The organism is Mycobacterium sp. 141 (assembly GCF_000382405.1).
Classification (GTDB): Bacteria; Actinomycetota; Actinomycetes; order Mycobacteriales; family Mycobacteriaceae; genus Mycobacterium.
Window position 1 is genome coordinate 57,672 of sequence record NZ_KB908256.1, and the last position, 57,671, is coordinate 115,342.

Below are 57,671 nucleotides of genomic sequence, written 5' to 3' on the forward strand. Positions count from 1 at the left end.
CCACCGGGTGATGATGACGTCGCCCAGGTCGGCGATGTGATCGCTGTGCAGGTGGGTGAGCAGCAGCGCGCTCAGTGCATTGGCTCCGGAACCGGCTGCGGCCAACCGTTGTTGCACGCCGCGGCCGCAGTCGACGAGAAACGTCTGGCCACCGGCGCGGATCAGGGTGGCCGGGCCCGCCCGGTCCGGGTCGGGGATGGGGCTGCCGGTGCCGAGCAGGGTGACTTCGATCATGCGCCCAGATATACACGTTCGTGCGTCTTGAACGAGGCCCTTTCGCACGGACCGTTGCCGACCTAGCCTGGTGTGAGGTGGATCACGATCGGAGGCGGGCGATGCGGATCGCGGACGTGCTGCGCAACAAGGGGGCCGCCGTGGCGACGATATCTCCGGAAGCCACGGTTTCCCAGCTGCTGGCCGGGCTGAACGAGATGAACATCGGAGCGATGGTGGTGGTGGGATCCGAAGGGGTGGCCGGCATCGTGTCCGAACGGGACGTGGTGCGCAAGTTGCATGAACTGGGCAGCAGCCTGTTGGTCCAGCCGGTGTCGGAGATCATGACGACGGTTGTGGCCACCTGCACCCCACGCGACACGGTCGATCATCTCAGCGTTGTGATGACCGAGAACCGGGTGCGTCACGTGCCCGTGCTCGACGGCGGCCGGCTGGCTGGAATCGTCAGTATCGGCGACGTGGTGAAAACGCGCATGGAGGAACTCGAGGCCGAGCAGCAACACCTGCAGGCCTACATCACGCAGGAGCGCTGATACGTCCGCCGACGCCGTTGAGAAGGTCTCGGCGGAGGCGCCCCGATCGGCCGATCATGCGGTTGGCGCCCTCCAAAACTCAGGCCATGTCTCGGATCTCGGCTCGGCGGTGCCCGACACTTCGGGCGATCTCGGCCCCAGGTGAATGTCGGTGCGGCCAAGGTGAGTTGGAATCCAGTCGCGGCGATGGCATCGTCGAGGAACGCCTCGAGCCCTCGTTGCACCGTTAATTTGCTGTGGCGCAGGTTATTACGTGAGCGCGGCTTGACCAGCGACAGCTATGGTTCCTGGCTGCTTTGTGACCCCGCGGCGGTCGAGGAGTTGGTCGACGAACAGCATCCATCGAATCATCGCGGCATAATCAGACTCGGCTTGGGCTTTCTTGACCTGCTGATAAGCACTAAAGATCTGGCTATCGAGCACGGAAAAGATCTGGCTATCGAGCACGGAAACCAAATTAATCATTTGCGTGGCCTTCCGATCAATGTGACCGCAAGGACGGCGCAAACTGCGGACGGGTCTCCGCATGGACAGCGATCCCAGTCATGGCCGTCAGCTCCTCACCCCGTCCTCGCCAAACAACTTTGTATTCCCTGAACCACCGCTGTTTAATCTCACTGTCAACGTAATATGCTCTTGTTCACTGTGATTCGTGATCGAGCAGGACACTGACGACTTGATGCGGGCTATCGATCGCCGAACAGCTGGCGAGCCTCGCCGTATCTGATGGTGAACTGGTTGTTCTCTGCGGTCTTTCGTGGGAAGGACCCCGGCCGTCGCGCTTTTCAGCCACCCGCCAACAACTTGGATTCCACGGTCGTAATCGACCGGAGCCGCCACTCGGGATTCGGCGTTTCCGCGAGCCGCTGTAACGCCTCGTCCAATGAGTCCACGACCGGCAACCGGTAGCCGGACGCGACCGGCAAGAGTAGCTTCACGGCATCGCTTGCCACCAACACCCAGTCTCGCCCGGCTTGACGGCAGTCCGTCGCGAAACGAAGTACCGCCTTGAAACCGGCGAAGTTGAGGAAGTCGACGGCGCTGAAATCGAGGACCAACGGGCGACCAACGTGCACGAACCTGGTCAGGTAGCGGCTGACACCACGGGCGCTGCGAGCGTCGATCTCACCGCCGACTTCAATAACCAACGCCGGAGGGCGCGGGTAACTGCACAACCGCACACCGAGCGCGGCAGGAGCAGTTGAGATGCGGGTGAGTTTAGGACCGGTGTAGGTCATAGTAGCCCCTAGTGATCGGTGGGCGTCGTCGCGTGCTGGGCTTTGGTCTTGACCCAAACAACCGACGAAGGTGACTTAGATATACCCGTTCACCACGCCGTCTACTCCTTGCTGGCTCATCAGGTGACCCACGAAATCAGCTATCGGCCCCGCCATTTCGGCTACCCCCCCAGGCCCAGGAGTTTCGCCACGTGGGTGTCGGCTGATCGAATGTGTGATCGTGGTCAGGTGGCTGCCGTCGATATCCGCCCCGTACATAAGCCCGACGTCAGGCAGTTCGCTGCCGTGCTGGCGCATGCCTTCTATGACGATCCGGTGGCCCCTCGCTGACGTCGAGGTGGCGACAGCCACGGTAGAGTCTGGGTGGCGACAGCCACGGTAGAGCCTGGGTCAGCTCCAGGAGTACTCGGCGCGCAGGCGGGTGGCGACCACCTCGAACCGGTCACGGTCCAGGATGGCGCCTTCGCGACGGATGCCTTCTTCGGGTACGTCGAGCACGCGATCCAGCCGCACCCAGCTGGCCCGGCCGTCGTAATCCCAGCTGCCCGTTCCGATGGCTACCCACTGGGGATCGTTGCGGTGGTACTCCTGGCTGGACAGCATCAGCCCGAGCAGCGTCCGCTGATCGCGGCCCACGACCAGGACGGGGCGGTCTTTGCCCTTGGTCGGGTCGTCTTCGTAGACCACCCAGGTCCAGACGATCTCGCCTGGGTCGGCGCGGCCGTCGAGATCGGGGGCGTAGATGAGCCGGCGGGCCCGGTGCGCGGTCGGAACACTGTGTTGCGAGATCGGCCGACCGGCGGTGATGGCCGGGGTGCGTTCGACCTGGGCACTGGCGAGCACCTCAAGACCCAGCTTGATGCCTTGCTGAATTCCCTGTTGGACGGTGCGCGGCACGGTCTCGGGATTCTGTAACTGGCGGATGAGTTTCGGCGCCTCGTTGAACACGAGGTTTTCCGCAAAGCGTTGGAACGCCTTCCATTGCGACGCCATGGTTTCGAGCATAGGGCAGGACTCTTAGGGCAGGAGCGCAGCGACCGCGCGGTGAAACAGCGCCGCGATTGTGTCGCGAGGGTGGGTGCTCGATACCCTGGAGAGGTACAGCACGTGCTCGACATCCACGCTCACCAGGAGATTCCCATCAGCAGTTTCGCCGACAAGACGTTCACTGCGCCGGCGCAGATTCGGAACTTCTGCATCATCGCCCATATCGACCACGGCAAGTCCACGCTGGCCGACCGGATGCTGCAGCTCACCGGTGTCGTCGACGACCGGTCGATGCGTGCGCAGTACCTCGACCGGATGGATATCGAGCGCGAACGCGGTATCACCATCAAGGCCCAGAACGTGCGGCTGCCCTGGCAGGTCACCGGAGACGACGGAGCCGAAGAAAACTACGTATTGCATCTGATCGATACGCCGGGCCACGTCGACTTCACCTACGAGGTGTCCCGCGCCTTGGAGGCGTGCGAGGGCGCGGTGCTGCTGGTCGATGCAGCGCAGGGCATCGAGGCGCAGACGTTGGCCAATCTGTATCTGGCGCTGGACCGGGACCTGACTGTCATCCCGGTGCTCAACAAGATCGATCTGCCTGCCGCGGACCCCGAGCGCTACGCCGGTGAGCTTGCGCACATCATCGGCTGCGAGCCGTCCGATGTGCTGCGTGTGTCCGGCAAGACCGGTGAGGGCGTGGCCGAACTGCTCGACGAGGTGGTGCGCCAGGTGCCGGCACCGACCGGTGACGCCGATGCGCCGACCCGCGCGATGATCTTCGACTCGGTCTACGACATCTACCGCGGTGTGGTGACCTACGTCCGCGTCGTCGACGGCAAGATCGTGCCGCGCGAGAAGATCGCGATGATGTCCACCGGCGCGACCCACGAACTGCTCGAGGTCGGCATCGTCTCACCGGAACCGAAGCCCAGCGCGGGACTCGGGGTGGGGGAGGTCGGCTACCTCATCACCGGCGTGAAGGACGTCCGTCAGTCCAAGGTCGGTGACACCGTGACGACGGCCCGGGGCGGTGCCAAGGAGGCGCTGACCGGATACCGAGAACCCAAGCCGATGGTCTATTCGGGCCTGTACCCGGTGGACGGTTCGGACTATCCGGATCTGCGCGACGCGCTGGACAAGCTGCAGCTCAACGATGCGGCGCTGACCTACGAGCCGGAGACCTCCGTGGCGCTCGGCTTCGGGTTCCGCTGCGGCTTCCTCGGGTTGCTGCACATGGAGATCACCCGTGAGCGCCTGGAACGCGAGTTCGGTCTCGACCTGATCTCCACGTCGCCCAACGTCGTGTACCGCGTCATCAAGGACGATGAATCGGAGATCGTGGTGACCAACCCGTCGGACTGGCCGGAGGGCAAGGTCCGCGAGGTGTTCGAGCCGGTGGTGAAGACGACGGTGATCGCGCCCAGCGAGTTCATCGGCACCATCATGGAGTTGTGCCAGTCGCGCCGTGGTGAGCTCGGCGGCATGGACTACCTCTCACCCGAGCGTGTCGAGCTGCGCTACACGATGCCGCTGGGCGAGATCATCTTCGACTTCTTCGACTCGCTGAAGTCGCGTACCCGTGGTTACGCCAGCCTGGACTACGAGGAGGCCGGTGAGCAGCAAGCCGATCTGGTCAAGGTCGACATCCTGCTGCAGGGCGAGGCGGTCGACGCGTTCAGCGCGATCGTGCACAAGGACTCGGCGGCGGCTTACGGCAACAAGATGACCACCAAGCTCAAGGAGCTCATCCCGCGCCAACAGTTCGAGGTTCCGGTGCAGGCCGCGATCGGTTCGAGAATCATTGCCCGCGAGAACATCCGGGCTATCCGCAAGGATGTGCTCTCCAAGTGCTACGGCGGTGACATCACCCGTAAGCGCAAACTGCTCGAGAAGCAGAAAGAGGGCAAGAAGCGCATGAAGACCATTGGGCGCGTGGAGGTCCCGCAGGAAGCATTTGTCGCTGCGCTCTCGACGGACGCGGCGGGGGACAAGCCCAAGAAGTAGCTCGCCGCGCTTGCCCCGCTGCCGTAGTAGGCTCTGGGTGATTGCTGTCGGCGGGAGTAGGCGATGAGAACGGTTGGCGCGCTTGGGTTGCTGGTGTCCGCCGTCATGATGACGTCGGGGTGCGCCAAGGTCGTCGACGGGAATGCAGCGGCTGCCGACGGTTTGACGCCTCGTCCGCTGAGCGGTCTATCCGTCGAGAAGGCGCTGCCCGACATCGGGCAAGTGGAGAAGATCGTCGGTGAATCTCTCACAGAGGACACGTACGTGCCGTCGATCTCGGGTGGGCTCGACGACCTGCCCGACGGTTTGGCGACCGAACAGGATGCGACACCGCACGAATGCGTCGGAGTGTCGAGTCCCATGCAACGCAGCATCTACGAATCCGCCGATGTCACCGGCGCCGCCAGCACGCAGTGGAAGGGTGACGAATCCGACGGGGCGGTGCTTGCCGTCGACGTCGGTGTGGTCGCTCTCGGCAGCGTGGCCGACGCCAACGCGTTGTTCGCCGGGTTCGCCAAGCAATGGAAGGACTGCCAGGGCCAGACGGTGACACTGGTGCGGGAATCGGTTCGCGGTGGCTACTACACCGACGCGATCACCGATGTGCGGGCGACCGGTTCGGTGGTTGCCGCCACCGTCGAATTCGGCCACACCACCGACAAGTCGACCAGCCCTGTGGCCCGTGCCGTCGGCGTGAAGGCCAACTGCCTCATCGAGGCCGAGATCGCGTACTACAGCGACGCGGTGACATCGGGCAGGCCGTCCGATGTTGATACCGTTGCCATCGATATCGCGCGGGCGATGATGGAGCGGGTCGAGGAACTCACCTAGAAGACGTCAGATCCCACGCCTGCACAGGTCCCGTTTCCCCGCGAGCAGACGTTGCGGTACCCGACACGCCGGTTTTCGCGGACCCGAGTGTCTGTTCGCGCAAGGAACGTGAGTTGGCTTCTGGCTGAGCGCAACCCTGCAACCCGGGCGGCGGCGACCGTATCGTCGGCGACGTGCCCAGGGAACTACACCTGCTCGCATTCGGCAACATCCGCTCGGCCGGGCCCTGGCGGCATCCCGGCATCGACAACAGCACCGCCGGGGCGCGACGCCGGCTGATCGAGCACGCCCGAACCGCCGAGGCAGGATCTTCGCGACCTACTCGCAGATCCTGCATTTCGGCGAAATCGACGGCGACAAGGCGGTACTCCCGCAGCTCGCCGACGCCGTCGGCGTGGCACGGGTGAATCAGGTTGTGAGCGCGACGGTATCGGTCGCCTTCATCGTGTTCGTCACCGCCGTCACGACCGCCGCGGCGCGCTCACTGTTCACGTTCGCCCACGAAGGTGCGCTGCCCAAGGTATTCGCGAAGGTGCACCCATCCCATAAGACACCCTGGACCGGGGTGGTGTTCGTCGGCATCCTGGCGCTGATCTTCTCGGCGGTGGCGACATTCAGTTCGGCCGGCCGGCTCGTGTTCGACGTCTACGGCGGCTACGTCTCCAACTGGGGCTTCCTGACCAGCTACCTGCTGGTGGTGATCGCTACCCCGATCTGGCTACGCAAGATCAACGCGCTGCCGTTGCGACTCGGCGTTTCGGTCGCCGCGACCATCGGCATCGGCTACGTGATTTTCAGCAACTTCTACCCGGTGCCCCAATTCCCGTTCAACATCCTGCCTTTCGTCTTCGGCGTCATTCTTCTGGCCGGCCTGGCGTGGTACTGGTACCTGAAGCGGACGAAGCCGGAGATGCTCGGCGACTTCGTCTTTCATCCGCAAGTGTTGCAAGAGGCGGTCGACGGACGCGTATTTGCGAACCTACATCGGGGCCGACCAGCCGGTGGCGATCACCGCGCTGGTCGATCGGGGGGCCCGTCTGGAGCGGCAGTTCATCAGCACGCGCAAGTCCCTGCTCGACGAGGACCCAGCCGAACTCGACGCGGCGCGCATCGACGGGCTGACCGTGCTGTCGTGGCCTGACGTGCTCGACGGTGGTTTCGCCGAGCAGGTCCGCCAGTTGCAGTACGAGACCTTCAGCGAGCATTTCGGCAACATGTCGAAGACTCCGCAGCGCTGGCAGCATCATCTCGAAAGTAGCTCGTTCAACCCGGATTTCAGCCCAGCTGCGGTGGACGACAGAGGCGAGGTGGTCGGCTAGGTGCTCGGCTCGACCTACACCGTCGGCGTCGGTGCTGACGAACAACGCAGTGCCCACACCGATTACATCGGGGTGCGCAGGGACCGGCGGTTGCGCGGCACCGGGGAGCTGCTGCTGCGCAAGATCCGGCTGGCGGCGCTGCGGCGCGGTTTGACCGAGGTGTCGCTGGGCACCGATATCAACAACGCCAGCAGGGCTCACCTGTTGTATCGCAGGTTGGGTTATGTGGCGGTACAGGATTTCTATGCTTATCGAATCGATGCCAAGGGGATGGCGAAATAACCGGATTCACAACGTATCTCAAACGTCCGACGGGGTACGACGCCGAACTCAGATCGGTGTTCCAGCCGGTCTTCGGCCGGATCGCAGAAGGTAACCTACAGCGTGAACGCGCGCACCCTTGCCTCTCACAATCCGGTTGTCTACAAGGCGCGGATTCTCGGCGACTGGTTCGTCAACGGCACTGACCCAGTGTCCGACCTGGCTTCTCTGAGCCGCGGCGGGCAGGGCAACTGATCTAACGCTGCACCCGCAACACCGCTTTACCGGCGACCTTGCGGCCCAACAGCGCCTGCGCAGCGGCCGAGATGTTGTCCCATGAATCGCGCAGGCCGATCTGCGGGTCGAGCTCGCCGTCGGCCAGCAGCGTCAGCAGGTACTGCAGGTCGGCCTGAAACGGCGCACGAACAGTGAACGGCTCCAAACGTTTCCGGTTGCCGAGCCGGCGTTCGTGCTCGAAGTTGATGGTGGTGGGCTCGTCGGAGGCCATGCCGATGGACTGCACCGAACCACCGTCGTCGACCAGGCTGAAAGCTTTAGCGAGCAACGTTCCTCCGACGTTGTCGAGTACCCCGAACACCGGCTCGGTCACCGAATCCAAGCCGACAACCACCTCGTCGGCACCCAGTTCGGCGAGGCCGTCACCGCGGGCCGGGCTGCCCACGGCGGCGATCACGTGGGCCCCCGCCCGCGCTGCCAACTGCACCGCGAAGCGGCCGACACCACCCGAAGCTCCGGTGATGAGCACCCGCCGACCCACCACGGGGCCGAGAGTGCGCAGCGCCTGCAGCGCGGTCACCCCGGCCACAGGCAGTGCCGCCGCTTCGTCGAACTCGACGAACTCCGGAAGTTCTGCGAGATTGTCCGTCGCGACGGCTCGGCGTTCGGCCCAACCGGCCTCACCGCTGAACCCGACCACGCGGGTGCCTTCCGGGGGACCTGATCCGTCGGCGGCCGACCGGGTCACCACGCCCGCGGTGTCCCAGCCAGGTACCTCACCCGGTCGGCGCATCTGTTCGATGAAGTGCAGTTCCCCGAAGTTCAACGCGATGGCGTGCACGTCGATCAGCACCTGCGAGTCGGCCACCGCCGGCTCGGTCACGTCGTCGAATCGAAGCTTGGCCGGGGCCTGCGGATCGTAAACGATGGCTCGCATGAGAAGGCAAACCTCCGCGGGTGGCGTCACTATTCCCGGCTGGGACCACTTCGTAAGGTACCGCCGGTGAGCGAGCAGGATCGCGTGCGCTGGGACGCCATCTACACGAACCGGTCGTCGGGCGATACCGAGCCAGGGCCACCGAGTGTCTTCGCTTCCCACGTCGCCGCGTTCCCGGTCGCGGGTACGGCGCTCGATATCGCGTGCGGGCAGGGAACTGCGTCGATCTGGCTGGCGCAACGCGGGTTCGAGGTCCTCGGCGTCGACGTGTCAGCGGTCGCCATCGAGACTGCCCGTGCGCGGGCGCGTCGGTGCGGGGTGGCCGCTCGGTGCCGGTTCGTGATGGCCGACCTCGACGATGGCCTGCCCGCAGGCCCGCCCGCCGACGTCATCCTCTGCTACCGGTTCCGCGACCGGAAGCTGTACCCGTCGCTCGTCGACCGGTTGGCTCCCGGCGGTCTGCTGGCAATCTGCGTGCTCAGTGAGATCGGCGCTACACCGAGCCCTTTCCGCGCGGCGCCCGGGGAACTGCGTGCCGCGTTCGCCGGACTTGAGGTGATCGCAGCGGACGAGGGCGACGGCCAAGCCTGGCTGCTGGGGCGCTGCGGGTAGACCGGTGCGTAGATGCGGAGTTTTGGACAGACGGGTTCACATCAGTCACATTCGTCACTGTCCCGCGGACATGGTGGGTGTGCCCGGCTATTAGCGACAAAGTCGCGGAAATCGCCACATGGGCACCACAGGCATCAGTCGTCTCGCGTCGGCCAATCCTATGCACCAATCTGGCACCACAGGACCCTCTCCGTCGCACTGGTTACACGCCCGCGCTGCGAGCGACAAAGTCGCTGATATGCGGGCGCAGAATATTCTGTTGCTGGTGCGGCTGCTGTTACTGCCGGTTCAGACGAGATTCGCGGCGTGGTAATCCAGTGAAACACGTTGCAGCTGAGGCGGTTTCCGCGACTTTGTCGCTAACAGCCGGGCACAACGTACATGATTTTCGAACAGGTACAGATGTGACAATTGTGACGACGCCCCAAGGCGGACAGCCCGCGTCGGCCGCAACAGCCCCGATTTCACAGGGAAATCGGGGCTGTTGCCGGGGTGCCGCCTGGTTGCGGCGGACTGCTCGCGGGCTTAGGCCGAGCCCTCGGCAATGCGGCGGACCGCGTTGATAAACACGTCGATCTCTTCGAAGGTGTTGTAGAACGCGAACGATGGCCGCACGGTGGCCTCGAGCCCGAGCCGGCGCAGGATCGGCTGCGCGCAGTGATGGCCGGCCCGCACCGCGATGCCTTCAGCATTGAGTGCCTTGCCGACCTCCAGCGGTTCGTGCCCGGCCAACACGAAGGACAGCACGCTGGCCTTCTCGTCAGCCGTGCCCACCAGACGCACCCCTGGGATCGCGGCCAGGCGCGGGGTGGCGTACTCCAGCAGTGCGTGCTCGTAGGCGGCGACGCGTTCGATGCCGACCCGTTCGACGTAGCGCAGCGCCTCGCCAAGGCCGACCGCGTCGGCAATGGTGCCGGTGCCTGCCTCGAACTTGTTCGGCGGCCCCTGGTACAGCGACCGCTCCAGAGTGACATCGGCGATCATGTTGCCACCGCCTTGCCACGGCGGGGTCTCGGCCAGCGCGTCCTCGCGTCCGTAGAGTGCTCCGACGCCGGTCGGCCCGTAGATCTTGTGCCCAGAGAAGGCAAAGAAATCGGCCCCGGTCTCGGCTACGTCAATCGGGATGTGCGGAATCGACTGCGCGCCGTCGATGAGGACTCGGGCGCCGTAGCGATGGCCGAGTTCGACGATGGTCTCGACCGGGGTCACCGTGCCCAGTGCATTGGAAACCTGGGTGGCGGCAACCAGTTTCGTCCGCGGACCGAGCAAATCCTCGAATTCGCTGAGGAGCAGGTTGCCCGCATCGTCGACTTGGGCGACCTTGAGGACTGCGCCGGTCTGCTGCGAAACCAGCTGCCACGGAACGATATTCGCGTGATGCTCCAGGTGGGTGATGACAATCTCGTCACCCGGGCCCAGATGCTTACCACCCCACGCGTACGCCACCAGGTTGATGGCCTCGGTGGTACCGCGGACGAAGATGATCTCCTCGACCTTCGACGCGCCGATGAACCGTCGCACCGCCTCGCGGGCATCCTCGTAGGCGTCGGTGGCCCGAGCCGCCAACTCGTGTGCCGCACGATGGATGTTCGAGTTCTCGTGCGTGTAGAAGTAGGTCAGCCGGTCGATCACCGACTGCGGTTTCTGGGTGGTTGCGGCGTTGTCGAACCAGATCAGCGGCTTGCCGTTGACGGTTTCTCGCAGGATCGGGAAGTCCGCGCGGATCGCGTTGACGTCGAAGATCTCATGCTCGTCAGGTATGGCCGGCGTCGGTTCGACGGGTGCCGTCGGGTTCTGCAGGAAGTAGTAGCCCGCCGCATCGTCGGATTGCGCCGGCGAACCCCGCCAACCCAGATCAGGCACCGTCGGGACAGTGCCGGGCCATGTGGGCGCCGAACCACGGGGCGTTACCGGTGTGGTGGGCGCGCTGCCCGCCAGTACACCTGGCACAGTCGGAACCAGGCCCGTTGGTACCGCGAAGGACTCCAGGCCGCCGACGGGCGCGACGAGGTCCGGAGCGGAACCACGGGGAGCGACCGGAACGACTCCTGGAACACCTTCCGGCCCAGGCGACGTCGGGGGAGGTAGATAGACGTCGGGCACCGAGACGAATGCCGGGGGAGTGCCCGGGTGCGCCAGACCTGCCGCGGTGGTACCTGCCGACGATGCCGCCGTGGCATCCGGGGCCGCTCCGCGCGGCGCCACCTGGGTGGTCGCCGGCGGGCTGTCCGGACCTGGCCGGATGCCGGTGGCGTAGAGCTGCGTGGCCAGCGAGGCCAACTCTGCTGCGCTGATCGGCAGGTCTCCCTCAGCATCTAGCGACCGGTACTCTTTCCCGTCGCTCCGCTCGCCCCAGTACTCACTTGTACTCATGGAAATGGTCCACTCCGACGTCCTCGAGGACCGCCAGTGCATCGTCGGTGAGCACCGCCAGTGACGAGTACAGCGTGACCAGGTAGGACGCGATCGCCGACCGGTTGATGCCGGTGAAGCGCACCGAAAGGCCCGGAGCCTGCTCGCCGACCAGCCCCGGCTGGAACAGCCCGACCACACCTTGGCGTTCTTCACCGGTGCGCACCAGGATGAACTTGGTCTTCCCGTCTTCGACCGCCACCTTGTCTGACGGCACGATCGGGACACCGCGCCATGTGATGAACTGGGCGCCGAACAGGCTCACCACTGGTGGCGGCACACCGCGGCGGGTGGCCTCCCGGCCGAAGGCGGCCACGCCAAGCGGGTTGGTCAGGAAGAACGCCGGGGTCTTCCACACCTTGGTGATCAGGGAGTCCAGGTCGTCGGGCGTCGGGGTGCCACGCAGGGTCTGAATGGTCTGCTCGGGAGTCACCTGTGACAGCAACCCGTACTCGGGATTGTTGATCAGCTCGTACTCCTGGCGTTCCTTGATGGTCTCGATCGTCAGCCGCAGCTGCTGGGCCACCTGATCGTGCGGGCTGGAGTACAGATCTGAGACCCGGGTGTGCACGTCGAGCAACGTCGAGATCGAGCGCAGCGTGTACTCGCGGGGGCTGGTCTCGTAATCGACGTAGGTCTCGGGCAGTGGTTCCTCGGTGCCGGTGCCTTCCTCTGCGTGGATCGCCACCTGGTCGGGATTGACCACTCGGTTCACCCGGTAGACGCCGGCCTCCACCGGCACCCAACTGAGTAGATGTAGCAGGAATCGCGGCGTGATTGTCGATAGCTGCGGAACTGTCTTGGTGGCGTTGGCTAGCTGCCGTGCGGCAAGATCGCCGAGAGCGTGGGATTCGTTCTGTGCCGATGTCATGTGGCCCCTCCGACTGGTCTGAAGTGCGGGTGCGGCGGCAACGATACGGCTTGCCACCAGCATCTGACAGGGTTAGCGCGCAAACCGATTCAAACCTGTCACGACGACGTGAACTGGGCATTAGGCCGTGTGTGCCGTATCGTGTGGGCATGGCTCACGACGGATCGCTGCGCTCTGTTATGGCGCGCTGCCTCGTCGTGCATTGTTGTTGTTGTTGATTTTCTGACGACGGCCCCCGCGTTTCAGGCCCGCCCCTATTCGGCGGTGCGCCGTTTCGCGCTCTTCTCAGCCACCAGAAAGCCAACCCGCAATGCCTGTTCTCCCCGCACTCGCTCCCATCCCGACCCCTGTTGCCGTGCGACGCCGCGTGCGTGCCTGCGACGTCGAGATCGCCCGGATGACGCGCTACCGCGGCGGCACCTACTCGCCGACGGTCGACACCGTGGTGTTCGCGGACGGGTCCACCGCACGCACGGACCTGATCAGGCTCAACCCCAACATCGACGCCTACTCGGTGGACTTCACCGGGGTGGCGCCCAGAACGCCGTCACGGTACCGGCCGGCGAGCTGGTCGGCCGTGCCCAGTCTGGCGACGCGGGCCCATGAGGCCGAAGTCGATTGGATCATCCGCAACTCGTTTCCGACTCTGGGCACGGCCGAGTTGAGTCGCCGGCTGCGTGCGGCCGGGCAGCGGCTCGGTGCGCATCTGGCTGAGCACGAAGCGATCGCCGCCACTCAGGCCGCTATCTGGCACTTCACCAACGGTCTGGATCTGGACACCCGGCCGTTGAACGTGCCTGTGGCGCAATGGCGGGAATCCGGTGCGATCGTGTTCGAGTTTGACGGTGATCCCCAATTGGGCGGATACACCGTCGAATTGACGGCCGATTCGCCCGTCTCGCTGCTCCTGCAGAAGTCGGCCGACGGGGTCGAGTGGCGCGACGTCGCCGCCTCGGGGCTCAACATCGCTGCTGGGCAAGGCAGTTACCGCAGGGCCCTCGGTGTTGGCAGCACCACGGCGGCGATCCGCCCGGGCCGGCGCCACCAGGGTTACCGCTTCTACCGTCTGCACATCGTCGCCGACCCCGCCGCGACCATCGAGATCGGGGCAGTCACGTTCTGGCTCAACGGTTCCGGACGTTACCGGAACGCCGAACGCGTGGTGGCCCTGTACGAGTACCTGCTCGCGGGCGCCGCCGCCGCGCGCCGATCGACCGTGGTGCCCGCTTTGAGTTCCGAGCGCGCAGTCCTGGACGCCGGGGTGCTCGGGCCGTTCCGGCTGGATGCGACCGACGCAGCGGCACTATCCGTCTCGGCCGGAAGTGTCGTCGACCCCAACGGTGTCGCGATCGACGGGCCCATCGCACCCGGAACCGACTTCTATCTGCTTCCGGGCCACACCGCGGGGCGCGTCACCCTGACCGCGAGCGTCCCGGCCACCACCGACGGATTTGGCGGCAGGGTGATCACCGGTGTCGCCCACGACGACAGCCGGTTCACCCCCGTGGTTCTGGCGGTCCCGACGCCGACCGTCATCGAGTTCGAGATCACGTTCTGACTCACGCCTGCGTGGATTGGCGCCGACGCGGCCCGGCGGGTCGGCCACTGGCCACGGCCAGCAATGTCGACAGCGTTGCACGCGGCTTGGTGGCGGGACGCCACACCGCGCGCAGCAGCCGGCGCAGGTCGATCCCGCTGACCTCGACCTCCACCAGCCGTCCATCCCGGAGCTCGGCTGCCACCGCAAGCTCACTGAGCACTGCGGCGTGCGCACCCGCGGCGACCATCACCTTCACCGCCGCGTTGCTACCCAGGCTCACCGCCTCGGTATGCGGGGACAGTCCGATTCCGGCGAGGGCGTGTTCGACGGTGTCACGCGTGCCGGCCCCCGGCTCCCGGATGACCAACTCGAGATCCGCCAGTTCGGCCGGCTGCAGTGGTCGCCGGCGACGCGTCAGCGGGTGACCCGGGGCCACCACCAGAGCGAGCCGATCAGATCGCAGCACCCGTACAGCCAGACCCGCAGGCACGGTCGGGCCCTCCACGAAGCCCAGTTCTGCATCGTGCCCCAGCACCGCCGAGATCACCGCGGCCGAGTTGCTCACTGTCAGGTGGATTGGCTCGTCGGCGTACTCGCGGGCCCGGGCCAGCCAGGTCGGCATCAGGAACTCGGCGATGGTCTGACTGCAGGCGACCTTCGCGGTGCGGTCGGCATGTAGTGCTGCCGCGCCGGTGAGCAGTGAATCCATCGCGGCCACCACCGAACGAGCCCACTCGGTCACCGCAGCACCCGCCGCGGTGAGTTCCGCCCCGCGGGTGCGTCGGTCCAGCAACTCCAGGCCGAGTCGGTGCTCGAGATTGCGCAGCCGGGCCGACGCGCTGGGCTGGCTGATGCCTTGGCCCCGGGCAGCGGCCGAGATGGAACCCGTGTTGGCCACCGCGATCAGCAGCCGCAGCGCATCCACCGCCGGTGCGGTAGTCGCCGCCGAGACCACTGCAGAATCGGTACTGTCCATAGACCAAGGCTATGGGTAGATAGCCAATCTGTGGGTACCGGATGGCCGCGCCGGGCAGCACCGTATACACACGTGACTACCAGCCTCGTCCAACGCCTCCGGAAAAGTACCGCTCTGCCCGGCGCCTGCCTGGCCCTCGCCGTCGCCGTGGCCGCCACCGTCATCGGAAAAGCCCTACCGGTCTTGGGCGGTCCGGTGGCGGCGGTTCTGATCGGAGTGGTACTGGCCACCTGGTTGAGGCCCGCCAAGCGGTGGCCGAGGGTGTCACACGGCCTGAGGATCACCGGCGGTCTGGCGCTGCAAACCGCGGTGGTGGTGCTTGGTACCCAGATCTCGCTGGCGCAGGCCTGGCAGGTGGGTGGGTCGGCGCTTCCGGTGATGGCCGCCACGTTGGCCGCGGCCTTCATCTGCGCCTGGTTGTTCGGCCGCTGGTTGGGGATCGACCACGACCTGCGGACCCTGATCGGAGTGGGCACCGCGATCTGTGGCGCGTCGGCGATCGCCGCTGTCACCCCCGTGCTGCGGCCGAAGCCGAGCGCCGTGGCGTACGCGCTGAGCACCATCTTCCTGTTCAACGTCGCGGCCGTGCTGACCTTCCCGATGGTCGGGCACCTGCTGGGACTCGGCCAGCAAGCCTTCGGCGTGTTCGCCGGTACCGCGGTCAACGACACCTCGTCGGTGGTCGCCGCGGCCACGGTCTACGGCGCTTCGGCCGCGCATACCGCCGTGGTGGTCAAACTGACCCGCTCGCTGGTGATCATTCCGGTGGTCGTGGTGATCGGTGCGCTGGTCGCCCGACGCGACGGTGGCTCTTCAGGACACCGTCCGAAGGTGCGGCAGTTGGTGCCGTGGTTCCTCATCGGCTTCGTGGCCCTGGCCGCGGTCAATTCCATCTGGCCGCTGCCGGCGGCGATCCGCGTTCCGGGTGCCGAGGTGGCCGGTCTGCTGATCACGTGGGCCCTGGCCGCGATCGGGCTGTCGACCGACCTCGGCGCGCTGCGGCGCACCGGACCCAAGCCGTTACTGCTCGGTGGGGCGCTGTGGCTGGTGGTCGCCGCGACCAGCCTGGTGGTCCAGTTCCTCACCACCAGCCTGCACTCGTGACGTGGCCCGACGCCTGGAGCGGGGGCTGGCCTCACATCGGCGCGTTGGCGGGTTGGAAGACCCCGGAGCTATCGGACTCCTCTTCGGCGCGGATGACGTGCACCACCGCGTTGATGAGTGCCAGGTGGGTGAACGCCTGCGGGAAGTTGCCCAGGTGGCGCCCGGTGCGTGGCTCGATCTCCTCGGCGTAGAGATGCAACGGGCTGGCGAACGAGAGCAACCGCTCGCACAGATGCTTTGCCCGGCTGACCTCTCCGATCTCTACCAGCGCCGACACCAGCCAGAACGAGCAGATGGTGAAGGTGCCCTCCTCGCCGGACAGTCCGTCGTCGGTCTCATCGGTGCGGTAGCGCAGGACCAGCCCGTCCTCGGTGAGTTCGTCGGCGATGGCCAGCACGGTCGCCCGCACCCGGGGATCGTCGGACGGCAGGAACCGCGTCAACACCGTCAGTAGCAGCGACGCGTCCAGCGCGTCGTCGCCGTACCGCTGGGTCAGCACCCCGCGAGAATCTACGCCGTGGGCCAGCACGTCGGCCTTGATCTCCTCGGCGATCGCCCGCCACTGCTGGGCGTAGGACTTCTCGCCCTGCAGCTCGGCGAGTTTCGAACCGCGGTCGAGTGCCACCCAACACATGATCTTGCTGGAGGTGAAGTGCTGCGGCTCACCGCGCACCTCCCAGATACCGCGGTCAGGTTCGCGCCAGTGCTTGATGGCCTCTTCGACCTGGTTCTTCAGCACCGGCCACAACGCCTCGGGAATCTGCTCGCGCGACTTGGCGTGCAGGTACACCGAATCCAGCATGGTGCCCCAGATGTCGTGCTGACGCTGGTTGTAGGCGCCGTTGCCGATGCGCACCGGCCGGGCGTTGTCGTAACCGGACAGGTGATGCAGTTCTTCCTCGACCAGGCTGCGTTCCCCGCCGACGGCATACATCACCTGCAGGGGATGGTGTTCGCCGTTGTTGGCTCCGGACACGTCGGCGATGAACGAGAAGAAGTCGTCGGCCTCGCGGTCCAGTCCGAGCGTGTACAGGCCCCACAGTGCGAACGTCGAATCGCGGATCCAGGAGTAGCGGTAGTCCCAGTTGCGTTCGCCCTGCGGGGTTTCCGGCAGTGATGTGGTGGGGGCGGCCAACAGGGCGCCGGTGGGCGAATAGGTCAGGCCCTTGAGGGTCAACGCGCTGCGCTGCAGATAGGAGCGCCACGGATGGTCGGGGAAGTCGCCGACGTTGATCCACTGGCGCCACGACTCGCTGGTCTTCCACATCTTGTCGGCGGCCTCGTCGTAGGTCTGCGGGGCCGGATGCTTGGACCAGGACAGCGCGACGAACACGTTGTCACCCTCGGTGAGCCGGGTGCGGGCACGGGCCTCCCGACCCTCCAGGCCGATGCGCAGGTTCGTGGTGAGACGCAGCGTGGGATGGGAATCGGGGTTACGACTGGCTCGTGAGATCGCCTCGCCGTAACCGGGGCCGGAGTACTCCCAGGCCGCACTGACACGGTGGTAGTCGAAGGACGGCTCGCAGCTCAACACCATCTCGACCGTGCCGCTTACGCAGCGCACGGTGCGCAGCAGAATATGTTCGGCGTCCCAGTCCATCGGGGTGCGCCGGTGGGTCCGCGACCGGGTGTCGATGTCATGCCACGGGCCCATCACCAGCGCGTCGCGGATGATCACCCAACCGGTATGGGTTTGCCAGGTGGTCTCCAGGATCAAGCTGCCGGGCAGGTAGCGCCGTGCCGCAGGCACGGTCACGCCGTACGGGCCGAGCCTGAAATGGCCGGCCGCGCGGTCGAGGATCGCACCGAACACGCTGGGGGAATCGGGGCGCGGCACACACAGCCACTCAACCGAGCCGGCCGACGAGATCAGGCAGGTGTTCTCGCAGTCCGACAGGAATGCGTAATCGGCGATCGGCGGGAACGGGTTCCGCAGCGCATTGCTTCCGGTGTACGGAACGGGTGCCGTGACGGTGAGCGGGGAGTCGGATTCCCTGACATCCCGGGATGTCAGGCCGTCGCTGGACTCGGTCTGTTGCAGAACCATCCGCACATCATCGACCGCAGGTACCTGCAACGTCTACCCAGTCGGCGCATGTCGGACGTAACTGGTCGAGTCGGGCGAATTTGGGATCATCTCGTAGTGTGGCCGCATGGGCGCGTTCCTGAGTTGGTGGGACGGCGTCGAGCTGTGGTTGACCGGATTGGGATTCGTGGCTCAGACGGCCGTGGTGATGCCCATCGTGCTGGCTCTGGCGTACGGGATCGCGGTGTTGCTGGACGGTGCGCTGGGGCGGGGCATCAACGGCTTGCGCCGCGTGCGCCACGCCAAAGAGGACGATGAATTGGACACTCTATGAACGGTATGCCCCGATCGCGGGTGACGTTGGTGCTGGTTCTGCTCGTCGTGCTCGTCATCGTCACCTGGTTGCTGACCCACTGACCTCGGCGCACTCGGCGAGCGCGTCCGACGGATTCTGTTATTCTTCGCCCATGCACACAGCGAACGGTGCGACAGAGGGCCATGTCCTGGCGCTCATCGCCGTGGGTTCTTGCGCTGTTGCTGATGTCTACTGTTGTCGCTGACTCCAACCCGTCCACGGTTTGGTGTCGGTGATGGCTGTTCTTTGCCCGGATACTGATCCTTAGCCTTGCCGCTGTGACGGACCCGTTCTGTCCGCCGTCTGCAAGGAAAGGCCCTCGGTGCTAAGTAACCGGCTCAACATCAAGAACGTCTGGCGCAGCGCCGCTGTACTGGTAACCACCGGAGCGCTGATCGTGGGCTGCGGTGGGGGCGCCAGCGACGTCGTGGGCGGTGACAAGACCGCCGGTGGCAACAGCACACTGACACTGGTTGCCTATGCGGTGCCGGAACCGGGCTGGAGCAAGATCATCCCCGCATTCGCCGCGACGGATGAAGGCAAGGGCGTCGGGGTGACGCCGTCCTACGGCGCGTCGGGCGACCAGTCGCGGGCCGTGGTCGACGGCAAGCCGGCCGACATCGTCAACTTCTCCGTCGAACCGGACATCACCCGGCTGGTCAAAGCGGGCAAGGTGGCCGACGACTGGAATACCGGCAACACCAAGGGCATCCCGTTCGGCTCGGTGGTGTCGCTGGTCGTCCGCAAGGGCAATCCGAAGGGCATCAAGGACTGGGACGATTTGCTGCAGCCCGGTGTTGAAGTGGTGACCCCGAGCCCGCTGAGCTCCGGCTCGGCCAAGTGGAACCTGCTGGCGCCGTATGCGGCCAAGAGCAATGGCGGCAAGGACGCCGCGGCCGGCATCGACTTCGTCAACAAGCTGGTCACCGAACACGTCAAGACCCGTCCCGGCTCGGGTCGCGAGGCCAGCGACGTCTTCTTGCAGGGCACCGGTGACGTGCTGATCAGCTACGAGAACGAGGCCATCAACATCGAACGGCAGGGCAACGATGTTGAGCACATCAACCCGCCGCAGACCTTCAAGATCGAGAACCCCGTCGCGGTGGTCAAGACCAGCGCTCACGCCGAGCAGGCCAACGCGCTGAAGAACTTCCTCTACACCCCGGAGGGCCAGAAGCTGTGGGCCGAGGCCGGCTTCCGTCCGGTGGACCCGGCGGTGGCCGCGGACTTCGCGAAGGACTTTCCGACGCCGGAGAAGCTCTGGACCATCGCCGACCTGGGCGGCTGGGACACGGTCGACCCGGCTCTGTTCGACAAGGACAACGGATCGATCACCAAGATCTACAAGCAGGCGACCGGATGACCGCTTCCGCCGAGACCGATTCGGCGCTCGTGGCCACGCCGGGAGATCCCGCCCCCGGCGTGCTCCGCGGCCGCTACGGTACGACTTCGCTACGGGTCGGTGCGGCGTCCATCTGGCTGAGCGTCATCGTGCTGCTGCCGCTGGCCGCCATCGTGTGGCAGTCCGTCGGCGGCGGGTGGACGGCGTTCTGGCAGGCCATAACCTCCAACGCGGCGCTGGAATCGTTCCGGGTCACGTTGTCCATATCCGTCGTCGTTACGGTGATCAACCTCGTGTTCGGCTTGCTGGTGGCCTGGGTGCTCACGCGCGACGAGTTTCCGGGCAAGCGCCTCGTCGACTCGGTGATCGACCTGCCCTTCGCCTTGCCCACCATCGTCGCCAGCCTGGTGATGTTGGCCCTGTACGGGCCGGCCAGCCCGGTCGGATTGCACCTGCAGCACACCAAATGGGGTGTGGGGGTGGCGCTGCTGTTCGTCACTCTGCCGTTCGTGGTCCGGTCGGTGCAGCCGGTGCTGCTCGAACTCGATCGCGAGACCGAGGAGGCTGCGGCGTCGCTGGGCGCAGGCAACCGGGTCATCTTCACCACCGTGATCCTGCCGGCGCTGTTGCCGTCGCTGCTGTCCGGCGCCGGGCTGGCGTTCTCACGGGCGATCGGTGAGTTCGGGTCGGTGGTGCTCATCGGTGGCGCCGTCCCGGGCGAGACCGAGGTGTCATCACAGTGGATCCGCACCCTCATCGAGAACGATGACCGCACCGGTGCCGCCGCGATTTCCATCGCACTGCTGATCATCTCCTTCCTCATCCTGTTGGTGCTGCGGACGGTGGGGTCACGCGCGGCCCGACGGGAGGAGTTGTCGGCATGACGCTCTCACCGTGGAAGCGCTACCTGGTGCGGTACCTGGCGCTGGCATATGTCGGTGTGCTGGTGATCGTGCCGGTCGGGCTGATCTTGTGGCGTACCTTCTCACCCGGGATCGGAGCGTTCTTCGCTTCCGTCGGCACCCCGGCGGCCATATCGGCACTGCAACTTTCGCTGCTGGTGGTGGCGATCGTCGTGCCGCTCAATGTGTTGTTCGGTGTCCCGACCGCACTGGTTTTGGCGCGCAACAGGTTCCGCGGCAAGAGCGCGCTACAGGCCGTCATCGATCTGCCGTTCGCGGTGTCCCCGGTGGTGGTCGGCGTGGCGCTGATCCTGCTGTGGGGTTCGACCGGATTGTTCGGAGTCGTCGAACGTGACTTGGGCTTCAAGATCATCTTCGGGTTCACCGGTATCGTGCTGGCGAGCATCTTCGTCACCGTCCCGTTCGTCATCCGCGAGGTCGAACCCGTGCTGCACGAGATCGGCACCGATCAGGAAGAGGCAGCCGCCACGCTGGGATCCAGTTGGTGGCAGACGTTTTGGCGCATAACCCTGCCGGCTATCCGGTGGGGGTTGACCTACGGCATCGTGCTGACGGTCGCCCGTACCCTCGGCGAGTTCGGTGCGGTGATCATGGTGTCGTCCAACCTGCCGGGCGCGTCGCAGACGCTGACCTTGCTGGTTGCCGACCGCTACAACCGAGGTACCGCCGAATCGGTGTACGGCGCGTATGCCGTCTCGACTTTGTTGATGGCCGTCGCCGTGATCGTCCTGGTGGCCCAGGTGATCCTCGACCGGCGGCGAACCCGGACCGAGCAGTAGTGCCGAGAAGGAGCTAGAGCAATGACCGACGCGATTGTCGTCCGGGGCGCCAACAAGCACTACGGTGAGTTCGCGGCACTGGACAATATCGATTTCGAGGTGCCGTCCGGCTCGCTGACCGCCCTGCTGGGGCCCAGCGGTTCAGGCAAGTCCACGCTGTTGCGGGCGATCGCCGGCCTCGATCAACCCGATACCGGCACCATCACCATCAACGGTCAAGATGTCACGGGGGTGCCGCCGCAGCGCCGCGGTATCGGTTTCGTATTCCAGCACTACGCCGCGTTCAAGCACCTGACAGTGCGCGACAACGTGGCGTTCGGCCTCAAGATCCGCAAGCGCCCCAAGGCGGAGATCAAGGAGAAGGTCGACAATCTGCTGGAAGTGGTGGGGCTGAGCGGTTTTCAGACCCGCTACCCCAATCAGCTTTCCGGTGGCCAACGTCAGCGCATGGCACTGGCCCGGGCGCTGGCGGTGGACCCGCAGGTGCTGCTGCTCGACGAGCCGTTCGGCGCACTCGACGCCAAGGTGCGTGATGATCTGCGCACCTGGCTGCGCCGCCTCCACGACGAAGTCCATGTCACCACCGTGCTGGTCACCCACGATCAGGCCGAGGCACTGGACGTGGCAGACCGGATCGCGGTGCTCAACAAGGGCCGCATCGAGCAGGTCGGATCACCCACCCAGGTCTATGACGAGCCGGCCAACGCGTTCGTGATGTCGTTTCTCGGGGCGGTCTCCGAGCTCAACGGAATCCTGGTGCGCCCGCACGATATCCGGGTCGGACGCAACCCTGAGCTGGCGATCGCGGCCGGCGACGGAACGGCTGAGGCCACCGGCGTGCTGCGGGCCACCATCGACCGCATCGTGATGCTCGGCTTCGAGGTCCGCGTCGAACTCACCGCCGCCGCGAACAACATGCCGTTCACCGCGCAGATCACCCGGGGCGACGCCGAAGCGCTAGGCCTGCGCGATGGCGACACGGTCTACGTTCGGGCCACCCGGGTGCCGCAGATCTCCGGCGACGTGCAGACCGCGGCGGTCGAGGAGGTCGAGGCACTCAGCACCAGCTGAGCCGGCTCAGGCCAGAGCCAGGAACAGCCTTTCGAGTTGAGCGACGTCCAACGTCTCCGAGCCGTCGGGATGCTCGGTGGTGACACACTCACGGAGACCGGTGGCGACGATCTTGAATCCGGCGCGGTCCAAGGCCCGGGACACCGCGGCGAGCTGGGTGACGACGTCCTTGCAGTCACGGCCTTGCTCGATCATCGATATCACTCCCGCGAGCTGGCCCTGGGCCCGTCGCAGTCGGTTGAGGATAGCGGTGATGGCCTCCTGGTCACCGACCATGGTGTGCCCCTTTCGAAGTCGATGCCGTCGTTGATCTCATGGTACCCGCAGGGGTATCAGACGGCCTGGATTGCTTCGGCCCAGGCGTTGTAGCCGCCGACGATGTCGCTGACATCACCGAAACCGCGTTGGCGCAACAGGCTTGCCGCGGCCGACGAGCGGTAGCCGCCGGCGCAGTACACGACCGTCGGTGCGGCAGGGTCGAGTTCACCGACCCTGCCGGGCAGTTGGCCCACAGGGATGTTGACTGCGCCCGGGATCATGCCGCCGGCCGCTTCACCGGGATTGCGAACATCGACGATCTGCAGGCCATCGATCTCGGCGGCGCGCTGTCCGAATGCCGCAGCCGTCAGCCGGGATGCCACCTGCACGTCGTCGCGATGCTCGAACATCGTCCGCTCCGGGTCTTCGAGATAACCGATCACCCGGTCGAATCCGATGCGGGCCAGCCGGGTTTTGCCCTCCAGCTCTTGCCCGGTGTCGGTGACCAGGACGATGTCGACATCGGGGGGCACGATCGAACCCGCGAATTCCGCGTATCGACCTGCGAGGCCGATGTTGAGGGCGCCGCGCAGATGGCCCTGCGCGAATTCCTCGGGGCTGCGACCGTCGATGAGCATCGCGCCGTGGGTCAGCGCGTCGGAGGCTTGCCGGTAATCCATGGCGGGCGGGAGTTTCCCTTCGGCGAGCAGGGCCCGGTCCTTGCGGTTCAAGATCGCGTCGTAGACGAAGTAACCGGGCGCCGGTGGCTGTCCCTCGGTCACCAGATCGATAAAGGTCTGCTTGTCGGGTGCACGTAGCGCGTAGTTGGTCCGCTTCTGGTCGCCGATCGTCGACCACAGATCGGTGGACAGGTTCTTGCCGCACGCGGAGCCGGCGCCGTGCGCAGGGTAGACGCGGGTGGCATCGGGCAGTGGCATGAGCTGCTCGTGCAACGAGGTGTAAAGGCTGTTGGCCAGTTCTTCACGCGTGAAGCCGATCGAGGCGAGCAGGTCGGGCCTGCCGACGTCGCCGATGAACAAGGTGTCGCCGGTGAGAACGCCGTAGGGCGTCGCGTCGCCGGCGTGTTCGTAGACCACGATGCTCATCGACTCAGGAGTGTGGCCCGGGGTGTGGCGGAACTCCAACGTCACGTCTCCCAGTGAATAGCGTTGGCCGTCTTCGACTCCCATGAAGTCGAACTCCGGCTGGGCAACCGACGAGTACACGATGGTTGCCCCCGCGGCCTCCGCGAGCTCGAGATGGCCGGACACGAAGTCGGCGTGGAAATGGGTCTCGATGACCAGTTCAATCTGCAGGCCCAGCTGTTCGGCGTCGGCGAGGTACTCCGACACGTCGCGCTGAGGGTCGACCACAACGGCTCGCCTGGTGGTTTCGTCGCCGATCAGGTACGACGCGTGCGAGAGGCAGTCCAGGTAGTACTGGATGAACTTCATCGTCCGTATCCTTTGTTCCGGTCCCGGGGCGATATACCGCCGGGGGTATGAATACGCTAACGATAATACCCCGGGTAGTATTCCGGCAAAGGGGGGATCGCACCGGCGGGTGCAGGAATTTACGACCCTGTACGGCGAAATCAGGTCAGGCGGCGAAGCCGGCGTTGCGTGCGGCCATTGCTTCTTCGTAACGGTCCAGCACGGTGGCGGCCACCAGTCGGTGTGCCCCCAGCGGCTCAGTCATCGGAATCCCTGCTGCACAGGCGAATTCGGCCACTCGATCGGTGATCCTGCCGTGCGCGAGGAACCATGGCGCGATCACCAGGCGTTGCGCGCCGCGGGCGCGCAACAACTCGACGGCATCGGCCGGCGTCGGGGTTTGGCCGGTCGCGAAGGCCACCTGCACACCGGCCCAGCGGGTGCCCTCGAAGAGGGTTTGTGCCAGGGCGGCGGTACGCGCGTTGGCCGCCGGGTGTGACGAACCCACACTGGTAAACACCACGCCGAGTTCGCTGTCGAACCGGGAAACCCCCAGTGCGCTCAACCGCTCCCGCATCACCTGCAACAGGCGGGGATCGTCACCGAGAACGTCGGCCTGGATGACTTCGGCCCCGGAGTCGGCGATCAGCGCGGGAATGTCGGTACGAGCGTGATAGGCACTGGCCAGCAGCAGTGGCACCACGACCGAACCGGCCGCGGCGTCGGCCAGCACGTCGATCAGATTCGGGGTGTTCTGTTCGCAGAACGCCACCTGGACCGCGGTATCCGGCAGCAGGCGCCGCAGATGTCCCGCGATCGCATGGGCATTGGCCGACGATCGCGGATCCGCGCTGCCGTGTGCGGTCAGCACCAGCGAAGTCACGAGGCGTGCAGCCCGCATTCCGTCTTGGTCTGTCCCGCCCAGCGGCCGCTGCGCGGGTCGGCGCCCGCGGCGGGCTTGCTGGTGCACGGAGCGCACCCGATGGACGGATAGCCCTCGTAGACAAGGGGATTGACCAGGATGCCGTTGGCCTCGACATAGGCCTGCATCTCCTCGTCGCTCCATGCCGCGATCGGATTGATCTTCACCAGACCGAATGCGTTGTCCCAGCTGATCAGCGGGGCGTTGGCCCGCGTCGGGGCCTCCACCCGGCGGATACCGGTGACCCACGCCGAATACCCCGCCAGCGCCTTGCTCAGCGGCTCGACCTTGCGCAACCGGCAGCACTCGCCGGCGTTGCGGGCGAACAGATCTGTGCCGAGGAGTTCGTTCTGCTCGGCGACGGTGTGCTCGGGATACACGTTGACCACATTCACGCCGTATACCTGCTCGACGGCGTCGCGGGTACCGATGGTCTCGGCGAAGTGGTAGCCGGTGTCGAGGAACAACACATCGACGCCGGGGCGAACCTTGGCCGCCATCTCGACCAGCACAGCATCCTGCATGTTGGACGCCACCACATACTTGCCGCCGAAGTGCTCGTCCGTCCAGCGCAGCAGCTCTTCGGCACTGGCGTCGGCCAGTTCGGCCGCACCGCGCTCCGCCAACTCCCGCAGCTCCGACTCCGTGGTCGCCAACCCTGTCACCGCAAATCCGCCTCGTCGGCCCGCACGGCCCACTGGGCGAAGCGTTCGCCCTCGTTGCGGAGCTTGATGAAGTTGCGGGTGACCCGCTCAATGTAGTCGCCGAGATCGGTGGCCAGCACTTTGTGCTGGCGCAGTTTGCGCCCGAAACCGCTGTCGAGGCCCAGGCTGCCGCCCAAGTGCACCTGGAAGCCCTCCTCGGGCCCGTTGCCGTCGTCGACCATCTGGCCCTTGAAGCCGATATCGGCGACCTGGATGCGCGCGCAGGAGTTGGGGCAGCCGTTGATATTAACCGTGACCGGCACGTCCAGTTCCGCATTGACGTCGCCGAGCCGGGCCTCCAGTTCCGGAACCAAGTGTTGAGCGCGACCACGGGTGTCGGCGAAGCTCAGCTTGCAGTACTCGATGCCGGTGCATGCCATCAGATTCTGGCGCCAGTGCGATGGCTGTGACTGCAGACCGAGCTCGTCCAGGCCGGCGCGCAGCGCGTCGACCTTGTCGTCGGGAACGTCGAGGATGATCAGCTTCTGGTATGCGGTCAGGCGGGCGCGGTCCGCGCCGGCGGCCTCCATGAGATCGGCGACCTTGGTCAGGATCGTGCCCGAGACGCGCCCGGCGATCGCCGAGACACCCACCGCGTTGAGGCCGTTCTTGATCTTCTGCACGCCGACGTGGTCGACGGTATGCGGCACCTGCTCAGGCGCAGGCCCGTCGATGAGGGGACGCTTGAGGTATTCCGTTTCGAGAACTTCCCGGAATTTTTCTACGCCCCAATCCTTGACCAGGAACTTCAGCCGCGCCTTCGAGCGCAGTCGGCGGTAGCCGTAGTCGCGGAAGATCCCGATCACGCCCGCCCACGTCTCGGCGACCTCCTCGAGCGGCACCCATACGCCGAGGCGCTGTGCCAGCATCGGGTTGGTCGACAGCCCGCCGCCGACCCACAGGTCCAGACCGGGGCCGTGCTCCGGGTGGTTGACGCCGATGAATGACACGTCGTTGATCTCGTGCGCGACGTCCTGCAGACCGGAGACGGCGGTCTTGAACTTGCGGGGCAGGTTGGAGAACTCCGGGTTGCCGATGTAGCGCTGCTCGATCTCACGCAGCGCCGGAGTCGGATCCAGCACCTCGACCAGTGAATCGCCGGCCAGCGGGGAGCCCAGCATGCCGCGCGGGCAGTCGCCGCAGGCTTCCATCGTCTGCAGGCCGACCTCGTCCAGGCGCCGCCAGGCTTCCGGGACGTTCTCGATCTGCAGCCAGTGGTATTGCAGGTTCTCCCGGTCGGTGATGTCGGCGCTGTCCCGGGCGAAATCGACCGAGATCTGCCCGAGGGTCCGCACGGCCTGCGCTGAGAGCGCCTTGCCGTCGGTGCGCACGCGCATCATGAAGTACTTGGCTTCCAACAGGTCGGCGTTGTCGTCGCCGGTCCAGGTGCCGTCGTAGCCCTCGGTGCGCTGGGTGTAGAGACCCATCCAGCGGAACCGGCCACGCAGGTCGTCCTTGGCGATGGAGTCGAACCCCTGCTTGGAGTAGGCATCGATGATGCGGGTCCGCACGTTGAGCGCGTCGTCCTCCTGCTTGAACGCCTCGTTGGGGTTCAGGGGGTCGCGGCTGCCCAGCGCCCACTGGCCTTCGTCGCGCGGCTTCTTGGTGGGGCGGGGCTTGTCTTGTACCTCGGTCATGGAGGCTCCTCGGGTGGGAGCCGGCCTGTGGGATCGCGCTATCACCGGCTGGGCTGTCCGGCGGCGCAGATCCGGTGGCCAGCTGGACGTATAGAGCGGGCAGGGTCCGAAATCAACGCGCGGTCAAGACAGACAGCAACAGCTACAAACGCGCTTGAAGTCGACATGCCGCCGAGCCACCAGCGGAACGCTGATGCTGTTGTTACGGGCGACAGTCACGCCCGCTATTGTGCCACGATTGTCGCCACCGGCCCTAACCGGGGCAGATTTGCGCTCACGGTGAGCAAAAGTCGGCGCTGGACAGTCTGGGAAAATCAATACATGCCCACGCGCACCCTGCCTATTGGCCAGCCCGATCTGGCTGCCGTGCCGGGCCGGCCGTTCGGCATCTACATCCACGTCCCGTTCTGCGCCACGCGCTGCGGATACTGCGACTTCAACACCTATACGGCCGCCGAGCTGGGTGGCGCCAGCCCGGACGGCTGGCTGGCCGCGCTGCGTATCGAGCTGGCGTTGGCGGCGGCCCGGGTCGGCGCCGTGCCGGTGCAGACGGTGTTCGTCGGCGGTGGCACCCCGTCGATGCTCGGGAGCGGCGGGCTGGCCGCAGTGCTCGACGCCGTGCGGAACAACTTCACGCTGGCCCCGGATGCCGAGGTAACCACCGAGGCCAACCCGGAATCGACCTCACCGGAGTTTTTCGGGACGCTGCGGCAGGCCGGCTACACACGAGTGTCGCTGGGCATGCAGTCGGTGGTCCCCCATGTGCTGGCGGTGCTCGACCGCACTCACTCGCCGGGGCGGGCGCTGGCCGCCGCGGCCGAGGCGCGCAGCGCCGGTTTCGACCACGTCAATCTCGACCTGATCTACGGCACACCGGGGGAGTCCGACGACGATCTGCGCCGCTCCGTCGACGCCGCGGTGCACGTCGGCGTCGACCATGTCTCTGCGTATGCGCTGGTGGTCGAGGACGGCACGGCGCTGGCTCGGCGGGTGCGCAAGGGGCAGGTCGCCGCGCCCGACGACGACGTGCTGGCGCAGCGTTACGAGCTGCTCGACGGGCACCTCGCTGCCGCGGGCTTCCAGTGGTACGAGGTGTCGAACTGGAGTCGGCCCGGGGGCGAGTGCCGGCACAACCTCGGTTATTGGCAGGGCGGCGAATGGTGGGGGGCGGGCCCTGGAGCCCACGGGTTCCTGGGCGCGACCCGGTGGTGGAACGTCAAGCACCCCAACGCGTATGCCGAAGCCCTGGCCGGTGGCGAGCTGCCGATCGCCGATTTCGAGGATCTCGACGCATATGCCCGCCACACCGAGGACGTCATGTTGCGGCTGCGACTGCGGGACGGTTTGGAGCTCGCGCTGCTGGATGACGATGAGCAATCGCGGGTGCCCGGCCTGATCGACGACGGGCTGATCACGAACTCCGGTGAGCGGCTGGTGCTGACCGATCAGGGCCGGCTGCTGGCCGACGGCGCGGTGCGCGCTTTGCTCGCATAGCACGAATCACGGTGGCGTTCGATGGTTACGGCCGTGTAGTCGACCCGCTAAAGAAAGGTTAGGCTACATTTACTTTCGTGTCGAAGGTCAGTGTTGAAGTGAGCTCAACAAATGCCGAGACTTCTGCAGGCGCCGACGCGACCGCGCTCTCGATGCCGCCCGACGTGAATCCCATCGACCTGGTCGCCGAGCTGGCCCGCGTGCTTCCCGAACACGACGGCGAGGACTACGTCGGGTACGAGCGCGACGGCGAGTGGACGTTGGCAGTCGGGGTGCACGCCGTCATCGAACTCGACTCCGACGAGTTGCGGCTGATCCAGGATGGGGTCGTGCGCCGGCAGGCGTGGGCCGGCCGGCCCGGCGCCGCCCTGGGCGAGGCGGTCGACCGGATGCTGCTGGAAACCGACCGGCTGTTCGGCTGGGTGGCCTTCGAGTTCGGCACCTACCGGTTCGGGCTGCAACAGCAGCTGGCGCCCGGTACTCCACTGGCCCGGATCCTTTGGCCGCGTACGCAATTCGTAATCACTGCCGACGAGGTTCGACTGATCGGCGCTGACCAACGGCACATCGAAGCGCTGCGCCGGGTGCTCCGCGAAGGACTGGGGGACCTTCCGGCCGCGACTGCCGTCGACGTCAGCAAGGACACTGCCGGGTATCGCGGCCGCGTCGCCACCGCCATCGACGAGATCGTCGGCGGCCGCTACCAGAAGGTCATCCTGTCGCGACAGCTTGACGTGCCGTTCCTCGTCGACTTCCCGGCCACCTATCGCGTGGGGCGGCATCACAACACCCCCGCGCGATCGTTCCTGCTGAATCTCGGCGGGATTCGGGCCCTCGGTTACAGCCCGGAGCTGGTCGCGGCGGTGCGTGCCGACGGCACCGTGCTGACCGAACCGCTGGCCGGTACGCGTGCCTTCGGCCTCGGTGCCGACCAAGACCGCGCAGCCCGCGACGATCTGGAGTCCGACCCGAAAGAGATCGTCGAGCATGCCATTTCGGTGCGTACTTCGGTGCGGGAGATCACCGAGGTGGCCGAACCAGGCACCGCGGTGGTGCTGGATTTCATGACGGTGCGCGAGCGCGGAAGCGTGCAGCACCTCGGGTCGACTGTCGGGGGCCGGTTGCACCGCTCGATGGACCGGATGGACGCCCTGGAAGCGCTGTTTCCCGCCGTCACCGCGTCGGGCATCCCCAAGGCCGAAAGCGTCGACGCGATCCTGCGTCTCGATGAGGGGCCGCGCGGACTGTACTCCGGCGCGGTGGTCACCTTCTCGGCCGACGGGGCCATGGACGCAGCTCTGACGCTGCGATCTGCCTACGAGTCCGAAGGCCGCACCTGGCTGCGCGCGGGTGCAGGCATCATCGCCGAATCCAGCCCCGACCGTGAGTTCGAGGAGACCTGCGAGAAGCTGACCACCCTGGCGCCGTACCTGGTACCGCGCGCCTGAGTCTCGCGTTCCCTTCTGGGCCGATGGGAGCTCAGCCCGCGGCCAGCTGCGCCAAGATCGCCTTCTTGTCGATCTTGCCGACGGCGGTGGTGGGCAGAGCCGTCATCGGCACCAGCACATCGGGCCGGGCATGTGACGCCACGCCGCGCTCCTCGAGGTGACTGTGCAACTCGGCAAGTGTCACCGGAGATCCGGTGAAAACCACTGCCGCGCAGATCTTCTCGCCCAGGTAGTCGTCGGGGAGCGGGACTGCGGCGGCTGACCAGACGGCGGGATGGGTGAGCAGGTGCTCCTCCAGGTCCAGGGCCGAGACGTTCTCACCGCCGCGCACGATGACGTCTTTGACGCGCCCGGTCACCGTCAGGTAGCCCGCGAGCGGGCCGTCGCCGAACCGCCGCACTCGGTCGCCACTGCGGTAGAAGCCGTCCGGTGTGAACGAGCGCTGGTTGGCGGCCTCGGCGTTGAAGTACCCGTTGATCGTGTAGGGCCCGCGCACCAGCAGCTCACCCTCTTCTCCCGGCGCTACGGCGTGCCCGTCCTCGTCGACGACGCGCACCTCGTCGGCGGGGCACAGCGGCCTGCCCTGGGTGGCCTCCAGGATGTCGACCGAATCTCCGATGCGGGTGTAGTTCAGCAAACCTTCGGCCATTCCGAACACCTGCTGCAGCCCGGGTGTCAGTGCTGATCGGACCAGTCGGGCATCCTCGGCGCCCAGCTTGGCGCCGCCGACCTGCAGCAGGCGCAACGACTTCGGCGCCAGCGGTTCCCAATCGCAGGCCTGCGCCCAGAGCTTCGCCAGGGCGGGCACCAGGGCGGTGACGGTGACGCCGTGGGCGTCGATCGCGGCGAACGCGGCCTCCGGGCTCGGATCCGCGGTGAACACCGTCGTGGCGCCTACGCTGAGCGCGCCGAGCAGGCCTGGACAGGCCAGGGGGAAGTTGTGCGCGGCGGGCAAGGCCACCAGGTAGACGTCGTCGGGGTCCAGTCCGCACAGTTGGGCGCTGGCGGTGCAGTTGTACACATAGTCCTGGTGCGTGCGCGGGATGAGTTTCGGAGCTCCTGTTGTCCCGCCGGACACCAACAGCAGCGCCGGGCCGGCCAGGTCGGGGTCGATCTGCGGGACGGGCCCGGTCGTTTCGCGCGCCACCGCTGTCCAGGACAGGAAGCCGTCCCTGTGCTCCGGCAGGTCCCCGTGGACCAGCACGTGTCGTACGGTTGGGTGCGTGGCCAGCAGTTTGGTGGCCATCGCGCGGTAGTCGAACCCGTTTGCCGTGTCGGCGATGAGCAGCGCGACCGCACCGCTCACCTCGGCGAAGTGGGTGAGCTCGGCCAACCGGTGCCCGGGCAGGCACATCACCGGTACGGCCCCGGCGCGCAACAGCCCGAACAGTGCGATCGCGAACTCGCCGGAATTGGGGAGTTGAAACAAGACCCGGTCACCTGGGCGGATGCCGACGCCGGCGATCCCGGTCGCAGCCCGGTCGGCGAGTGCGTCGAGTTCGGCGAATGTGTGTGTTCCGGCGGAATCGGTGATCGCAACCCGGTCCGGCCACTGCTCGGCGGCCTGTCGGAGGACTGAATCCAGGCGCCGATCAGCCCAATAGCCGGCTGCTCGGTACGCCTGCGCGCGGTCGGCCGGAAATGCGGCAAAACCTTGGCGCAATGTCGATTGACCTGCGGATTCGGATGGCTGACCAGTGGTCGGAGTCACGTCGAGGCACCTCGGGGTAGGCGTGTTCGGTCACTCGAATATAGGGTAGCCTCCACAAAGTTAGGGCAGCCTGAACTAAATCGTCGGGAGTCAGTCGGAGGTCATGGTGAGCAATCTCGCCGTCGCGGACCCGCAGCGTATTCGGGAGACCGTTGCCGACCTTCTCGGTGTCGGCAGCGATGCCGTCGATCCGGATGCTGACCTGATAGGACAGGGGCTTGACTCCATCCGAATGATGTCGTTGGCCGGCCGCTGGCGCCGGGCCGGCATCGATGTCGACTTCGCCGCACTCGCGGCCACGCCGACCGTAGCGGCGTGGGCCGAGCTGGTGTCCCGACGCAACCCGAATACCACCGCCGTGCAGCATGATTCGCCATCCACGCCGCAGGACGCGCATGAACCCTTTCCGCTGGCGCCGATGCAGCACGCCATGTGGGTGGGACGCGAGGGCGATCAGCAACTCGGTGGTGTGGCCGGGCATCTCTACGTCGAATTCGACGGCGAGGGAATCGATCCCGACCGGTTGCAGCGCGCTGCCATGGCGCTGGCCGAACGGCACCCGATGTTACGGGTGCAGTTCCTGCCCGACGGTACGCAGCGCATCGCCGAGCCCGCACGGCAGTATCCGGTCACCATCGAAGATCTGCGCGCGGCCGCACCCGAGCAGGTCGGGGAGCGCTTAGCGGCCATCCGCCGGACCAAATCCCATCAGCAGCTCAACGACGAGGTCTTCGAGCTGACCTTGACGTTGTTGCCCGGCGACGCAACACGATTGCACGTCGATCTCGACATGCAGGCCGCCGACGCCATGAGCTACCGCACCCTGATGGCCGACCTGGCAGCGCTCTATCGAGGTGAGCACCTGCCGGCCTTGGGCTACACCTACCGCGAATATCGTTTGGCGGCACCAGAAGCCGCCGACGAGGCCGACCGGCAGTGGTGGGCAGAGCGGATCGCCGAGTTGCCTGATCCGCCTCGTCTGCCATTGGTGCCGCCGACCGAGCAGGCTGACCCGCACCGCACCACGCGCCGCCATCATTGGCTGGATCCGGCCACCCGCGATGCGCTCTACGCTGGGGCCCGCCGCCGCGGCATCACCCCGGCGATGGCGCTGGCCGCCTCGTTCGCCGATGCCTTGGCTGGCTGGTCGGCCGAGTCCCGGTTCCTGCTCAACGTGCCGCTCTTCGGCCGCGAGCAGCGTCATGCCGACGTGGACAAGCTCGTGGGCGACTTCACGTCGTCGCTTCTACTGGGCGTCGACCTCGACGGCACCGGGACGGCTACCGACCGCGCCAGGGCGGTGCAGGACACCTTCCATGCCGCGGCCGGACATGCGGGCTACCCCGGGTTGTCGGTGCTGCGCGATCTCGGCCGCCACCGCGGCACCCAGGTGCTGGCGCCCGTGGTCTACACCAGTGCGCTCGGACTCGGTGAGCTCTTCGCCCGTGAGGTGACCGAGGCCTTCGGCAAACCGGTGTGGATCAATTCGCAGGGACCACAGGTGCTTCTCGACGCGCAGGTCACCGAGTTCGACGGTGGTGTCCTGGTGAACTGGGATGTACGGGAGCACGCTTTCCGGCCCGGTGTCATCGACGCCATGTTCGAACGCCACATCGACGAATTGCGCAGGCTGGCGACTGACGACACCGCCTGGGAGGCGCCGTCACCACCGCTGTTGCCGGAATCGCAACGCGCGGTGCGCGATGCGATCAACACGAAGACAGCTGCCCCGAGTGGCCATGTGCTGCACCAGGGTTTCTTCGCCCAGGCCACCGTGCGGCCCGACGCGGTCGCGGTCGTCGGATCCACCGGCCGGCTCACCTATGCGCAACTGCGGGAGCAGGTGCTCACCGTCGCCGCGGCACTGCGGGTCGCAGGCATCCGAACCGGCGAGAGTGTTGCGGTGATGGGTCCCAAGGGCCCCGATCAGATCACCGCGTTGTTGGCGATCCTGACCGCCGGTGCCGTCTACGTGCCTGTCGGCGTCGACCAGCCCGCCGAGCGCGCCGAGCGGATGTTGAAGGCTGGCGATGTCCGCATGGCCTTGTTCTGCGGCGACGGGCCGCCGACCTGGCTGCCGGCGCTGACCATCGCAGAAGCTCTTCGCGTCGGCGCGCGTGCCGACCAGATCCAGCCTGTTGCAACCGATCCCAATGAACTGGCCTACATTCTGTTCACGTCGGGATCCACCGGTGAGCCCAAGGGTGTCGAGGTCACCCACGACGCCGCGATGAACACCGTCGAGACGCTCAACGGGCACTTCGGCGTCGGACCGGATGACAGTGTCCTGGCGCTCACGCACCTGGAATCCGACCTGTCGGTGCTCGACGTGTTCGGTGCACTCGCCGCGGGTGCCACGATCGTGGTGGTCGACGAGGCCGACCGGCGCAATCCGGATCACTGGGTCGAGCAGATCAACACCCACGGTGTCACGGTGCTCAACTTCCTGCCCGGGGCGTTGGAGATGCTGGTCGAGACCGCCACGTCCACCAACACGATGCTGCCGTCGGTGCGTGCGGTACCGACCGGGGGTGACTGGGTACGCACCACGATGGTGCGCAAGCTGCAGGCCCTGGCGCCGGGAGTGCGGCTGACCGGTCTGGGTGGGGCCACCGAAACCGCGATCCACGCCACGCTTTTCGAGGCAGGCGAATTGCCGGACGAGTGGGCCGCGGTGCCGTACGGCAAGCCGTTCGCGAACAACGCCTGCCGCGTCGTCAACGCTGCAGGGGAGGACTGTCCCGACTGGGTGCCAGGCGAGTTGTGGTTCACCGGTCGCGGTATCGCGCGCGGTTACCGGGGGAGGCCAGACCTGACGTCCGAGCGGTTCGTTCCCTATCTCGGTCGCATCTGGTACCGCAGCGGCGACCTCGCCCGCTACTGGCCCGACGGCACACTGGAATTCGTCGGTCGTGCCGACCACCGCGTCAAGATCAGTGGTTACCGCATCGAACTCGGCGATGTCGAGGCAGCGCTGCAGCGGTTGCCCGGCGTGCATGCCGCCGTGGCCGCGGTCATGCCCGTCGCAGGCGGTGAGATGCTGGCCGCAGTCGTCGGACTCGACGCTGAGGCGGCCGGGGCGAGCGCAGCGGCGGGGAATGTCACCGTTGCCGAGCTTCGCGCGGGCCTCGCGGAATTCCTTCCCGCACATATGGTTCCGCGGCATTTCGAGCTCATCGAGCAGATTCCGTTCACCACGGGCGGAAAGACTGATCGACGCGCCGTGGTCGAACTGCTCAGCGAGGCGATCGGCGGCGGAGACCGCACTCAGGTGCAGCACGCCTCGACCGCGGTGGAGAAGGCATTGGCCCGCATCATGGCCGAACTGCTGGGCACCGGTGAGGTGGGCGTGGACGAGGACTTCTTCGAGCTGGGAGGTGATTCGGTGCTGGCCACCGCGGCCGTCGCCCGTATCCGGGATTGGTTGGACACTCCGACGGTGATGGTGCCCGACATCTTCGCCACCAGAACGGTGGAGGCGCTGGCGGTCCGGCTGGCCGCGCGGGAGGCCGACAGCGGCCGGCTCGAGCAGGTGGCAGAGCTGTACCTGGAAGTTGCCGAGATGGACGACGCCGACGTGTTGTCCGCACTCGGCACCGCCTCGGCGTCGTGACCGGCAACGCGACGGATGCACAACTGACCATCGCAGGTTTGGCGTGTCCGGCTGGAGCGCCCTCATCGGTGCCCTCACCGCCATCGAGCTGATCGAGCACCTCGACAGATCTGAAAAGGAAACACTTTCGCGTGACTGACATCGCAGACGCACCTCGAACCTCCGACGCGCGGCTGGAACTGATGCGGCGCAAGCTTGCCGAACGCGGTCTGGCTGCCGGGCCCGACCGCACCACCGTCGATCCCGGTGTACTGACCGACGGGCAACGCCGGATGTGGTTCGTGCAGGGCTTCGACCCCAGCGGGGTGCTGCTCAATGTCTGCCTGTCCTACCGGCTCAGCGGAGAGATCGATGCCGAGACACTGCACGACGCGGTGAATGCAGTCGCCCGGCGACACCCGATCCTGCGGACCACCTTCGCCGCCGACGAGAACGGCGAACCACGGGCCACCGTGCACGACGACCTGGCCCCGGCGTGGACGACACACGACCTCTCCGAGAAGTCCGAGCGGGCGCGCCAATTGCGGCTCGAGGTGCTCGCACAGCGGGAGTTCGGCACCCCGTTCGATCTGGGCTCGGACTCGCCATTGCGCGTCACGCTGATCAAGACCGGCACGGCCGAACACGTCATGCTGCTCGTCGCGCACCACATCGCCTGGGACGACGGGTCGTGGCGGGTGTTCTTCACCGATCTCACGCGCGCTTATGCCGGAGCCGAACTGCCCGAAACGCCTCGGGTGTACGGCAATCCGGCGCTTCGAGCGGCAGAGGCCGACGAGGACGTCGCCTACTGGCGCCAGGTCCTGGCTGATCCGCCAGAGCCGTTGGAGCTGCCCGGCCCCGCGGGTTCGGCCATACCGACCAGCTTCCGCTCCCAGCGCACCACGTTGACACTGTCGCCCGATACCGTCGAGAAGGTGTCGGGGTTCGCGCGTGACACCGGGGCGACCCCTTTCATGGTGTTGCTGGCTGCTTTCGGCGCCCTGATCAAGCGCTACACCCACACCGACGACTTCCTGGTCGCCACACCGGTACTCAACCGCGAGTCCGACGAGACCATCGGCTACTACGGCAACACCGTGGCGATGCGGATGCGGGTCAGTCCGGTTACCGGGTTTCACGACCTGGTCACCGCGACCCGCGACACCGCGCTGGGGGCCTTCGCCCATCAGCGGGTGAACCTCGACCGCGTGGTGCGCGAACTGAACCCCGACCGACGTCACGGCGTCGAACGTATGACGAGGCTGAGCTTCGGTTTTCGCGAACCCGACGGTGGCGGGTTCCACCCCGAGGGGGTGACGTGTCGGCGCGGTGAGCTACGCGGCCAGCACACCCAGCTGCCGCTGGGCTTCATGGTCGAATGGGATTCCACCGGTACCGGCGATGTCGTCGTCGAGGCCGAACATCTCACCGAGGTCGTCGACGCCCCGCTGGCGGCTCAGATGCTGCGTCACTTCGCGGTGCTGCTCGAGCACGCACTCGACGATCCGCACATGCCGCTGTCCCGGCTGGACCTGTTCACTCCCGAAGACGCCGAATGGATCCGCAACGCCAGCACCGGCGAGCAATTCCACACTCCGGCAACCACATTGACGGACCTGGTGGCCGAGCAGGCCGCGCGCACACCCGACGTGACCGCGGTGGTGTACGAAGGCAGGCACTACAGCTACCGCGAGCTCAACGAGTCGGCGAACCGGCTGGCGCACTGGCTCATCGGACAGGGCATCGGCACTGAGGACCGGGTGGCGGTCCTGCTGGAGAAATCTCCCGAACTCGTCATCACCGCACTCGGCATCGTCAAAGCCGGCGCGGTGTACCTACCGGTGGATCCGACCTATCCCGAGGACCGGCTCAACTACATCCTTGCCGACTCCGACCCGAAAATCGTGCTGCGCGAACCGGTCACCGGGCTGGAGAACCAGCCGTGCGCCGATCCGACCGACACCGACCGAGTACGCCCGTTGTCCCCGGACAACACCGCGTATCTGATCTACACATCCGGCTCCACGGGCCTGCCCAAGGGTGTTCCGGTACCACACCGCCCCATCGCCGAGTACTTCGTGTGGTTCGGCGGCGACTACGGCGTGTCACAGGACGACCGCCTGCTGCAGGTCGCCTCGCAGAGCTTCGACGTGTCGATCGGCGAGATCTTCGGCATGCTCGCCGCCGGCGCCCGGCTCGTCATCCCCAAGCCGGGCGGGCTGACCGACATCGGTTATCTCACCGACCTGCTGCGCGACGAGGGCATCACCTCGATGCACTTCGTGCCGTCGCTGCTCGGTCTGTTCCTGTCGTTGCCCGGAGTGAACGAATGGCGCACGCTGCAGCGCGTTCCCATCGGTGGAGAAGCCCTGCCGGGCGAGATCGCCGACAAGTTCCATGCCACATTCGACGCGCTGCTGCACAACTTCTACGGGCCGACCGAAACCGTGCTCAACTGCACCCGCTACAAGGTGGAAGGCAAGCAGGGTGCCCGCATCGTGCCGATCGGCACCCCGAAGATCAACACCACCATCCACCTGCTCGATGAAGCATTACAGCCCGTCGCTCCCGGCGTGATCGGCGAGATCTACATCGGCGGAACACATATCGCCCATGGTTACCACCACCGACCGGGCCTGACCGCCGAGCGCTTCGTCGCCGACCCGTTCAACGCCGGTGGTCGCATGTACCGTTCGGGTGACCTGGCGCGGCGCAACGCCGACGGTGACATCGAGTTCGTCGGCCGCGCCGACGAACAGGTCAAGATCCGCGGGTTCCGCATCGAACTCGGTGAAGTGTCCGCGGCCATCTCCGTGGACCCGTCGGTCGGCCAGGCCGTCGTGGTGGTCAGCGACCTGCCCACGCTGGGCAAGAGTCTGGTCGCCTATGTGACTGCGGCATCCGGTGCCGACAGGGTCGAGATCGACCGCATCCGGGCCAGGGTGAGTGCGGCGTTGCCCGAGTTCATGATCCCGGCGGCCTATGTCGAGCTCGCCGATATCCCGATCACCGCGCACGGCAAGATCGACCGTAGGGCGCTTCCCGAGCCGGAGATCACGTCCGCCACCGAATTCCGGGAGCCCTCGACAGACACCGAACGCGACGTGGCGGCACTATTCGCCGAGCTGCTCGATCGCGACCGGGTGGGCGCCGACGACTCGTTCTTCGACCTCGGCGGTCACTCGCTGCTGGCCACCAAGTTGGTCGCCGCGGCGCGCGCCCGCTGCGGGGTCGACGTCGGTGTTCAGGATGTCTTCGAATACACCACCGTGTCGGGGCTGGCTGCGCGCATCGAGGCGCTGCGGGCCTCCGGCACGAGTGCTGACGGGCCTGCGATCGTCGCGGTGCCGCACGACGGGCCACTGCAGATGTCTGCCGCGCAGTTACGCCAGTGGTTCCAGTTCCGCATCGACGGCCCCAACCCCGTGAACAACGTGCCGTTCGCGGCGCGACTGAGTGGGCCGTGCGATGTCGAGTTGTTGATCGCCGCGGTCAACGATGTCGTCGAGCGGCACGAGATCCTGCGTACCACCTACCGCGAAATCGACGGTGCGCCATACCAGATCGTGCACCCGAAAGCCCCGCTGACCGTGCGTCGGGCCCAGGGTGAGGATGAGGGCTGGCTGCAGCGCGAACTCGATGCCGAGCGCAAGCACTGCTTCGATCTGGAAGCTGAACTGCCCATCCGGGCCGCGATCCTGTCTGCCGGCGAGGAGCATGTGCTGTCCCTGGTGGTGCATCACATCGCCGCCGACCATTGGTCGGCCGCCGTGTTGTTCACCGATCTGCTCGCGGCATACCACGCGCGGCGGGCCGGACAGCCGGTGGAGTTGGCGCCATTGCCTGTGCAGTACGCGGACTTTGCGGCCTGGCAGGCCGAGTTGCTCGCCACGGTCGACGCGCAGCGGGACTATTGGACACGGCAGCTGGCCGGGCTGGCCGAGAACGACGTCGAGACCGGTCTGCAGCCGGACTTCCCACGGCCGCCCGTGCCGACGGGCGAGGGGCGGGCGTTCGATTTCCACATCGATGCGCCGACCCGCGACAAGCTCGTGGAGCTGACCCGCGAGCTCGGGGTCACCGAGTTCATGCTGCTGCAGACCGCTGTCGCGATCGCATTGCACAAGGCAGGCCAAGGCACCGATATACCGCTGGGCACCCCCGTGGCCGGGCGCACCGTACCCGAACTCGACGGGCTGATCGGGTTTTTCATCAACATCCTGGTGCTTCGTAACGACCTGTCGGGCAACCCGTCCCTGCGTGAGATGCTGCGCCGGTCCCGCGAAATGGCGTTGGCCGCCTACCAACATCAGGATCTGCCGTTCGATCGCGTCGTCGACGCGGTGAGCCCGGTGCGGTCGCTGTCGCGCAACCCGCTGTTCGGTGTCGTCGTGCACGTGCGGGACGACCTGCCGTCCGAGCAGATCATCGATTCGGGCCCCGACGGGGAAACGCGTTTCACCACACTGGAACCCACGTTCGACGTGGCCCATGCCGATCTGTCGCTGAACTTCTTCGCTCAGCCGGGCGCCGGGTACAAGGGCACCGTCATCTACCGCACCGAGCTCTACGAACCCGCGACCGCGCAACGGTTCGTCAAGTGGCTGCACCGCATCGTCGAAGCCTTCGTCACCGACGCCAACCAGACGCTGCGCGACATCAGCGTCATCGAACTGGACGAGCGGCGGCGTCTCGTCGAGGACTGGAGCCGCCGGGCGGTACCACCGGAGGGGCTCCCGCAGACCGAGGGCGCGACGCATGTCTATGTCCTCGACGGATGGCGGGAACCCGTCGCCGTCGGCGATATCGGCGACGTGTATTTCGCAGGCGGCGCGGTCGACGAGGCTGCTCGTACCGCGACAGCCGCAGCGGCACAACGGTTCGTGCCCAACCCCTTCGGCGCGGGGCAGCTGTATCGCACCGGCGATCGGGCGCGCTGGACCACCGACGGCCGGCTGCAACCGGTCACCACTGGCGAGCCCCGCCTGCAGGCCGCACTGGAGGCGCTCGACGGCGTCGCGGCGGCAGCCACCAGATACTGGACAGAAAGCAGCGGAGCACTGCCGGCCGGGTACATCGTTGTGCGACAGGGCGGTGATGCGCAGGCCCTGCTCGAGGCCGTACATGCCGCGCTGCCAGCCGAATTCGCCGGTGTACCCATCAACGTCGTCGACAACCTCGACACGTTGGCGCGACCGACGGCGACGGTGCGCGCGGGATCGTCTGCACCGCCCGCCACCGAGACCGAACGGGCCCTCGCCGCACTCCTGGCCGAGTTGCTCGACATCGACACGGTCGGGCGCTACGACGACTTCTTTGCCCTCGGCGGCGACAGCATCCTCGCGGTGCAATTGGCGGCACGCGCACGCGACGCGGGGTTGTCGATGACGGCGCGGACGGTGTTCGAACATTCGGAGTTGGCCGAGTTGGCCGAGGCCGTCGACACCGGCGCCGCGAGTGCGGCATCCGGCGACACCCACCACGCTCCCATGGCCGCGTCGGGCCTGTCTGCCGATGAGCTGGCGACGCTGACCGCAGGCTGGGGAAAGGACACGGACGGGACATCATGACCGCCACCGGAACACCGTCGGGTGTCGACGACGTCTTGGCGCTGAGCCCGCTGCAGCAGGGGCTGTTCTCGCTGGCCGGGCTGTCCGACGGCGCCGAAGGCGTAGATCCGTACGTCATCGCGATGGCTGCCGACGTCGACGGTCAGCTCGACGCCGAGTTGCTGCGCAGTTGCGCCGAGGCGATGCTGATTCGCTATCCCAACCTGCGGGCCAGCTTCTTTCAGGGCAACCTGAGCCGCCCGGTGGCTGTCGTCCCCTCGGCGATCGAGCTGTCGTGGCGGCACGTCGCCGCCACCGAGGCCGAGGCCGCGGCGGTCGAGTCCGAGGAGCGGGCCAGGCCGTTCGACCTGGGGCGCGGACCGCTGATCCGGTTTCTGCTCATCGAGAAGCCTGAACAGCGGTGGCGGCTTGTCGTTGTGGCCCACCACATCACGATCGACGGTTGGTCGTTGCCGGTGTTCGTCGGCGAATTCCTCTCGCTGTACGCCGCCAAGGGGAACAGCGCGGCACTGCCCGCATCGCCGCGGCCGTACCGCGACTACATCGGCTGGCTGGCCGGACGTGACCAGGACACGAGCCGGGCCCGCTGGCGGTCGTACCTCGCGGGCCTGGACGGCCCGACCATGCTGTCCCCGGCACTATCCGGCCGAGAAACCCTGCCGGGGCTGCCCCAACGCACCGAGGTCACCCTCGACGAGCAGCAGACGGCGGACATCGTGGCGGCCGCGCGCGTCCGCGGCGTCACCGTCAACACGTTGTTCCAAATGGCATGGGCAGCAATCCTGTCCGTGTTCACCGACCGCACCGACGTGGTGTACGGCGTCACCGTGTCGGGCCGTCCCGACGAGTTGTCCGGCGTCGAGTCCATGGTCGGGCTCTTCATCAACACCGTGCCGCTGCGCGTTCGGCTGGACCCGGTGCAGCCGGTGGGGGAGCAGTGCCTGGCGCTGCAACGCGAAGCCGCCGACCTGCGAGACCACAGCTATCTCAGCCACACCGAACTGCGGTCGCTCGGTGAGATCGGCGAGCTCTACGACACGCTGCTGGTGTACGAGAACTTCCCACCCGGCGGACTGGTCGGAAGCGAGGACTTCCCGCTCGACGGCGCTGTGCTGAAACCCGCTGCCCTGGAAAGCCTCTCGCATTTCCCGGTCACCATCGCCGCCCACCCCACCCACGGCAGGCTCACAGTGCTGGTCGAAATACTCGACGGCGCACTGGGACTGCTCGACCCGCAAGCGCTCGGGCAGCGGGTGCTCGCGGTCGTTCAGCGTCTCCTGCAGCTGTGGGACCGTCCACTACGTGAGGTGACCGTCACCCGCGATGACGAGTTGCGGCCCGCCGCCGTGGCCGACAGCACCGAACGACCGGGCGGGTTCCACACCACGTTCACGACGGTCGCCGAAACACGTCTTGGTTCTATCGCATTGAGTTGGGACGGCGGCGAACTCAGCTACCGCCAACTCGACGAGGCCGCCGACCTGCTGGCTGCCGGGTTGCGCCGCCGCGGTGTACGCACCGAAACCTCCGTGCCGATCCGGTTGCGGCGCGGCCCCGACTACGTCGTGGCCATGTTGGCGGTGCTCAAGGCCGGCGGGCTCATCGTGCCGCTGGATCCCTCGATGCCCGACGAACGCGTCGCGGAGATCCTGCGCCAGACCGGGGCGACGCTCGTCGTCGACGAGGCCCTGCTGGCGGCGGTCCGCGCCGAGCCGGCCACCGACCACACTGCGGCACAGGTGCATCCGGGCCAGGGGGCCTACATCGTCTTCACCTCCGGTACCACGGGAAAGCCCAAGGGCGTCATCGGAACCCACCGTGCCCTGTTGGCCTATGGCGCCGACCATGCCCGTCGCGTGCTGCGCCCGGCGGCGAAGCGGCTCGGCCGCCCGCTGCGCATCGCCCATGCGTGGTCGTTCACCTTCGACGCGGCCTGGCAACCGCTGGTCGCCCTGCTCGACGGGCACACCGTGCACATAGTCGGCGACGACGTGCAGCGCGACGCCGAGGCTCTCGTCGACACCATCGGTCGCTACGCGATCGACATGATCGACACCACGCCGTCGATGTTCAGCCAGCTGCGGGCCGCGGGGCTGCTCTCGCGGGTTCCGTTGGCCGTGCTGGCCCTGGGTGGCGAAGCCATCGATCCCGCGGCCTGGCAGGCGATCCGCTCCGAGTGCGAGCGCACCTGGATGTCGGCACACAACTGCTACGGGCCCACCGAGACCACGGTCGAGGCGGTCGTCGCCGCGATCACCGAGCACACCCTGCCATGCATCGGAGACCCCACCGACTCGACTGTCGCCTACATCCTCGACCACTGGCTGCGGCCGGTTCCCGACGGGGTGACCGGTGAGTTGTACCTGGCCGGTGGACAACTCACCCGCGGTTATACCGGCAGGCCAGGCGAGACCGCGGCCCGTTTCGTCGCGGATCCCGTCAATCCCGGGGCCCGCATGTACCGGACCGGCGACGTGGTGCGCCGCCGCCCGGGATCGCGGGCCATCGAGTTTCTGGGCCGCGGCGACGATCAGGTCAAGATCCGCGGGTTCCGGGTCGAGCCGGGCGAGGTCGCCGCGGTGCTCAGTCGGCTGCCCGATGTCGACCACGCCCATGTCGCGGTGCGCCGGCACCGCAGCGGGCCCCGCCTGACGGCCTACGTGGCGGGCGCCGCGCCCACCGCCGAGCTGCGCCGCGCACTGTCTGCCAGGTTGCCGAGATACCTGGTGCCACACCACATCATCGCCGTCAACGAGATTCCGCTGACCGGCAACGGCAAGGTCGACGATGCCGCGCTGGCCGCCCTTGATCCCGATAGCCGGGTCGACGGGTCCGAGGCTCCGGCGACCGACACCGAGAAGGTGCTGGCCGAGGTGCTCGCCGGCGTACTCGACACGGGTCACATCGACGTCACCGCGGACTTCCTGGAATTGGGTCTGGACAGCATCGTGGCGCTGTCGGTGGTGCAGGCGGTGCGCCGCCGCGGCATCGCGATGCGAGCGCGGCTGATGCTGGACTGTTCGACGGTCCGCGAACTCGCGTCGGCGATCGACGACGACGAGGTCCGTGTCGACGATGTCGACGAGGATTCGAGTCCGATCCCGTTGCTGCCCAACGGCCGTTGGCTCTATCAGTACGGTGACCCGCGTCGGCTGGCGCAGACCGAGGCGTTCCGCCTGCCTCCGGGCATCACCAGGGACCACCTCGACACGTTGCTGCGCACCGTGATCGACGGACACGAGGTACTGCGCACGCGGCTGGACCCCAACACCATGACGCTCGTCGCACACCCGACGGTGGGGGTGCTCCGCGAGGCGACGGCGTCGGGCGACCTGGCCGCCGCGGTGGCCGAGCAGACCAGGCAGTCGGTGGAACGGATCGACCCGCAACAGGGTTCGATGCTCGACGCGGTCTGGCTGCACCATCCCGACGCCGGTTCGGGTGTGCTGATCCTCACCGGGCACGTGCTGGCGCTGGACCCTGCGTCGTGGCGGATCATGGTCGGCGAACTCGAGACGGCCTGGCATGCGCTGGCGGCCGGGCGCACGCCCACGCCGGTCCGCGAGCACACGTCGCTGCGGCAGTGGTCACGCCTGCTGTCCGACCGCGCACTCAAACTCGACACGTGCGAGTTCTGGGAGCGGCAGTTCGACGGCGACGATCCTGACCTCGGTGCCCGGCGCATCGATCCGGCCACCGATCGGATGAGCGACGTCGTGGTCGAGATGTCCTTCGCCGAACCGGATGTCACCGCGCGTCTGCTCAGCGCACCCGTACCGGTGACCGAGGTGCTGGCTGCGACGACGGCCCGCACGCTGACGATGTGGCGTCGCCGCCGTGGCCAACCGACCGCGACGCCGTTGCTCGCGCTGGAAACCTACGGGCGGTCGGATGCCGTGCTCTCGGCAGGTCTCGTTGACGAAGACCGCGATATCGACACCGGTGACACCGCCGGATTGCTCAGCATGATCTATCCGCTGCGGCTGACTGCCGACGATGCCCGCGGCGTCGCGGCCGAGGTCGCCGCCATCCCCGGCGATCCGATCGACTTCGGTCTGCTCCGCCACTTGCGGGAAGACACCGCCGAGCGGCTTGGTGCTCACCGGGATCCGCAGATTCTGCTGAATTACCTGGGCCGTATCGCACTCGACTCGGCGGACAACGCTCTGCAGCAGGATCGGTCCCTAACGGCGAAAGTGTCGCCGGTGCCCGAACCCGATGTCGCGATCCGCCACGAACTGACCATCTTGGCCGCGGTGATCGACCGCGGCGGGGTCGCCGTACTGGGCACCCAGTGGCGCACCCTGCCCGACATCCTGTCCGGCGCCGATATCGCTGCGCTGCAGGCGATCTGGCTGGACGCCCTGCGAGAGGTGACCGCGTGAGCACTCCGAGGCGCACACTGGCCGTGATCGGTGCAGGCCCCAAGGCGATCGCGGTGGCCGCCAAAGCCGCCGAGCTGCGGGCCATGGGCCTGAGCGCTCCCGACGTCGTCGTCGTCGAACGTGCCGGCGTCGCGGCCAACTGGCAGGCGATCGGCGGTTGGACCGACGGGCAGCACCGGCTGGGCACCAGCCCGGAAAAAGACGTCGGCTTCCCGTACCGGTCCTCGTTGGTACCTCGTCGCAATGCCGAACTCGACGAACGTATGGTGCGGCACAGCTGGCAGTCGTACCTGATCGACATCGGCCACTTCGCCGAGTGGATCGATCGGGGCCGTCCGGCACCCACCCATCGCCGCTGGAGCCAATACCTGAACTGGGTGGCCGACAACATCGGTATGACCGTGGTGTCCGGCGAGGTGACCGAGATCGGCGTCGACGACAGCCAGACCGCTTGGGTGTTGCGCACCCATGACGACACCGTGCGGGCCGACGCGGTCATGGTCACCGGCCCGGGACAGGCGGAAACGGCCATCCTGCCGGGCAATCCGCGAGTGCTTTCCATCGCCCAGTTCTGGCATCGCGCCGCTGCGCAGGAACTCATCTCCGCCGAACGGGTCGCGGTGATCGGCGGCGGGGAGACCGCGGCAACCATGCTCAACGAGCTGTTCCGCCACCGGGTTTCAACCATCACCGTGATCTCGCCGCAGATCACGCTGTTCACCCGCGGCGAGGGATTCTTCGAGAACACGCTGTATTCGGACCCCACCCACTGGTCGGGCCTGACCCTGTCGGAACGCCGCGACGCCATCAACCGCACCGATCGTGGGGTGTTCTCAGCACGGGTGCAGGAGGCGCTGCTGGCCGACGACCGCATCCGCCATCTGCGCGGCCGCGTCGCGCATGCCGTCGGCCGCGATGAACGCATCCGGTTGACGCTGCTCAGCGACAAGGGCGCGCAACGGCTGGAGACCGTGCACGGATTCGACCTCGTGATCGACGGATCGGGCGCTGACGCACTGTGGTTCGTTCCGCTGCTGGCCCAGGACGCCCTCGACATGCTGGAGCTCGGTCTGGGGTGCCCGCTTACTTCGGAGAGCCTGCAGGAGTCGATCGGCGACGATCTCGCGGTCTCCGGGGTGCACCCGAAGTTGTTCCTGCCAGGACTGGCGGGCCTGAACCAGGGACCCGGTTTCCCCAACCTGAGCTGCCTCGGGCTGCTGTCGGACCGCGTGCTGGCGGCCGACCTGGGCGCCCACTCAGCCGCCACCACAGAGAGATCGACGAGGAGCACTGATGAGCACCAATCCGTTCGATGACGACAACGGCACGTTTTTCGTTCTGGTGAACGACGAGGACCAGTACAGCCTCTGGCCGGCGTTCGCCGACGTGCCCGCCGGATGGTGGGTGGTCTTCGGTGAGAGCGGCCGGTCGGACTGCCTGGCCTATATCGAGCAGACCTGGACGGATCTGCGCCCGAAAACCCTGCGCGCGGCCATGGCGGAGTAACGGGCCACGCTAGTCAGACGTGCGGTGCAGCGAGTCCATGTCGAACAGGCGGGCATGCAGGATGGTGCGGTTCCGCAGCGCGGCACGCACCGCACGGTGCAGGCCGTCCTCCAGGTAGATGTCGCCGTGCCACCTGACCGCGTGTGGGAACAGGTCGCCGTAGAACGTCGAGTCCTCCGACAACAACCGATCCAGGGCGAGCACCGTGGTGGTGGTCACCAACTCGTCGAGCCGCAATTGCCGGGGCGGGATACGGGACCAGTCGCGATAGCTCAATCCGTGCTCGGGATAGGGCTTGCCCTCGATGACACGTTTGAAGATCATCGCCGACCTGCTTGCGGGCCACCTGTATGCGGTCTTGCCAACGGCATGGTTGCCAAGGCTAGCCCTCGCACTGCTCCGCACGCATCGTCTATGGGGTCGGTGAAGGTCTCGCCGGTCAGTAAAATGGATCAAGCGATATAGGCCCGTGGCAACTCGGAAGGGCAGGTGAACACGTGGGTAGTGCCGACGATCGTCGTTTCGAAGTGCTGCGCGCCATCGTCGCCGACTTCGTCGCCACCAAGGAGCCCATCGGTTCGAAGACTCTCGTCGAACGCCACAACCTGGGTGTCTCCAGCGCGACCGTGCGCAATGACATGGCGGTGCTGGAGGCCGAGGGCTACATCACTCAACCGCACACCAGCTCGGGACGGGTGCCTACCGAGAAGGGCTACCGCGAGTTCGTCGACCGCATCGACAACGTCAAACCGCTGTCGTCGTCTGAGCGTCGCGCCATTCTCAACTTCCTCGAATCCGGCGTCGACCTCGACGACGTGCTGCGCCGGGCCGTGCGCCTGCTCGCCCAGCTGACCCGGCAGGTGGCCATCGTGCAGTACCCGACGTTGTCCACCTCGACCGTGCGCCACCTCGAGGTGGTGGCCCTGACCTCGGCGCGGCTGCTGCTGGTGGTCATCACCGACACCGGCCGGGTGGACCAGCGCATCGTCGAACTCGGCGACGCCATCGACGAGCATGAACTGTCCAAGCTGCGGGAGATGCTGGGGCAGGCCCTGGAGGGCAAGCGGCTGACCGCCGCATCGGTTGCGGTGTCGGATCTGGCCAGCCACCTTAACGGCAGCGGCGGCCTGGCCGACGCGGTCGGGCGTTCGGCCACGGTGCTGGTCGAGACGCTGGTTGAGCACGTCGAGGAGCGGCTGCTGCTCGGCGGCACCGCCAACCTGACCCGCAACACCGCCGACTTCGGCGGCTCGCTGCGGTCGGTGCTGGAGGCGCTGGAAGAACAGGTCGTGGTGTTGCGGCTGTTGGCGGCGCAGCAGGAGGCCGGCAAGGTCACTGTGCGCATCGGCCACGAAACCGAGGCCGAGCAAATGGCGGGGACGTCGGTGGTCAGTACCGCGTACGGCAGTTCGGGCAAGGTGTACGGCGGCATGGGTGTGGTGGGGCCCACTCGAATGGACTATCCGGGAACTATCGCTAATGTCGCTGCGGTTGCTCTCTACATTGGTGAAGTCTTAGGCAGCCGCTGAGCGGCAGTGAAAGGTCTGGCGTGGCACGCGATTATTACGGCTTGCTCGGAGTGAGCAATGGTGCGAGTGATTCGGAGATCAAGCGCGCCTATCGGCGGCTGGCCCGCGAGCTGCACCCCGACGTCAATCCCGACGAGCAGGCCCAGGCCCGGTTCACGGAGATCCAGGTGGCCTACGAGGTGCTGAGCGATCCCGAGAAGCGCCGCATCGTCGACATGGGTGGTGATCCCCTGGAGACGGTCGGTGCTGCCAACGGAGGCTTCAGCGGCTTCGGTGGCCTCGGTGACGTCTTCGAGGCATTCTTCGGCGGCGGTACCGCGTCGCGCGGTCCCATCGGTCGGGTCCGGCCCGGTGCCGATTCCCTGCTGCGGATGCGCCTGGATCTGGAGGAATGCGCCACCGGGGTGACCAAACAGGTCACGGTGGACACCGCGGTGCTGTGCGACCTGTGCCAGGGCAAGGGCACCAACGGCAAGTCCACCCCGGTGACCTGCGACACCTGTGGCGGGCGCGGCGAGATCCAGACCGTGCAGCGATCACTGTTGGGTCAGGTGATGACGGCGCGTCCGTGCCCTGTGTGTGGCGGTGTCGGTGAGGTGATCCCGGATCCGTGCACGCGCTGTGGCGGCGACGGCCGGGTGCGCTCCCGGCGCGAGATCAGCGTCAAGATCCCGGCCGGTGTCGGCGACGGGATGCGGGTGCGGCTGGCGGCCCAGGGCGAGGTCGGCCCCGGTGGCGGCCCGGCCGGCGACCTGTACGTAGAGGTGCACGAAAAGCAGCACCCCACCTTCGTTCGCGACGGTGACGACCTGCACTGCACGGTGTCCGTCCCGATGACCGACGCCGCGTTGGGCACCACGGTCAGCGTCGCAGACATCCTCGACGGCGACACCGAGATCGCCATCGACGCGGGCACCCAGCCCGGTGCGGTCACCACGCTGCGCGGACACGGTATGCCGCACCTGCGCTCGGGCGTGCGCGGCGACCTGCACGCGCATATCGACGTCGTGGTGCCGTCCCGGCTCGACCACACCGACATCGAACTGCTGCGCAAGCTCAAGGAGAACCGGCCCCGCGACACCGCCGAGGTGCGTTCGACGCAGGCGTCGGCGGCGGCCGGGAACGGTGGATTGTTCAGCCGGCTGCGCGAGACATTCTCCGGCCGCTGACGGCCATGGCACCGATGTGACCAGGGCGCTGTTCTATCTCGACGCGCTGCCCGCGCCCGGCGAGCTCGCGCTCCTGGACGGTGACGAGGGTTTCCACGCAGCCAATGTCCGGCGCATTCGGACCGGCGAAGAGATCGACCTCGGGGACGGCGCCGGAACGCTCGCGCACTGCATCGTCGAGGACACCGCCAAGGGCCGGTTGTCGGCGCGGGTACTGGAGCGACGCGTTGTCGCCACTTCGCGCCCGCACGTGACCATCGTGCAAGCCCTGCCAAAGTCGGACCGGTCCGAGCTGGCCGTGGAGCTCGCCACCGAGGCCGGTGCTGATGCGTTCATCGCCTGGCAGTCGGCCCGGTGCGTGGCGCGCTGGGATGGACTCAAGGCGGACAAGGGGCTGCGTCGGTGGGAGGCGGTGGCTCGCTCGGCATCCCGGCAGGCCCGCCGGGCCCACATCCCGTCGGTCGACGGCGTGGTGTCGACGGCCGAATTGACCCGACGTGTCGCCGCTGCGGCGGCGGATGGCGCGCTCGTGCTGGCATTGCACGAGTCGGCGACCGAGCCCATCGCCGAATCGGCTCTCGCCCAAGCTGATTCGCTGATGCTGATCGTCGGCCCGGAGGGCGGTATCGCCGACGAGGAGCTCGTCGCACTGAACGCGGCCGGCGCCCGGGCGGTGCGGCTGGGCCCCACGGTGCTACGTACGTCGACGGCTGCGGCGGTCGCGTTGGGCGCGATCGGCGCACTGACATCGCGCTGGGCCTGAGGGATTTTCTGCCAGCCGACGATTGATTTCTGCCAACGGAATTATCTGGTTGACCCGTGTGTTCTAACCAGCAGACCGGCGACGAAGAGGACACGACCGGCCGCTACCGCAGTAGACGAAGGAAGCGGGATCATCATGAAGAAGTTCGGGATTGCCACCATCATCGCCAGTGGGATGGCTGCCGCAGTTTTGGGTCTTGCCGGGCCAGCGCAGGCCGACATCGGCCACCATGACTGGCTGGATCAGATCGGCCCGCACGTGACGGTGCCGCAGGTCGACACCACTGTCCACCAGAGCCCCTAAAGGCCATACTCTCCGCGAAGGGCGCCCCTGCTGGGGCGCCCTTCGCCGTCTGTGCTGCTTATCCATTGGGAGGTGTCACCGACCGGCGGTAAACTGGTCTGAGCAAACCACCCTGGAAGTGCCACAACTCGTATACCGAAGGCAGGAACCAAACCCCACGTGACGCCCCGCGAGACAACAGCTGATTCCTCGGCTTCCTCACTGGAATCGGTCCGCAGCAGCATCAGTGTTCAACCCGACATCATCGTGGGTCTGCTGGGTTCGGCTGACGGGAACCTGAAGGCGCTCGAACGCCTGCTTGCCGCCGATATCCATGTGCGCGGCAACGAGATCACCTTCTTCGGCGAACCGGCCGACGTGGCACTGGCCGAACGCGTCGTCGCCGAACTGATCGCCGTGGCATCCAGCGGGCAGGCGGTGACGCCGGATGCGGTGCGGCACAGCGTCGCAATCCTGACCGGGACCGAGGACGAATCGCCCGCCGAGGTGCTGACGCTGGACATCCTGTCCCGACGCGGCAAGACCATCCGGCCCAAGACGCTCAACCAGAAGCGCTACGTCGACGCCATCGACGCCCACACCATCGTCTTCGGGATCGGCCCCGCCGGTACCGGCAAGACGTACCTGGCCATGGCGAAAGCGGTCAGCGCGCTGCAGACCAAGCAGGTCAGCCGGATCATCCTGACCCGCCCCGCGGTGGAAGCCGGTGAGCGCCTTGGTTTCCTGCCCGGCACGCTCAGTGAGAAGATCGACCCCTATCTGCGGCCGCTCTACGACGCCCTGCACGACATGATGGATCCCGAGCTGATTCCAAAGCTGATGAGCGCCGGGGTGATTGAGGTCGCGCCGCTGGCTTATATGCGGGGTAGAACCCTCAATGACGCCTTCATCATTCTCGACGAGGCGCAGAACACCACCGCCGAGCAGATGAAGATGTTCCTGACCCGGCTCGGGTTCGGGTCCAAGGTCGTCGTCACCGGTGACATCACCCAGATGGACCTGCCCGGCGGTGCCACCTCCGGGTTGCGCGCCGCCATGACCATTCTCGACGGCATCGAAGACATCCACTTCACCGAACTGACCAGTGCTGACGTGGTCCGTCACCGGTTGGTGTCGGAGATCGTCGACGCCTACGCACGACATGAGGAGCCGGCATTGTTGAACCGGGCCCAGCGCCGATCATCGACCGGGCGGTCACGGCAATGAGCATCGAGGTATCCAACGAGTCGGGCATCGACGTTTCGGAGTCGGAGCTCATCAGCGTCGCGCGGTTCGTCATCGAGAAGATGGATGTGCATCCGGCAGCCGAACTTTCGATGGTGTTGGTGGACAGCGCCGCGATGGCCGACCTCCACATGCGGTGGATGGACCTGCCGGGCCCCACCGATGTCATGAGTTTCCCGATGGACGAGCTGGAGCCCGGCGGCCGGCCCGACTCACCCGAGCCGGGGCCGGCGATGCTCGGCGACATCGTGCTCTGCCCGGAGTTCGCCGAGCAGCAGGCGGTCAAGGCGGGGCATTCGCTCGGCCAGGAGCTGGCATTGCTGACGGTGCACGGGGTGCTGCATCTGCTGGGTTACGACCACGCCGAGCCCGATGAGGAGAAAGAGATGTTCGCCCTGCAGCGCCAACTCCTCGAGGAGTGGGTGGCCAATCAGGTGCAGGCGTACCACGACGACCGGCAGACCCAGAAGGACCAGCGCCTGCTGGACGAGTCCCGATACTTTGACGAATTGAACGGCGGCGAATTCAACGGCGACGAACGGTGAGCGGACTTGCCCCACTGCTCGGCGCCATCGCGCTGGTCGGGTTCGGCGGGCTGTTCGCTGCGATCGACGCGGCACTGTCGACGGTGTCCATCGCCCGCATCGAAGAACTGGTCCGCGACGAGCGGCCCGGCTCGGCCCGGCTGTCCCGGGTGGTCGCGGAGCGGCCCCGCTACATCAATCTCGTAGTCCTGCTGCGTATCACGTGCGAAGTCTGTGCGACGGTGCTGTTGGTCGCCTATCTCGACGGTCACCTCGGGGTGAGCTGGGGCCTGGTGGCCGCGGCGGCGATCATGGTGGTCACCAGTTTCGTGGCCATCGGCGTCGGCCCCCGGACCGTCGGCCGACAGAACGCCTACTCGATCGCGCTGGCGTCCGCGATACCGCTGCAGGCGATTTCGGTGCTGTTGACACCTATCAGCCGGCTGCTGGTGCTGATCGGCAACGCGCTCACGCCTGGCCGCGGTTTCCGCAACGGCCCGTTCGCCTCCGAGATCGAGCTGCGTGAAGTGGTCGATCTGGCCCAGCAGCGCGGCGTGGTGGCCGACGAGGAACGCCGGATGATCCAGTCGGTGTTCGAGCTCGGCGACACCCCGGCCCGCGAGGTGATGGTGCCGCGCACCGAGATGGTGTGGATCGAGAGCGACAAGTCTGCGGGGCAAGCCACCTCGTTGGCGGTGCGCAGCGGTCATTCCCGCATCCCCGTGATCGGGGAGAACGTCGACGACGTCGTCGGCGTGGTCTATCTCAAAGACCTTGTCCAGCAGACCTATTACTCCACCAACGGTGGCCGGGACACCACGGTCGCGCAGGTGATGCGGCCGGCGGTGTTCGTGCCGGACTCCAAACCGCTCGACGAATTGCTCAACGACATGCAGCTTGCCCGCAACCACATGGCGCTGCTGGTCGATGAGTACGGCGCGATCGCCGGGCTGGTCACCATCGAGGACGTGCTGGAGGAAATCGTCGGCGAGATCGCCGACGAGTACGACACCGATGAGGTGGCGCCCGTAGAGGACTTGGGTGACAAGCAGTTCCGGGTCTCCGCACGGTTGCCGATCGAGGACCTCTGCGAACTGTATGACCTGGAGCCTGACGAGGATCTCGACGTCGACACCGTCGGCGGCCTGCTTGCACTGGAACTGGGCCGCGTCCCGCTGCCCGGTGCACAGGTGGACTGGGGTCAGCTGAGGTTGCGCGCCGAAGGCGGCCCCGCTCGTCGGGGCCGGGTGCGGGTCGGCACCGTGCTCGTGAGCCCGATCGAGACCGATGAACAGGAGCAAAATTCAGATGACCGAACTTGACGCCGAGGACGCCAAACTCGTGGTGCTCGCCCGTGGCGCGATGGGCCGTGCCGAGGCGTCGGCCGGTGCCGCCGTCCGCGATCTCGATGGGCGCACCTATGCCGGCGCGCCGGTGGAGCTGGCCGCGCTGCGGCTGACCGCACTGCAGGCAGCAGTGGCGGCCGCCGTCTCCAGCGGCGCCACAGGTCTGGAGGCGGCGGTCCTGGTCGGCGGCTCCGAGCAGGACGCCGGAGTGGCTGCGGTGCGCGAACTCTCGGCCGGTGCCACAGTGATCGTCACCGACCGGTCAGGACACCCGGTATGACCGTCGCGAGTGTGAAGCCAGTGCGAAAAACTGCGCCGAATTCACACTCGGGGAGTGTTTCATGACTGAATTCCGCTCTGGGTTCGTCTGTTTTGTCGGCCGGCCCAACACCGGCAAGTCGACGCTGACCAATGCCCTGGTCGGGAGCAAGGTCGCGATCACGTCGAACCGGCCGCAGACCACGCGACACACCATCCGCGGCATCGTGCACCGTGAGGATTTCCAGATCATCCTGGTCGACACACCGGGCCTGCACCGTCCTCGCACCTTGTTGGGCCAGCGGCTCAACGATCTGGTCAAGGACACCTACTCCGAGGTGGATGTGATCGGCTTGTGCATTCCTGCCGACGAGCCGATAGGCCCGGGAGATCGCTGGATATATCAGCAGATCCGTGCGGTCGCACCGAAGACCACCCTGATCGCCATCGTCACCAAGATCGACAAGGTGCCCAAAGACCGTGTCGCCGCGCAACTGATGGCCGTCAGCGAGTTGGTCCGCGGACGCGAGGAGCAGTCAGAATCGGGACCCGACACCGAGATCGTTCCGGTATCGGCCACCGCCAACGAACAACTCGATGTACTCACCGATGTTCTCGTCTCCGCACTGCCGCCCGGGCCGGCCTACTATCCCGACGGCGAGTTGACCGATGAGCCCGAGGAAGTCCTGATGGCCGAGCTCATCCGTGAGGCCGCACTGGAGGGCGTGCGTGATGAACTGCCGCACTCGCTGGCCGTAGTGATCGAGGACGTTGAAGAACGAGAAGGCCGGGACGATCTCATCGATGTGCACGCGATCCTCTATGTCGAGCGCGACAGCCAGAAGGGCATCGTCATCGGCAAAGGCGGTGCGCGGCTGCGCGAGGTCGGCACCGCGGCCCGCATCCAGATCGAAAAGCTGCTCGGCACAAAGGTCTATCTGGATCTCCGGGTGAAGATCGCCAAGAACTGGCAGCGTGACCCCAAACAGCTGGGTCGGCTCGGGTTCTGACGTCTCAGGACCGGCTGAACACGCAGTGCGCGCTTCCGCCGACCGGCTGTTCGGCGACAACTTTTCCGTCCAGCGTGATGCGGCAGCCGGGCCCGGGAGTGTCGCGACCGGTCGCGACGACTTGCAACATCTGGACGTCGGGTCCGACAGTGACGGTTCGCTGCCACGGGATCGTCGTGTGATCGGCGACGTTCGCTCCCGCCGGGTCGGTGACGATGTTGTACACCTCGCCGGATCCGGTGACCTCGAACAGCACCGTCGACCCGCTGGGGGACGCGTTGGGCGTGGGTTGCGGTTGGGTGGCCTGCCTGCGCGACGCCGCGGCGGCGTTGTCGTTGCGCATCTGTTGGCGGAAGTCCGGTGTGACGCAGACCGTGTCGCCGTCGAATGCCTCGCGCCACACGTAGCCCTGGTCACAGGTCTGCGGTCCGTACGCGCCGTTGGGGTCTTTGTGCGCGCCGGGGTTTGCATTCTGCTGGGCCACCGTCGACCGCACGTCGGGGGTGACGCACACGTTGTCTCCGGGGCGGGCCTCCCGCCAGACATAACCCTGGATGCAGGTATCGGGTCCGTACGGCAGGGGATCGGCGACGGCCGGCACCGGGACGAGAACGCCCATGCCGAGGGCTGCCGCCGCAGCTGAGCGGGTGAGATTTCTGATTGCCATGAGAGCCTCCAGACGCTTGTGGAACGTGGGCCGGCAGCTGGGTGCAGCCTGACATCAGTCTATGAAGATGCTGTGAATGAGCGATAGAGTAGGTGACTACTCGATTCTTTGCTGCCGCGGCGAAGCCGCCTGCGGGGTGTTCCACCACGACGCGGGTTCTCTGGCGGCCCAGTCGTTGATCGCTTCCAGCTCAGCGGCCAGTGAGATCAACAGCGGCTCACTGTTGGCCGGACCCATCAGTTGCACGCCGATCGGCAACCCGTCGGAGGTGAAGCCGGCCGGGACGCTGATCGCCGGCCAGCCCAGCAGGTTCCACGGCCAGGTCATCGGGCAGTACTGGATGGCTGCGCGTTCGGTGGCCGCCCAGCTGAGCTGGTCGAATTCGTGCGTCAGGGGTGGTGGCAGGGCGGTGGTGGGCGCGATGATGACGTCGACGAGGTTGAAGATCCAGCCGATGCGGCGTCGTGCCTCGGCTTCGTGGGCCCTGGCTTTGCGCAGCACATCCTCGGAGAGCAGCCGGCCGATGCGCATGTTGATCACGGTGCGTTCGTCGTAGCCGGCACCGTGGTGTTGCTCGCCGAGTCTCTCGGCCCAGTCCAGCAGCCCGGCAGTGGAGCGCGACAGGAAATCCCACGCCATCCGGCGGCTGTAATTGGGGTCTTTGCTGACGACGCTGTGTCCCAGCTGGCCGAGTTGTTCAGCGACAGTGTGCAACGCGGCCAGGATTTCCGGGTTCAGCCGGGCCCGGAATCCGGTGAGCGGCAAGGCCGTCGACACCGCGACCCGCAGCGGCCCCGGCGCTTGACCCACGTAGTCGGCGACCTGCACGGGTGGTGGTTGGTGCAGATCGCCGGTGGCATTGCCCGACGCGGCGTCGAGTACCAGTGCGGCGTCGCTGACGGTACGGGCCAGCACCCCGTTGACGGTGACGCCGTTGCACGCTTCGGGCAGCGGCCAGGTGGAGATCCGTCCGCGCTGCGGTTTGATACCGACCAGGTGGGTCCAGGCCGCGGGGATGCGGACACTGCCCGCGCCGTCAGAGCCGATGGCCGCGCTGACCAGTCCGGCGGCTACGGCTGCCGCGCTGCCGCCGGAGGAGCCGCCTGCGCTGTGTTTCCGTGACCACGGATTGCGGGTGTGGCCGAATGCCGGTCCACCAGTGAACGGCCACTGCCCGAGCTCGCAGGTGTTGGTCTTGCCGACGATGACCGCGCCGGCCTCTCTGAGCCGGCGCACCACCTCGGAGTCGGCCGTGGCCGGTCGGATATCGGCGTCAGTACCGAAGCGGGTGGGCACCCCGGCAATGTCGACATCGTCCTTGACCGCGATGGGAATTCCCAGCAGCGGCAGTTGCTCACCGGCCGCGCGTTTGCGGTCAGCGGCGGCGGCGTCGGTCATCGCCTGCTCGGCGAGGACCACCCGGAACGCGTTGAGCGTGGACTGGCTGGCGTCGATGGCATGCAGTGACCGCTGTATCAGTTGCTCAGATGTGACGGTGCCACTGGCGAGCTGGTAGAGCTGTTTGACGAGGGAATCCGATACCGGAGGGGGCGAGTCGGTGGCCGTGGATTTTCCCATCACATTTGAGGATATCGGCGGTGCGTTCGGCAAATCTGT

49 protein-coding genes and 2 pseudogenes (1 of these 51 only partly in view) are annotated in these 57,671 nt (G+C 66.7%); 32 read left to right on the plus strand and 19 right to left on the minus strand.

Features of this window, described 5'->3' with window-relative positions; genetic code table 11:
• Window positions 1-234 carry the beginning of a ribonuclease Z gene (locus H276_RS0103025; protein WP_019969827.1) on the minus strand. It extends 624 nt beyond the left edge of the window, so the window shows 234 of its 858 coding nt (coding positions 1-234); it begins with the start codon at window positions 232-234; the stop codon falls past the left edge of the window.
• A gap of 101 nt (window positions 235-335) precedes the next feature.
• On the opposite strand from H276_RS0103025, the gene H276_RS0103030 reads away from it, so the two are divergent.
• Complete coding sequence (locus H276_RS0103030; protein ID WP_019969828.1) at window positions 336-767, plus strand: CBS domain-containing protein; 432 nt, start codon at window positions 336-338, stop codon at window positions 765-767.
• Window positions 768-1,016: 249 nt separating this feature from the next.
• Here H276_RS0103030 and H276_RS0103035 read toward each other — a convergent pair whose 3' ends face one another.
• The 3 genes from H276_RS0103035 to H276_RS0103050 form a co-directional block, all read right to left on the minus strand.
• Window positions 1,017-1,232, minus strand: coding sequence for a hypothetical protein (locus tag H276_RS0103035; RefSeq protein WP_019969829.1), 216 nt, complete (start codon window positions 1,230-1,232; stop codon window positions 1,017-1,019).
• A 320-nt stretch (window positions 1,233-1,552) separates the two neighbouring features.
• The gene (locus H276_RS0103040) at window positions 1,553-2,005 is read right to left on the minus strand and encodes an STAS domain-containing protein (protein WP_019969830.1); all 453 of its coding nucleotides are present in this window, start codon (window positions 2,003-2,005) and stop codon (window positions 1,553-1,555) included.
• Between the two features lie 390 nt (window positions 2,006-2,395).
• Entirely contained in the window at window positions 2,396-3,010 is a 615-nt protein-coding gene (locus H276_RS0103050) for a type II toxin-antitoxin system PemK/MazF family toxin (protein ID WP_019969832.1), read from the minus strand.
• 69 nt (window positions 3,011-3,079) lie between these two features.
• On the opposite strand from H276_RS0103050, the gene lepA reads away from it, so the two are divergent.
• The 6 genes and pseudogenes from lepA to H276_RS24460 form a co-directional block, all read left to right on the plus strand.
• On the plus strand, window positions 3,080-5,002 hold the full coding sequence (gene lepA, locus H276_RS0103055; RefSeq protein WP_155942934.1) for a translation elongation factor 4: 1,923 nt from the start codon (window positions 3,080-3,082) through the stop codon (window positions 5,000-5,002).
• Between the two features lie 63 nt (window positions 5,003-5,065).
• A complete protein-coding gene (locus H276_RS0103060; RefSeq protein WP_026356532.1) occupies window positions 5,066-5,833 on the plus strand; it encodes a sensor domain-containing protein in 768 nt (255 codons plus the stop codon).
• Window positions 5,834-6,140: 307 nt separating this feature from the next.
• Window positions 6,141-6,743 (plus strand): annotated as a pseudogene (locus H276_RS24455) (amino acid permease); the annotation flags it as partial.
• A 214-nt stretch (window positions 6,744-6,957) separates the two neighbouring features.
• Window positions 6,958-7,152, plus strand: coding sequence for a hypothetical protein (locus H276_RS25165; RefSeq protein ID WP_019969836.1), 195 nt, complete (start codon window positions 6,958-6,960; stop codon window positions 7,150-7,152).
• The gene (locus tag H276_RS25170; RefSeq protein WP_019969837.1) at window positions 7,153-7,434 is read left to right on the plus strand and encodes an N-acetyltransferase; all 282 of its coding nucleotides are present in this window, start codon (window positions 7,153-7,155) and stop codon (window positions 7,432-7,434) included. It begins immediately after the preceding gene.
• 105 nt (window positions 7,435-7,539) lie between these two features.
• Window positions 7,540-7,668 (plus strand): annotated as a pseudogene (locus H276_RS24460) (acyl-CoA dehydrogenase); the annotation flags it as partial.
• Between the two features lies 1 nt (window position 7,669).
• On the opposite strand, the gene H276_RS0103085 reads toward H276_RS24460, so the two are convergent.
• Window positions 7,670-8,587 (minus strand): zinc-binding dehydrogenase, encoded by a 918-nt coding sequence (locus H276_RS0103085; RefSeq protein ID WP_019969839.1) that lies wholly within the window; start codon window positions 8,585-8,587, stop codon window positions 7,670-7,672.
• Window positions 8,588-8,653: 66 nt separating this feature from the next.
• Between H276_RS0103085 and H276_RS0103090 the strand changes: the two genes are divergently transcribed.
• The gene (locus tag H276_RS0103090) at window positions 8,654-9,199 is read left to right on the plus strand and encodes a methyltransferase domain-containing protein (RefSeq protein ID WP_019969840.1); all 546 of its coding nucleotides are present in this window, start codon (window positions 8,654-8,656) and stop codon (window positions 9,197-9,199) included.
• Between the two features lie 525 nt (window positions 9,200-9,724).
• On the opposite strand, the gene H276_RS0103095 is transcribed toward H276_RS0103090, so the two are convergent.
• On the minus strand, window positions 9,725-11,572 hold the full coding sequence (locus H276_RS0103095) for a family 2A encapsulin nanocompartment cargo protein cysteine desulfurase (RefSeq protein WP_026356533.1): 1,848 nt from the start codon (window positions 11,570-11,572) through the stop codon (window positions 9,725-9,727).
• The gene (locus H276_RS0103100; protein ID WP_026356534.1) at window positions 11,559-12,482 is read right to left on the minus strand and encodes a family 2A encapsulin nanocompartment shell protein; all 924 of its coding nucleotides are present in this window, start codon (window positions 12,480-12,482) and stop codon (window positions 11,559-11,561) included. Before H276_RS0103100 ends, H276_RS0103095 begins: the two co-directional genes overlap by 14 nt.
• 310 nt (window positions 12,483-12,792) lie before the next feature.
• Here H276_RS0103100 and H276_RS0103105 point away from each other — a divergent pair, with 310 nt between their 5' ends.
• Window positions 12,793-14,040 carry a thioester domain-containing protein gene (locus H276_RS0103105; protein ID WP_051111372.1) on the plus strand — a complete coding sequence of 416 codons (1,248 nt, stop codon included), beginning with the start codon at window positions 12,793-12,795 and terminating at the stop codon, window positions 14,038-14,040.
• Between the two features lies 1 nt (window position 14,041).
• On the opposite strand, the gene H276_RS0103110 is transcribed toward H276_RS0103105, so the two are convergent.
• A complete protein-coding gene (locus H276_RS0103110) occupies window positions 14,042-14,998 on the minus strand; it encodes a LysR family transcriptional regulator (RefSeq protein WP_019969844.1) in 957 nt (318 codons plus the stop codon).
• Window positions 14,999-15,070: 72 nt separating this feature from the next.
• On the opposite strand from H276_RS0103110, the gene H276_RS0103115 reads away from it, so the two are divergent.
• Window positions 15,071-16,102 carry a YeiH family protein gene (locus tag H276_RS0103115; RefSeq protein ID WP_019969845.1) on the plus strand — a complete coding sequence of 344 codons (1,032 nt, stop codon included), beginning with the start codon at window positions 15,071-15,073 and terminating at the stop codon, window positions 16,100-16,102.
• A gap of 31 nt (window positions 16,103-16,133) precedes the next feature.
• Here the strand turns inward: H276_RS0103115 and H276_RS0103120 are convergent, their stop codons facing one another.
• Window positions 16,134-18,149 carry a glycoside hydrolase family 15 protein gene (locus H276_RS0103120; protein WP_019969846.1) on the minus strand — a complete coding sequence of 672 codons (2,016 nt, stop codon included), beginning with the start codon at window positions 18,147-18,149 and terminating at the stop codon, window positions 16,134-16,136.
• Between the two features lie 106 nt (window positions 18,150-18,255).
• Between H276_RS0103120 and H276_RS0103125 the strand changes: the two genes are divergently transcribed.
• From H276_RS0103125 to H276_RS0103150, 6 genes are all read left to right on the plus strand, one after another.
• Window positions 18,256-18,462, plus strand: a complete 207-nt coding sequence (locus H276_RS0103125) for a hypothetical protein (RefSeq protein WP_019969847.1) — start codon at window positions 18,256-18,258, stop codon at window positions 18,460-18,462.
• Window positions 18,463-18,595: 133 nt separating this feature from the next.
• Window positions 18,596-18,688, plus strand: a complete 93-nt coding sequence (locus H276_RS25585) for an Ms4533A family Cys-rich leader peptide (protein WP_369758390.1) — start codon at window positions 18,596-18,598, stop codon at window positions 18,686-18,688.
• A gap of 117 nt (window positions 18,689-18,805) precedes the next feature.
• On the plus strand, window positions 18,806-19,846 hold the full coding sequence (locus H276_RS0103135) for a sulfate ABC transporter substrate-binding protein (protein WP_019969848.1): 1,041 nt from the start codon (window positions 18,806-18,808) through the stop codon (window positions 19,844-19,846).
• A complete protein-coding gene (gene cysT, locus H276_RS0103140; protein ID WP_019969849.1) occupies window positions 19,843-20,709 on the plus strand; it encodes a sulfate ABC transporter permease subunit CysT in 867 nt (288 codons plus the stop codon). Before H276_RS0103135 ends, cysT begins: the two co-directional genes overlap by 4 nt.
• Complete coding sequence (gene cysW, locus H276_RS0103145; RefSeq protein ID WP_019969850.1) at window positions 20,706-21,527, plus strand: sulfate ABC transporter permease subunit CysW; 822 nt, start codon at window positions 20,706-20,708, stop codon at window positions 21,525-21,527. The genes cysT and cysW overlap by 4 nt, the downstream gene beginning before the upstream one ends.
• A gap of 21 nt (window positions 21,528-21,548) precedes the next feature.
• Window positions 21,549-22,598 (plus strand): sulfate/molybdate ABC transporter ATP-binding protein, encoded by a 1,050-nt coding sequence (locus tag H276_RS0103150; RefSeq protein ID WP_019969851.1) that lies wholly within the window; start codon window positions 21,549-21,551, stop codon window positions 22,596-22,598.
• A gap of 6 nt (window positions 22,599-22,604) precedes the next feature.
• Here the strand turns inward: H276_RS0103150 and H276_RS0103155 are convergent, their stop codons facing one another.
• From H276_RS0103155 to H276_RS25590, 6 genes are all read right to left on the minus strand, one after another.
• Window positions 22,605-22,874 (minus strand): metal-sensitive transcriptional regulator, encoded by a 270-nt coding sequence (locus H276_RS0103155; protein ID WP_019969852.1) that lies wholly within the window; start codon window positions 22,872-22,874, stop codon window positions 22,605-22,607.
• Window positions 22,875-22,930: 56 nt separating this feature from the next.
• Window positions 22,931-24,310, minus strand: coding sequence for a rhodanese-like domain-containing protein (locus H276_RS0103160; RefSeq protein ID WP_019969853.1), 1,380 nt, complete (start codon window positions 24,308-24,310; stop codon window positions 22,931-22,933).
• Between the two features lie 145 nt (window positions 24,311-24,455).
• The gene (locus H276_RS0103165) at window positions 24,456-25,190 is read right to left on the minus strand and encodes a sirohydrochlorin chelatase (RefSeq protein WP_019969854.1); all 735 of its coding nucleotides are present in this window, start codon (window positions 25,188-25,190) and stop codon (window positions 24,456-24,458) included.
• The gene (locus tag H276_RS0103170) at window positions 25,169-25,876 is read right to left on the minus strand and encodes a phosphoadenylyl-sulfate reductase (RefSeq protein ID WP_019969855.1); all 708 of its coding nucleotides are present in this window, start codon (window positions 25,874-25,876) and stop codon (window positions 25,169-25,171) included. The genes H276_RS0103165 and H276_RS0103170 overlap by 22 nt, the downstream gene beginning before the upstream one ends.
• Window positions 25,873-27,552 (minus strand): nitrite/sulfite reductase, encoded by a 1,680-nt coding sequence (locus H276_RS0103175; protein WP_019969856.1) that lies wholly within the window; start codon window positions 27,550-27,552, stop codon window positions 25,873-25,875. The genes H276_RS0103170 and H276_RS0103175 overlap by 4 nt, the downstream gene beginning before the upstream one ends.
• 123 nt (window positions 27,553-27,675) lie before the next feature.
• Complete coding sequence (locus tag H276_RS25590; protein WP_369758391.1) at window positions 27,676-27,951, minus strand: Ms4527A family Cys-rich leader peptide; 276 nt, start codon at window positions 27,949-27,951, stop codon at window positions 27,676-27,678.
• Between H276_RS25590 and hemW the strand changes: the two genes are divergently transcribed.
• Together hemW and H276_RS0103185 are read left to right on the plus strand one after the other, a co-directional pair.
• A complete protein-coding gene (hemW, locus tag H276_RS0103180) occupies window positions 27,874-29,046 on the plus strand; it encodes a radical SAM family heme chaperone HemW (protein WP_019969857.1) in 1,173 nt (390 codons plus the stop codon). The genes H276_RS25590 and hemW overlap by 78 nt on opposite strands.
• 152 nt (window positions 29,047-29,198) lie before the next feature.
• Window positions 29,199-30,494 (plus strand): salicylate synthase, encoded by a 1,296-nt coding sequence (locus tag H276_RS0103185; protein ID WP_369758400.1) that lies wholly within the window; start codon window positions 29,199-29,201, stop codon window positions 30,492-30,494.
• A gap of 31 nt (window positions 30,495-30,525) precedes the next feature.
• On the opposite strand, the gene H276_RS0103190 is transcribed toward H276_RS0103185, so the two are convergent.
• Entirely contained in the window at window positions 30,526-32,205 is a 1,680-nt protein-coding gene (locus tag H276_RS0103190; RefSeq protein WP_026356536.1) for a (2,3-dihydroxybenzoyl)adenylate synthase, read from the minus strand.
• Between the two features lie 103 nt (window positions 32,206-32,308).
• Between H276_RS0103190 and H276_RS0103195 the strand changes: the two genes are divergently transcribed.
• The 5 genes from H276_RS0103195 (at window position 32,309) to H276_RS0103220 (ending at window position 47,261) form a co-directional block, all read left to right on the plus strand.
• Window positions 32,309-35,818 (plus strand): non-ribosomal peptide synthetase, encoded by a 3,510-nt coding sequence (locus H276_RS0103195; protein WP_019969860.1) that lies wholly within the window; start codon window positions 32,309-32,311, stop codon window positions 35,816-35,818.
• Between the two features lie 131 nt (window positions 35,819-35,949).
• Window positions 35,950-41,370, plus strand: coding sequence for a non-ribosomal peptide synthetase (locus tag H276_RS0103205; protein ID WP_019969862.1), 5,421 nt, complete (start codon window positions 35,950-35,952; stop codon window positions 41,368-41,370).
• Window positions 41,367-45,755, plus strand: a complete 4,389-nt coding sequence (locus tag H276_RS0103210) for a non-ribosomal peptide synthetase (RefSeq protein ID WP_019969863.1) — start codon at window positions 41,367-41,369, stop codon at window positions 45,753-45,755. Before H276_RS0103205 ends, H276_RS0103210 begins: the two co-directional genes overlap by 4 nt.
• Entirely contained in the window at window positions 45,752-47,071 is a 1,320-nt protein-coding gene (gene mbtG / locus H276_RS0103215) for an NADPH-dependent L-lysine N(6)-monooxygenase MbtG (RefSeq protein WP_019969864.1), read from the plus strand. Before H276_RS0103210 ends, mbtG begins: the two co-directional genes overlap by 4 nt.
• On the plus strand, window positions 47,049-47,261 hold the full coding sequence (locus tag H276_RS0103220; protein ID WP_019969865.1) for an MbtH family protein: 213 nt from the start codon (window positions 47,049-47,051) through the stop codon (window positions 47,259-47,261). Before mbtG ends, H276_RS0103220 begins: the two co-directional genes overlap by 23 nt.
• Window positions 47,262-47,270: 9 nt before the next feature.
• On the opposite strand, the gene H276_RS0103225 is transcribed toward H276_RS0103220, so the two are convergent.
• The gene (locus tag H276_RS0103225) at window positions 47,271-47,585 is read right to left on the minus strand and encodes a type II toxin-antitoxin system VapB family antitoxin (RefSeq protein ID WP_019969866.1); all 315 of its coding nucleotides are present in this window, start codon (window positions 47,583-47,585) and stop codon (window positions 47,271-47,273) included.
• Between the two features lie 173 nt (window positions 47,586-47,758).
• Between H276_RS0103225 and hrcA the strand changes: the two genes are divergently transcribed.
• The 9 genes from hrcA to era all read left to right on the plus strand — a co-directional run bounded on the left by hrcA (window position 47,759) and on the right by era (window position 55,387).
• Window positions 47,759-48,790, plus strand: coding sequence for a heat-inducible transcriptional repressor HrcA (hrcA, locus tag H276_RS0103230; protein ID WP_019969867.1), 1,032 nt, complete (start codon window positions 47,759-47,761; stop codon window positions 48,788-48,790).
• 20 nt (window positions 48,791-48,810) lie between these two features.
• Window positions 48,811-49,959 carry a molecular chaperone DnaJ gene (gene dnaJ, locus H276_RS0103235; protein ID WP_019969868.1) on the plus strand — a complete coding sequence of 383 codons (1,149 nt, stop codon included), beginning with the start codon at window positions 48,811-48,813 and terminating at the stop codon, window positions 49,957-49,959.
• A gap of 16 nt (window positions 49,960-49,975) precedes the next feature.
• On the plus strand, window positions 49,976-50,722 hold the full coding sequence (locus tag H276_RS0103240; RefSeq protein ID WP_019969869.1) for a 16S rRNA (uracil(1498)-N(3))-methyltransferase: 747 nt from the start codon (window positions 49,976-49,978) through the stop codon (window positions 50,720-50,722).
• Between the two features lie 135 nt (window positions 50,723-50,857).
• The gene (locus H276_RS24465) at window positions 50,858-51,025 is read left to right on the plus strand and encodes a hypothetical protein (RefSeq protein ID WP_019969870.1); all 168 of its coding nucleotides are present in this window, start codon (window positions 50,858-50,860) and stop codon (window positions 51,023-51,025) included.
• Between the two features lie 159 nt (window positions 51,026-51,184).
• Window positions 51,185-52,231, plus strand: a complete 1,047-nt coding sequence (locus H276_RS0103250; RefSeq protein WP_019969871.1) for a PhoH family protein — start codon at window positions 51,185-51,187, stop codon at window positions 52,229-52,231.
• The gene (gene ybeY / locus H276_RS0103255) at window positions 52,228-52,794 is read left to right on the plus strand and encodes an rRNA maturation RNase YbeY (protein ID WP_019969872.1); all 567 of its coding nucleotides are present in this window, start codon (window positions 52,228-52,230) and stop codon (window positions 52,792-52,794) included. The genes H276_RS0103250 and ybeY overlap by 4 nt, the downstream gene beginning before the upstream one ends.
• A complete protein-coding gene (locus H276_RS0103260; protein ID WP_019969873.1) occupies window positions 52,791-54,095 on the plus strand; it encodes a hemolysin family protein in 1,305 nt (434 codons plus the stop codon). The genes ybeY and H276_RS0103260 overlap by 4 nt, the downstream gene beginning before the upstream one ends.
• A complete protein-coding gene (locus H276_RS0103265) occupies window positions 54,082-54,399 on the plus strand; it encodes a hypothetical protein (protein WP_019969874.1) in 318 nt (105 codons plus the stop codon). Before H276_RS0103260 ends, H276_RS0103265 begins: the two co-directional genes overlap by 14 nt.
• A 61-nt stretch (window positions 54,400-54,460) precedes the next feature.
• A complete protein-coding gene (era, locus tag H276_RS0103270) occupies window positions 54,461-55,387 on the plus strand; it encodes a GTPase Era (protein ID WP_019969875.1) in 927 nt (308 codons plus the stop codon).
• 4 nt (window positions 55,388-55,391) lie between these two features.
• Here the strand turns inward: era and H276_RS0103275 are convergent, their stop codons facing one another.
• Window positions 55,392-56,054, minus strand: a complete 663-nt coding sequence (locus tag H276_RS0103275; RefSeq protein ID WP_036460542.1) for an MmpS family transport accessory protein — start codon at window positions 56,052-56,054, stop codon at window positions 55,392-55,394.
• Window positions 56,055-56,150: 96 nt separating this feature from the next.
• Entirely contained in the window at window positions 56,151-57,632 is a 1,482-nt protein-coding gene (locus tag H276_RS0103280) for an amidase (RefSeq protein ID WP_019969877.1), read from the minus strand.
• Window positions 57,633-57,671 lie beyond the last annotated feature (39 nt).

Coding starts and splice junctions, on each gene's coding strand:
- cysW (WP_019969850.1), top strand. CDS start 20,706: ATGACGCTCTCACCGTGGAAGCGCTACCTGGTGCGGTACCTGGCGCTG.
- H276_RS0103175 (WP_019969856.1), bottom strand. CDS start 27,552: ATGACCGAGGTACAAGACAAGCCCCGCCCCACCAAGAAGCCGCGCGAC.
- H276_RS0103105 (WP_051111372.1), top strand. CDS start 12,793: ATGCCTGTTCTCCCCGCACTCGCTCCCATCCCGACCCCTGTTGCCGTG.
- H276_RS0103165 (WP_019969854.1), bottom strand. CDS start 25,190: ATGCGGGCTGCACGCCTCGTGACTTCGCTGGTGCTGACCGCACACGGC.
- H276_RS0103280 (WP_019969877.1), bottom strand. CDS start 57,632: ATGGGAAAATCCACGGCCACCGACTCGCCCCCTCCGGTATCGGATTCC.
- H276_RS24465 (WP_019969870.1), top strand. CDS start 50,858: ATGAAGAAGTTCGGGATTGCCACCATCATCGCCAGTGGGATGGCTGCC.
- H276_RS0103125 (WP_019969847.1), top strand. CDS start 18,256: ATGGGCGCGTTCCTGAGTTGGTGGGACGGCGTCGAGCTGTGGTTGACC.
- H276_RS0103210 (WP_019969863.1), top strand. CDS start 41,367: ATGACCGCCACCGGAACACCGTCGGGTGTCGACGACGTCTTGGCGCTG.
- H276_RS25585 (WP_369758390.1), top strand. CDS start 18,596: ATGCACACAGCGAACGGTGCGACAGAGGGCCATGTCCTGGCGCTCATC.
- H276_RS0103095 (WP_026356533.1), bottom strand. CDS start 11,572: ATGAGTACAAGTGAGTACTGGGGCGAGCGGAGCGACGGGAAAGAGTAC.
- H276_RS0103265 (WP_019969874.1), top strand. CDS start 54,082: ATGACCGAACTTGACGCCGAGGACGCCAAACTCGTGGTGCTCGCCCGT.
- H276_RS0103050 (WP_019969832.1), bottom strand. CDS start 3,010: ATGCTCGAAACCATGGCGTCGCAATGGAAGGCGTTCCAACGCTTTGCG.
- hemW (WP_019969857.1), top strand. CDS start 27,874: ATGCCCACGCGCACCCTGCCTATTGGCCAGCCCGATCTGGCTGCCGTG.
- H276_RS0103220 (WP_019969865.1), top strand. CDS start 47,049: ATGAGCACCAATCCGTTCGATGACGACAACGGCACGTTTTTCGTTCTG.
- H276_RS0103160 (WP_019969853.1), bottom strand. CDS start 24,310: ATGAAGTTCATCCAGTACTACCTGGACTGCCTCTCGCACGCGTCGTAC.
- H276_RS0103185 (WP_369758400.1), top strand. CDS start 29,199: ATGCCGCCCGACGTGAATCCCATCGACCTGGTCGCCGAGCTGGCCCGC.
- ybeY (WP_019969872.1), top strand. CDS start 52,228: ATGAGCATCGAGGTATCCAACGAGTCGGGCATCGACGTTTCGGAGTCG.
- H276_RS0103040 (WP_019969830.1), bottom strand. CDS start 2,005: ATGACCTACACCGGTCCTAAACTCACCCGCATCTCAACTGCTCCTGCC.
- H276_RS0103030 (WP_019969828.1), top strand. CDS start 336: ATGCGGATCGCGGACGTGCTGCGCAACAAGGGGGCCGCCGTGGCGACG.
- H276_RS0103035 (WP_019969829.1), bottom strand. CDS start 1,232: ATGATTAATTTGGTTTCCGTGCTCGATAGCCAGATCTTTTCCGTGCTC.
- H276_RS0103100 (WP_026356534.1), bottom strand. CDS start 12,482: ATGACATCGGCACAGAACGAATCCCACGCTCTCGGCGATCTTGCCGCA.
- H276_RS0103110 (WP_019969844.1), bottom strand. CDS start 14,998: ATGGACAGTACCGATTCTGCAGTGGTCTCGGCGGCGACTACCGCACCG.
- H276_RS0103085 (WP_019969839.1), bottom strand. CDS start 8,587: ATGCGAGCCATCGTTTACGATCCGCAGGCCCCGGCCAAGCTTCGATTC.
- H276_RS0103275 (WP_036460542.1), bottom strand. CDS start 56,054: ATGGCAATCAGAAATCTCACCCGCTCAGCTGCGGCGGCAGCCCTCGGC.
- H276_RS0103155 (WP_019969852.1), bottom strand. CDS start 22,874: ATGGTCGGTGACCAGGAGGCCATCACCGCTATCCTCAACCGACTGCGA.
- cysT (WP_019969849.1), top strand. CDS start 19,843: ATGACCGCTTCCGCCGAGACCGATTCGGCGCTCGTGGCCACGCCGGGA.
- era (WP_019969875.1), top strand. CDS start 54,461: ATGACTGAATTCCGCTCTGGGTTCGTCTGTTTTGTCGGCCGGCCCAAC.
- H276_RS0103150 (WP_019969851.1), top strand. CDS start 21,549: ATGACCGACGCGATTGTCGTCCGGGGCGCCAACAAGCACTACGGTGAG.
- H276_RS0103120 (WP_019969846.1), bottom strand. CDS start 18,149: ATGGTTCTGCAACAGACCGAGTCCAGCGACGGCCTGACATCCCGGGAT.
- H276_RS0103195 (WP_019969860.1), top strand. CDS start 32,309: ATGGTGAGCAATCTCGCCGTCGCGGACCCGCAGCGTATTCGGGAGACC.
- H276_RS0103060 (WP_026356532.1), top strand. CDS start 5,066: ATGAGAACGGTTGGCGCGCTTGGGTTGCTGGTGTCCGCCGTCATGATG.
- H276_RS0103225 (WP_019969866.1), bottom strand. CDS start 47,585: ATGATCTTCAAACGTGTCATCGAGGGCAAGCCCTATCCCGAGCACGGA.